This is a genomic window from Rhodococcus sp. NPDC058505 (assembly GCF_042720095.1).
GTDB lineage: Bacteria > Actinomycetota > Actinomycetes > Mycobacteriales > Mycobacteriaceae > Rhodococcus_G.
This window is the reverse complement of record NZ_JBHXNB010000007.1, coordinates 54,804-112,474: the sequence shown is the minus strand read 5'-3', so window position 1 is coordinate 112,474 and position 57,671 is coordinate 54,804. Positions and strand designations below refer to the sequence as shown.

The 57,671-nt window shown below is 71.1% G+C and carries 54 protein-coding genes (2 of these 54 cut by a window edge); 45 read left to right on the top strand and 9 right to left on the bottom strand.

Annotation, left to right across the window (positions count from 1 at the left end; genetic code table 11):
• From recG to ACFWPA_RS08010, 22 genes are all read left to right on the top strand, one after another.
• Nucleotides 1-920: the 3' portion of an ATP-dependent DNA helicase RecG gene (recG, locus tag ACFWPA_RS08115; RefSeq protein ID WP_378569962.1), read on the top strand. Its footprint begins 1,420 nt before the window's first position; 920 of the gene's 2,340 nt are visible here — the last part of the coding sequence; its start codon lies off the left edge, out of view; the stop codon is at nt 918-920.
• Nucleotides 921-974: 54 nt separating this feature from the next.
• Nucleotides 975-1,493: a hypothetical protein gene (locus tag ACFWPA_RS08110; protein WP_378569961.1), complete on the top strand. Its 519-nt coding sequence runs from the start codon at nt 975-977 to the stop codon at nt 1,491-1,493.
• A gap of 151 nt (nt 1,494-1,644) precedes the next feature.
• Complete coding sequence (locus ACFWPA_RS08105) at nt 1,645-5,058, top strand: pyruvate carboxylase (protein ID WP_378506590.1); 3,414 nt, start codon at nt 1,645-1,647, stop codon at nt 5,056-5,058.
• Between the two features lie 25 nt (nt 5,059-5,083).
• Entirely contained in the window at nt 5,084-5,647 is a 564-nt protein-coding gene (gene rsmD / locus ACFWPA_RS08100; RefSeq protein ID WP_378506591.1) for a 16S rRNA (guanine(966)-N(2))-methyltransferase RsmD, read from the top strand.
• Entirely contained in the window at nt 5,644-6,135 is a 492-nt protein-coding gene (gene coaD / locus ACFWPA_RS08095) for a pantetheine-phosphate adenylyltransferase (protein ID WP_378506592.1), read from the top strand. Before rsmD ends, coaD begins: the two co-directional genes overlap by 4 nt.
• Nucleotides 6,136-6,237: 102 nt before the next feature.
• On the top strand, nt 6,238-7,002 hold the full coding sequence (locus ACFWPA_RS08090; protein WP_378569960.1) for a DivIVA domain-containing protein: 765 nt from the start codon (nt 6,238-6,240) through the stop codon (nt 7,000-7,002).
• Nucleotides 7,003-7,133: 131 nt separating this feature from the next.
• The gene (locus tag ACFWPA_RS08085; protein ID WP_378506594.1) at nt 7,134-7,760 is read left to right on the top strand and encodes a YceD family protein; all 627 of its coding nucleotides are present in this window, start codon (nt 7,134-7,136) and stop codon (nt 7,758-7,760) included.
• A 2-nt stretch (nt 7,761-7,762) separates the two neighbouring features.
• Nucleotides 7,763-7,945 (top strand): 50S ribosomal protein L32, encoded by a 183-nt coding sequence (gene rpmF, locus ACFWPA_RS08080; protein ID WP_137799096.1) that lies wholly within the window; start codon nt 7,763-7,765, stop codon nt 7,943-7,945.
• Between the two features lie 5 nt (nt 7,946-7,950).
• A complete protein-coding gene (gene rnc, locus ACFWPA_RS08075) occupies nt 7,951-8,718 on the top strand; it encodes a ribonuclease III (RefSeq protein ID WP_378569959.1) in 768 nt (255 codons plus the stop codon).
• Between the two features lie 4 nt (nt 8,719-8,722).
• Nucleotides 8,723-9,589, top strand: a complete 867-nt coding sequence (mutM, locus tag ACFWPA_RS08070) for a bifunctional DNA-formamidopyrimidine glycosylase/DNA-(apurinic or apyrimidinic site) lyase (RefSeq protein ID WP_378506596.1) — start codon at nt 8,723-8,725, stop codon at nt 9,587-9,589.
• Nucleotides 9,590-9,910: 321 nt separating this feature from the next.
• Complete coding sequence (gene kdpF, locus ACFWPA_RS08065) at nt 9,911-10,009, top strand: K(+)-transporting ATPase subunit F (protein WP_378506597.1); 99 nt, start codon at nt 9,911-9,913, stop codon at nt 10,007-10,009.
• The gene (gene kdpA / locus ACFWPA_RS08060) at nt 10,010-11,701 is read left to right on the top strand and encodes a potassium-transporting ATPase subunit KdpA (protein WP_378506598.1); all 1,692 of its coding nucleotides are present in this window, start codon (nt 10,010-10,012) and stop codon (nt 11,699-11,701) included.
• Entirely contained in the window at nt 11,698-13,800 is a 2,103-nt protein-coding gene (kdpB, locus tag ACFWPA_RS08055; RefSeq protein WP_378569958.1) for a potassium-transporting ATPase subunit KdpB, read from the top strand. Before kdpA ends, kdpB begins: the two co-directional genes overlap by 4 nt.
• 6 nt (nt 13,801-13,806) lie before the next feature.
• Nucleotides 13,807-14,451, top strand: a complete 645-nt coding sequence (locus tag ACFWPA_RS08050) for a potassium-transporting ATPase subunit C (protein ID WP_378569957.1) — start codon at nt 13,807-13,809, stop codon at nt 14,449-14,451.
• A gap of 7 nt (nt 14,452-14,458) precedes the next feature.
• Nucleotides 14,459-16,972 carry a DUF4118 domain-containing protein gene (locus ACFWPA_RS08045; RefSeq protein ID WP_378506601.1) on the top strand — a complete coding sequence of 838 codons (2,514 nt, stop codon included), beginning with the start codon at nt 14,459-14,461 and terminating at the stop codon, nt 16,970-16,972.
• The gene (locus tag ACFWPA_RS08040) at nt 16,973-17,653 is read left to right on the top strand and encodes a response regulator (RefSeq protein ID WP_378506602.1); all 681 of its coding nucleotides are present in this window, start codon (nt 16,973-16,975) and stop codon (nt 17,651-17,653) included. It abuts the gene before it with no gap.
• A gap of 49 nt (nt 17,654-17,702) precedes the next feature.
• On the top strand, nt 17,703-18,146 hold the full coding sequence (locus ACFWPA_RS08035; RefSeq protein ID WP_378506603.1) for an OsmC family protein: 444 nt from the start codon (nt 17,703-17,705) through the stop codon (nt 18,144-18,146).
• 13 nt (nt 18,147-18,159) lie between these two features.
• Nucleotides 18,160-19,368, top strand: coding sequence for an SMP-30/gluconolactonase/LRE family protein (locus tag ACFWPA_RS08030; RefSeq protein ID WP_378569956.1), 1,209 nt, complete (start codon nt 18,160-18,162; stop codon nt 19,366-19,368).
• An 11-nt stretch (nt 19,369-19,379) separates the two neighbouring features.
• A complete protein-coding gene (locus tag ACFWPA_RS08025; protein WP_378506605.1) occupies nt 19,380-19,661 on the top strand; it encodes an acylphosphatase in 282 nt (93 codons plus the stop codon).
• A gap of 174 nt (nt 19,662-19,835) precedes the next feature.
• Nucleotides 19,836-20,345 (top strand): hypothetical protein, encoded by a 510-nt coding sequence (locus ACFWPA_RS08020; RefSeq protein WP_378506748.1) that lies wholly within the window; start codon nt 19,836-19,838, stop codon nt 20,343-20,345.
• Nucleotides 20,345-21,511 (top strand): glutathionylspermidine synthase family protein, encoded by a 1,167-nt coding sequence (locus tag ACFWPA_RS08015; RefSeq protein WP_378506606.1) that lies wholly within the window; start codon nt 20,345-20,347, stop codon nt 21,509-21,511. The genes ACFWPA_RS08020 and ACFWPA_RS08015 overlap by 1 nt, the downstream gene beginning before the upstream one ends.
• Nucleotides 21,512-21,552: 41 nt before the next feature.
• Nucleotides 21,553-22,008, top strand: coding sequence for a DUF350 domain-containing protein (locus tag ACFWPA_RS08010; RefSeq protein WP_378506607.1), 456 nt, complete (start codon nt 21,553-21,555; stop codon nt 22,006-22,008).
• Nucleotides 22,009-22,078: 70 nt separating this feature from the next.
• Here the strand turns inward: ACFWPA_RS08010 and ACFWPA_RS08005 are convergent, their stop codons facing one another.
• Nucleotides 22,079-23,641 (bottom strand): APC family permease, encoded by a 1,563-nt coding sequence (locus tag ACFWPA_RS08005; RefSeq protein WP_378569955.1) that lies wholly within the window; start codon nt 23,639-23,641, stop codon nt 22,079-22,081.
• A 154-nt stretch (nt 23,642-23,795) separates the two neighbouring features.
• Here ACFWPA_RS08005 and ACFWPA_RS08000 point away from each other — a divergent pair, with 154 nt between their 5' ends.
• Together ACFWPA_RS08000 and smc are read left to right on the top strand one after the other, a co-directional pair.
• Nucleotides 23,796-24,560 carry a VOC family protein gene (locus ACFWPA_RS08000; RefSeq protein ID WP_378506609.1) on the top strand — a complete coding sequence of 255 codons (765 nt, stop codon included), beginning with the start codon at nt 23,796-23,798 and terminating at the stop codon, nt 24,558-24,560.
• Nucleotides 24,561-24,620: 60 nt separating this feature from the next.
• Nucleotides 24,621-28,229: a chromosome segregation protein SMC gene (smc, locus tag ACFWPA_RS07995; protein ID WP_378569954.1), complete on the top strand. Its 3,609-nt coding sequence runs from the start codon at nt 24,621-24,623 to the stop codon at nt 28,227-28,229.
• 98 nt (nt 28,230-28,327) lie between these two features.
• Here smc and ACFWPA_RS07990 read toward each other — a convergent pair whose 3' ends face one another.
• Genes ACFWPA_RS07990 through ACFWPA_RS07980 form a run of 3 tightly spaced genes read right to left on the bottom strand, consistent with a single transcriptional unit; the run spans nt 28,328 to nt 32,831 of the window.
• A complete protein-coding gene (locus tag ACFWPA_RS07990; RefSeq protein ID WP_378569953.1) occupies nt 28,328-30,112 on the bottom strand; it encodes an amidohydrolase family protein in 1,785 nt (594 codons plus the stop codon).
• Nucleotides 30,109-31,767 (bottom strand): class I adenylate-forming enzyme family protein, encoded by a 1,659-nt coding sequence (locus tag ACFWPA_RS07985; protein WP_378569952.1) that lies wholly within the window; start codon nt 31,765-31,767, stop codon nt 30,109-30,111. Before ACFWPA_RS07985 ends, ACFWPA_RS07990 begins: the two co-directional genes overlap by 4 nt.
• Before the next feature lie 23 nt (nt 31,768-31,790).
• Nucleotides 31,791-32,831, bottom strand: coding sequence for an NAD(P)-dependent alcohol dehydrogenase (locus tag ACFWPA_RS07980; protein WP_378506749.1), 1,041 nt, complete (start codon nt 32,829-32,831; stop codon nt 31,791-31,793).
• Nucleotides 32,832-33,078: 247 nt separating this feature from the next.
• Here ACFWPA_RS07980 and ACFWPA_RS07975 point away from each other — a divergent pair, with 247 nt between their 5' ends.
• The 7 genes from ACFWPA_RS07975 (at nt 33,079) to ACFWPA_RS07945 (ending at nt 42,395) form a co-directional block, all read left to right on the top strand.
• A complete protein-coding gene (locus tag ACFWPA_RS07975) occupies nt 33,079-33,705 on the top strand; it encodes a TetR/AcrR family transcriptional regulator (protein WP_378506613.1) in 627 nt (208 codons plus the stop codon).
• 56 nt (nt 33,706-33,761) lie between these two features.
• Complete coding sequence (gene ftsY / locus ACFWPA_RS07970; protein ID WP_378569951.1) at nt 33,762-35,189, top strand: signal recognition particle-docking protein FtsY; 1,428 nt, start codon at nt 33,762-33,764, stop codon at nt 35,187-35,189.
• Between the two features lie 261 nt (nt 35,190-35,450).
• Nucleotides 35,451-36,779 carry an ammonium transporter gene (locus ACFWPA_RS07965; protein WP_378506750.1) on the top strand — a complete coding sequence of 443 codons (1,329 nt, stop codon included), beginning with the start codon at nt 35,451-35,453 and terminating at the stop codon, nt 36,777-36,779.
• A 5-nt stretch (nt 36,780-36,784) separates the two neighbouring features.
• Nucleotides 36,785-37,123 carry a P-II family nitrogen regulator gene (locus ACFWPA_RS07960; protein WP_378506615.1) on the top strand — a complete coding sequence of 113 codons (339 nt, stop codon included), beginning with the start codon at nt 36,785-36,787 and terminating at the stop codon, nt 37,121-37,123.
• Complete coding sequence (locus tag ACFWPA_RS07955; protein ID WP_378506616.1) at nt 37,113-39,656, top strand: [protein-PII] uridylyltransferase; 2,544 nt, start codon at nt 37,113-37,115, stop codon at nt 39,654-39,656. The genes ACFWPA_RS07960 and ACFWPA_RS07955 overlap by 11 nt, the downstream gene beginning before the upstream one ends.
• A gap of 75 nt (nt 39,657-39,731) precedes the next feature.
• The gene (gene ffh, locus ACFWPA_RS07950; RefSeq protein WP_378506617.1) at nt 39,732-41,297 is read left to right on the top strand and encodes a signal recognition particle protein; all 1,566 of its coding nucleotides are present in this window, start codon (nt 39,732-39,734) and stop codon (nt 41,295-41,297) included.
• 3 nt (nt 41,298-41,300) lie between these two features.
• Nucleotides 41,301-42,395, top strand: a complete 1,095-nt coding sequence (locus ACFWPA_RS07945) for an amidohydrolase family protein (protein WP_378569950.1) — start codon at nt 41,301-41,303, stop codon at nt 42,393-42,395.
• A 93-nt stretch (nt 42,396-42,488) separates the two neighbouring features.
• Here ACFWPA_RS07945 and ACFWPA_RS07940 read toward each other — a convergent pair whose 3' ends face one another.
• On the bottom strand, nt 42,489-43,289 hold the full coding sequence (locus tag ACFWPA_RS07940) for an NADase-type glycan-binding domain-containing protein (protein ID WP_378506619.1): 801 nt from the start codon (nt 43,287-43,289) through the stop codon (nt 42,489-42,491).
• Complete coding sequence (locus tag ACFWPA_RS07935) at nt 43,286-43,942, bottom strand: DUF5336 domain-containing protein (RefSeq protein ID WP_378569949.1); 657 nt, start codon at nt 43,940-43,942, stop codon at nt 43,286-43,288. The genes ACFWPA_RS07940 and ACFWPA_RS07935 overlap by 4 nt, the downstream gene beginning before the upstream one ends.
• 301 nt (nt 43,943-44,243) lie before the next feature.
• On the opposite strand from ACFWPA_RS07935, the gene rpsP reads away from it, so the two are divergent.
• From rpsP to ACFWPA_RS07910, 5 genes are read left to right on the top strand one after another with little or no spacing between them, the layout of a single operon-like run.
• Nucleotides 44,244-44,690 carry a 30S ribosomal protein S16 gene (gene rpsP, locus ACFWPA_RS07930; RefSeq protein WP_378506621.1) on the top strand — a complete coding sequence of 149 codons (447 nt, stop codon included), beginning with the start codon at nt 44,244-44,246 and terminating at the stop codon, nt 44,688-44,690.
• A complete protein-coding gene (locus tag ACFWPA_RS07925) occupies nt 44,690-44,932 on the top strand; it encodes an RNA-binding protein (protein ID WP_378506622.1) in 243 nt (80 codons plus the stop codon). Before rpsP ends, ACFWPA_RS07925 begins: the two co-directional genes overlap by 1 nt.
• Nucleotides 44,933-44,936: 4 nt before the next feature.
• On the top strand, nt 44,937-45,464 hold the full coding sequence (gene rimM, locus ACFWPA_RS07920; RefSeq protein WP_378506623.1) for a ribosome maturation factor RimM: 528 nt from the start codon (nt 44,937-44,939) through the stop codon (nt 45,462-45,464).
• Nucleotides 45,465-45,466: 2 nt separating this feature from the next.
• Entirely contained in the window at nt 45,467-46,159 is a 693-nt protein-coding gene (gene trmD, locus ACFWPA_RS07915) for a tRNA (guanosine(37)-N1)-methyltransferase TrmD (RefSeq protein ID WP_378569948.1), read from the top strand.
• A 48-nt stretch (nt 46,160-46,207) separates the two neighbouring features.
• Nucleotides 46,208-48,547, top strand: coding sequence for a Tex family protein (locus ACFWPA_RS07910; RefSeq protein ID WP_378506625.1), 2,340 nt, complete (start codon nt 46,208-46,210; stop codon nt 48,545-48,547).
• A 91-nt stretch (nt 48,548-48,638) separates the two neighbouring features.
• Here the strand turns inward: ACFWPA_RS07910 and ACFWPA_RS07905 are convergent, their stop codons facing one another.
• Nucleotides 48,639-49,310 (bottom strand): GAP family protein, encoded by a 672-nt coding sequence (locus ACFWPA_RS07905; RefSeq protein WP_378569947.1) that lies wholly within the window; start codon nt 49,308-49,310, stop codon nt 48,639-48,641.
• A gap of 142 nt (nt 49,311-49,452) precedes the next feature.
• Here ACFWPA_RS07905 and ACFWPA_RS07900 point away from each other — a divergent pair, with 142 nt between their 5' ends.
• The 6 genes from ACFWPA_RS07900 to ACFWPA_RS07875 all read left to right on the top strand — a co-directional run bounded on the left by ACFWPA_RS07900 (nt 49,453) and on the right by ACFWPA_RS07875 (nt 53,673).
• Nucleotides 49,453-50,379 (top strand): formylglycine-generating enzyme family protein, encoded by a 927-nt coding sequence (locus ACFWPA_RS07900; RefSeq protein ID WP_378506751.1) that lies wholly within the window; start codon nt 49,453-49,455, stop codon nt 50,377-50,379.
• The gene (locus tag ACFWPA_RS07895; RefSeq protein WP_378506627.1) at nt 50,376-51,224 is read left to right on the top strand and encodes a hypothetical protein; all 849 of its coding nucleotides are present in this window, start codon (nt 50,376-50,378) and stop codon (nt 51,222-51,224) included. The genes ACFWPA_RS07900 and ACFWPA_RS07895 overlap by 4 nt, the downstream gene beginning before the upstream one ends.
• Before the next feature lie 146 nt (nt 51,225-51,370).
• Nucleotides 51,371-51,712 carry a 50S ribosomal protein L19 gene (gene rplS, locus ACFWPA_RS07890; RefSeq protein ID WP_378506628.1) on the top strand — a complete coding sequence of 114 codons (342 nt, stop codon included), beginning with the start codon at nt 51,371-51,373 and terminating at the stop codon, nt 51,710-51,712.
• A gap of 84 nt (nt 51,713-51,796) precedes the next feature.
• Nucleotides 51,797-52,582, top strand: a complete 786-nt coding sequence (gene lepB, locus ACFWPA_RS07885) for a signal peptidase I (protein WP_378506629.1) — start codon at nt 51,797-51,799, stop codon at nt 52,580-52,582.
• Nucleotides 52,583-52,592: 10 nt separating this feature from the next.
• Nucleotides 52,593-53,285: a ribonuclease HII gene (locus ACFWPA_RS07880; protein WP_378506630.1), complete on the top strand. Its 693-nt coding sequence runs from the start codon at nt 52,593-52,595 to the stop codon at nt 53,283-53,285.
• 64 nt (nt 53,286-53,349) lie between these two features.
• Entirely contained in the window at nt 53,350-53,673 is a 324-nt protein-coding gene (locus ACFWPA_RS07875; RefSeq protein WP_345343313.1) for a DUF2469 domain-containing protein, read from the top strand.
• Nucleotides 53,674-53,677: 4 nt separating this feature from the next.
• On the opposite strand, the gene ACFWPA_RS07870 is transcribed toward ACFWPA_RS07875, so the two are convergent.
• A complete protein-coding gene (locus ACFWPA_RS07870) occupies nt 53,678-54,190 on the bottom strand; it encodes a TIGR04338 family metallohydrolase (protein WP_378506631.1) in 513 nt (170 codons plus the stop codon).
• Nucleotides 54,187-54,936 (bottom strand): DUF2786 domain-containing protein, encoded by a 750-nt coding sequence (locus tag ACFWPA_RS07865; protein WP_378569946.1) that lies wholly within the window; start codon nt 54,934-54,936, stop codon nt 54,187-54,189. Before ACFWPA_RS07865 ends, ACFWPA_RS07870 begins: the two co-directional genes overlap by 4 nt.
• Before the next feature lie 149 nt (nt 54,937-55,085).
• On the opposite strand from ACFWPA_RS07865, the gene ACFWPA_RS07860 reads away from it, so the two are divergent.
• The 3 genes in view from ACFWPA_RS07860 to dprA are tightly spaced (each overlapping or abutting the next) and all read left to right on the top strand, a layout consistent with a single transcriptional unit that may run on beyond the window.
• Nucleotides 55,086-55,442 carry a YraN family protein gene (locus ACFWPA_RS07860; RefSeq protein WP_378569945.1) on the top strand — a complete coding sequence of 119 codons (357 nt, stop codon included), beginning with the start codon at nt 55,086-55,088 and terminating at the stop codon, nt 55,440-55,442.
• Nucleotides 55,442-56,950 carry a YifB family Mg chelatase-like AAA ATPase gene (locus tag ACFWPA_RS07855; RefSeq protein WP_378569944.1) on the top strand — a complete coding sequence of 503 codons (1,509 nt, stop codon included), beginning with the start codon at nt 55,442-55,444 and terminating at the stop codon, nt 56,948-56,950. The genes ACFWPA_RS07860 and ACFWPA_RS07855 overlap by 1 nt, the downstream gene beginning before the upstream one ends.
• A protein-coding gene (gene dprA / locus ACFWPA_RS07850) for a DNA-processing protein DprA (RefSeq protein ID WP_378506635.1) crosses the window boundary here: on the top strand, nt 56,947-57,671 show its 5' portion. The gene runs 406 nt beyond the window's last position; 725 of the gene's 1,131 nt are visible here — the first part of the coding sequence; the start codon lies at nt 56,947-56,949; its stop codon lies off the right edge, out of view. Before ACFWPA_RS07855 ends, dprA begins: the two co-directional genes overlap by 4 nt.

Here is a 57,671-nt window from a genome sequence, read left to right as displayed (position 1 = left end):
ATCTGGAGACCTCGACGCTGCGGGAGCTGCCGCGCGGGCGGTCGCCGATCGTGAGCAACGTGGTGTCGGCGTCGGACAAGCCGGCGTGGGTGGACCGGGCGTGGGCGAGGATCTGCGAGGAGGTCGCGGCGGGGCGGCAGGCCTACGTGGTGTGTTCCCGGATCGGGGAGGGAGACGAGGACGACGAGGCGGGCGGCGAACCGGCACTCGACCTCGACGACCTCTTCGGCGGCGACGCACCCGAAGCCGAACCCGCCCGGCGCGCACCGGTCAGGAAGGCGAAGCCGGCCAGGGGCGGGGACGCTCCGCAGACCGCGGCCGCGGTCGCCGTCTTCGAGGACCTGCGGAGGGGGGCGCTGTCGTCGGTGCGGGTGGGGCTGCTGCACGGCAGGCTGCCCGCCGACGAGAAGGACACGGTGATGCGCGAGTTCACCGCGGGTGAGGTCGACGTCCTGGTCTGCACGACCGTCGTCGAGGTCGGTGTCGACGTCCCCAACGCCACCGTGATGGTGATCGTCGACGCCGACCGGTTCGGTGTCAGTCAGCTGCACCAGCTGCGCGGCCGCGTCGGGCGCGGCGCCCACCAGGGACTGTGCATCCTGATCACCGGCTCGCGACCCGAGTCGCCCGCGTTCCGCAGGCTGAGTGCGGTCGCGGGAACCAACGACGGATTCGAACTGGCGCAGCTGGACCTGGCACAGCGTCGCGAGGGCGACGTGCTCGGTGTCGCCCAGTCCGGGACCACCACGACGCTGCGCCTGCTGTCGCTGCTCGACCACGAGGAGGTCATCGCGACGGCACGCGACTTCGCGCGGCGCGTCGTCGCGGAGGATCCGGATCTGAGCCAGCATCCGGGGCTGGCGTCGATGGTGTCGGCGGGACTCGACGCCGAGCGGCTGGACTTCCTCGACAAGTCGTAGCGTGTCGGTGGCAGCCGACCCTGCCGCGCCGCCCGACCGACCCGAGGAAGTGCCATGACCGACGACCTGTCCGCCCCGTCCGACCTGTCCGCGTACGAGGACGAGCTGGCGGCGATCGAGCGGCGGGTGCGACGGGAATTCTCGTTCGGGCGCAGGCGGCCGGTCGTGATGGCGTTGATGTTCGTCCTCGCCGTCGCGTTGTTCCTGCCGTTCTCCGGTTCGGACTCGGCGGTCACCATCCTGGCCGGCGCGGCCGCCGCCGAGGTGACGGTGCCGCAGCGGCTGTTCCTCGGGTTCGTCCTCGTGATCGGGCTCGGGGTGTCGACGCTCGCGGTGGCCACCCGGCGGTGGGCGCTGTCCTGGCTGGCGATGCTCGGGTCGTCGATGGGGTTCGTGTTCGGGATGCTCGCCTGCTGGTCGCAGCAGTCGCTGCCGGAGGCGACCAGGCCGCAGGGGCTCGGGGCGGGACTGCTGCTCGCGTGGGCGGCGATGGCGCTGCTCGCGATCCAGTGGGCGTCGGTGACGTGGAGCCGCGCGAACGTGATGCCGGCGCGGGGGCGTCGGGAAAATTAGCCGAAATCGCAGCTCACGCGGGGTGGCGGGGTCGCGTGAGGTGGGGCAAGGTAGCGTACTGCATCGTTACAGGCGTCCGATCGTCCGGGGGATTCCCGGATGGTGGAACGCACCGCCATGTTCGCCGTGAACGCAGGGGTAGTTTTCAGCGATGTTCTCAAAAGTCTTGGTTGCCAATCGCGGTGAAATCGCGATTCGGGCATTCCGCGCCTCCTACGAGCTGGGTGCGGGCACCGTCGCCGTCTTTCCGTACGAGGACCGCAACTCGGTTCACCGGCTGAAGGCAGACGAGAGTTACCAGATCGGCGAACAGGGCCACCCGGTGCGGGCGTACCTGTCGATCGGCGAGATCGTCTCTGCCGCCAAGAAGGCGGGCGCGGACGCGATCTACCCGGGCTACGGCTTCCTGTCCGAGAACCCGGACCTGGCCGCCGCCTGCGCCGCGGAGGGCATCACGTTCGTCGGCCCGTCCGCCGAGATCCTCGAGCTGACCGGCAACAAGGCCCGCGCGATCGCCGCGGCGAAGGCGGCGGGTCTGCCGGTGCTGGCGTCCTCGGCGCCGTCCGCCGACGTGGACGAGCTGATGGCGGCGTCCGAGACGATGGAGTTCCCGATCTTCGTCAAGGCCGTCGCCGGTGGTGGTGGTCGCGGCATGCGCCGGGTCGCCGACCGCGCACAGCTGCGCGAGTCGATCGAGGCCGCGGCCCGCGAGGCCGAATCGGCCTTCGGGGATCCGACCGTGTTCCTGGAGCAGGCCGTCGTCGACCCCCGGCACATCGAGGTGCAGATCCTCGCCGACGGGCAGGGCAACGTCATCCACCTGTTCGAGCGGGACTGCTCGGTGCAGCGGCGGCACCAGAAGGTGATCGAGCTGGCGCCGGCACCGAACCTGCCGGACGAACTGCGGCAACGGATCTGCGCGGACGCCGTCGCGTTCGCCAAGCAGATCGGCTACTCCTGCGCTGGCACCGTCGAGTTCCTCCTCGACACCCGCGGCAACCACGTCTTCATCGAGATGAACCCCCGCATCCAGGTCGAGCACACGGTGACCGAGGAGATCACCGACGTCGACCTGGTGCAGGCGCAGCTGCGGATCGCGTCCGGCGAGACCCTCGCCGATCTCGGTCTGAGTCAGGACTCGATCGCCATCCGCGGTGCCGCGCTGCAGCTGCGGATCACCACCGAGGATCCGGCGAACGGGTTCCGGCCCGACACCGGCCGGATCACCGGCTACCGCACCCCCGGCGGTGCTGGCGTGCGGCTGGACGGCGGCACCATGGTCGGCGCCGAGGTCGGCGCCTACTTCGACTCGATGCTCGTCAAGTTGACCTGCCGCGGCCGCACCCTCGAGGCGGCCGTCGCCCGTGCCCGCCGCGCGGTCACCGAGTTCCGGATCCGCGGCGTCGCCACGAACATCCCGTTCCTGCAGGCGGTGCTCGACGACCCGGAGTTCATTGCAGGCAAGGTCACCACGTCGTTCATCGAGCAGCGTCCCGAGCTGCTCACGCAGCGTGCGTCCGCGGACCGCGGCACCAAGATCCTCACCTACCTGGCCGACGTCACGGTCAACAAGCCGCACGGCGAGCGCCCGTCGACGGTGTACCCGCACGACAAGCTGCCCGCCATCGATCTCAAGGCGGCGCCGCCCGCCGGATCCAAGCAGCGGCTGATGGAGCTCGGACCCGAGGGATTCGCCGCCGCCCTGCGCGCGCAGGACGCCCTCGCCGTCACCGACACCACCTTCCGCGACGCGCACCAGTCGCTGCTGGCGACCCGGGTACGCAGCCGCGACCTGCTCACCGTCGCCGGGCACGTGGCCCGGATGACCCCGGAGCTGCTGTCGGTGGAGGCGTGGGGCGGCGCCACCTACGACGTCGCGCTGCGGTTCCTGCACGAGGATCCGTGGGAGCGGCTCGCCGCGCTGCGCGAGGCCATGCCGAACATCTGCCTGCAGATGCTGCTGCGCGGCCGCAACACCGTCGGCTACACCCCCTACCCGGAGACCGTGACCCGCGCGTTCGTGCGGGAGGCCACCGCGACCGGTGTCGACATCTTCCGGATCTTCGACGCGCTCAACAACGTCGACCAGATGCGGCCCGCGATCGACGCGGTCCGGGAGACCGGGACCGCGGTCGCCGAGGTCGCCCTCTCGTACACCGGGGACCTGTCCAACCCGAACGAGACCCTCTACACCCTCGACTACTACCTGAAGCTGGCCGAGCAGATCGTCGACGCCGGTGCGCACGTGCTGGCGATCAAGGACATGGCCGGACTGCTGCGTGCCCCCGCGGCCGCGACCCTGGTGTCGGCGCTGCGCAGCAACTTTGACCTGCCGGTGCACGTGCACACCCACGACACCCCCGGCGGTCAGCTCGCCACCTACCTGGCGGCGTGGCAGGCGGGTGCGGACGCCGTCGACGGCGCCAGCGCCGCGATGGCGGGCACCACCAGCCAGCCTGCCCTGTCGGCGATCGTCGCCGCAGCGGCGCACAGCCCGCGGGACACCGGCATCGACCTCCAGGCCGTGTGCGACCTGGAGCCCTACTGGGAGGCGCTGCGGAAGGTGTACGCGCCGTTCGAATCCGGGCTGCCGTCCCCGACCGGGCGCGTGTACACCCACGAGATCCCGGGCGGGCAGCTGTCGAACCTGCGCCAGCAGGCCGTCGCGCTCGGCCTGGGCGACCAGTTCGAGGAGGTCGAGGCCAAGTACGCGGCAGCGGACCGGATGCTCGGCCGCCTCGTCAAGGTCACCCCGTCGTCCAAGGTGGTCGGCGACCTCGCCCTGCACCTCGTCGGCTCCGGCGTCGACACCGAGGAATTCGCTGCCAACCCCGCAGGCTACGACCTCCCCGACTCCGTCGTCGGGTTCCTGCGCGGCGAGCTCGGCACCCCCGCGGGCGGCTGGCCCGAACCGTTCCGCACCAAGGCCCTTGAGGGCCGCGGCGCCGCAAAGCCCGAGACCCCGCTCACCGCCGCCGACGAGGCCGGTCTCGCGGGCGCCTCCGACGAGCGGCGCGGCACCCTCAACCGGCTGCTGTTCCCCGGCCCGGCAAAGGAATTCGGTGAGCACCGGGCCAAGTACGGCGACACCTCCCGGCTGTCGGCGAACCAGTTCTTCTACGGCCTGCGCCGCGGCGAGGAACACCGCGTGGAACTCGCGCCCGGTGTGGAACTGCTCATCGGACTGGAGGCGATCTCCGACCCCGACGAGCGCGGCATGCGCACGGTGATGTGCATCCTCAACGGGCAGCTGCGGCCGGTGTCGGTGCGTGACCGGTCGATCGCCAGCGAGGTGCCCGTCGCGGAGAAGGCCGACCGCGCCAACCCCGGCCACATCGCGGCCCCGTTCGCGGGCGTGGTCACGCTGATCGTCGCGGAGGGACAGAAGGTCGCGGCCGGTGACACCGTCGCCACCATCGAGGCGATGAAGATGGAGGCCGCGATCACCGCGCCGCGCGGCGGCACCGTCTCCCGCCTCGCGATCGGCCCGGTGCAGCAGGTCGAGGGCGGCGACCTGCTTGCGGTGATCTCCGTCGTCGCCGCAGAGGAGGACGGCCCGCAGTGACACGGATCGTTGCCGGGGCGGTGCGGTGACCCGGATCGTCGCCGGCGCCGCGGGTGGGCGCAGGCTCCGGGTGCCCGAGCAGGGCACCCGGCCCACCTCCGAACGGGTGCGGGAGGCGCTGTTCAGTGCACTGGACGCGCGGATCGACCTCGACGGCGCGCGCGTGCTCGACCTGTACGCGGGTTCGGGGGCCCTTGGCCTCGAAGCGCTTTCGCGGGGAGCGGGCCACGTGCAGTTGGTCGAGTCCAATGCCCGCGCCGCAGCGGTGGTCCGGGCCAACATCGCCGAGGTGGGCCTGCCCGGCGCGGTCGTGACGACCGCGCCGGCGGCCGCCGTCGTGGCGGGCACCCCGGACGGGGAGTACGACATCGTGATGCTGGACCCGCCGTACGCGTTGGGGGAGCAGGAGCTCGGGGTCGTGCTCGCCGACCTGGCCGCGAAGCGCTGGGTCGGCGAGGGGTCGCTGGTGGTGGTCGAACGGGCCACCCGCTCGCCGGAAACGGTGTGGCCGGACGGATTCGAGGTCGAGCGGACCCGCAAGTACGGCGACACCCGGGTCGAGATCGCCTGTTACCGTCTGCAGTCATGAGCAAGGCGGTCTGTCCCGGGTCCTTCGATCCCGTCACCAACGGTCACCTCGACGTGATCGCCCGTGTCGCGGTGCAATTCGACGAGGTCGTCGTCACCGTCGTCGTCAACCCCAACAAGCGGGGCATGTTCTCCGTCGACGAGCGCCTGCAGATGCTGCGCGACGCGACGGCGGACCTGCCGAACGTGACCGTCGACTCCTGGCAGGGGCTGCTCGTCGACTACGCGACCGCGAACGGTGCCACCGCGATCGTCAAGGGCCTGCGTGGCGCCAACGACTTCGACTACGAACTGCAGATGGCGCAGATGAACCACAAGCTGACCGGTGTCGACACCCTGTTCGTCGCGACCAACCCGCGCTACAGCTACCTGTCCAGCTCGCTGGTCAAGGAGGTCGCCACCTACGGCGGCGAGGTCTCGGACATGCTGCCCCCGCACGTGCACGCGCGGCTGCTCGAGCGGATCGCCGAACGCGCGGCCGCCGGCTAGACGCACGACACATCTGGGTGCCGGTGGGCGTGGCGCCGCGCCCCGTCCGCGGGCTGCGGCAAGATTGACGGCGCAAGCCGCTGTCGACGATTGGGGTGTGGCGTGTACCGGGTATTCGAGGCGCTCGACGAGCTCGTCGCGATCGTGGAGGAGGCCCGAGGCGTCCCGATGACCGCGGGCTGCGTGGTGCCGCGGGGTGACGTCCTCGAACTGCTCGACGACGTCCGTGACGCGCTGCCCGGCGAACTCGACGACGCGCAGGACGTGCTCGACCACCGCGACAAGCTCGTCGGGGACGCCCGCGCGCACGCCGAGCAGACGGTCTCCGGCGCCAACGCCGAGGCCGACGAGACCCTCACCGGCGCGCGGGACTCCGCCGACCGGATCCTCGCCGACGCCAAGGAGAAGGCCGACCGGATGGTCGCGGAGGCCCGCGCGCACGCCGACCAGCTCGTCGCCGACGCGCAGGACGAGGCCGAGCGGACCGTCAGCGACGCGCGGCGCGAGTTCGAGGACGTGACCGGCCGGGCGCAGGACGAGGCCGACCGGATGGCCGAGGCGGGGCGGGCCGCGCAGGAACGGTCCATCGCCGAGGGGCGCGCCGAGCAGGAACGCCTGGTGTCGGCGACCGAGGTCGCGATGGCGGCGTATGCCGAGTCGGCGCGGGTGATCGACGCGGCGCACGCCGAATCGGATCGCCTCCGCAGCGACTGCGACCTGTACGTCGACACCAAGCTCGCCGAGTTCGAGGAGTTCCTCACCGGCACCGTCCGATCCGTCGGCAGGGGCAGGCAGCAGCTGCGCACCGGGTCCGGGGTGCCGACCTACGACGACGTCGACGATCGACGGTCCGAGCGTCGCCGCTGACCGGCCCGACGCCGGATTCACCCTCGCGGTCGACCGTCGCGTATCGTGGGGTGGTTGCCCGATCCGGGCCCGTCCCGATCCGCAGAGAACCGGTCCCGTCGAGAACCGGCCCGTATGGAAAGAGTGTTCGCGTGTCGTCCCACCGTTCCACCTCGCCCCGTCCGCACGACGGCGGCTTCGTGCTGGACACCCGCACCCTCGGTCGCAGGCCGGGGTCGATGACGACCCTCACCCGGACCGTGCCGACCCCGATCCGCATCGGCCTCGACCTGGTCGCGGTGCCGGTCGGTGCCGACGTCGAGCTGGACCTGCGTCTGGAATCCGTTTCCGAGGGCGTCCTCGTCACCGGCACGGTGCGCGCCGCGACGGTCGGGGAGTGCTCGCGCTGCCTCGAGCCGTTCGAGGGCGAGCTGAACCTCCACCTGACCGAGCTGTTCGCCTACCCGGACAGCGTCACGGAGGAGACCACCGAAGAGGACGAGGTCTACCGGATCGTCGACGAGATGATCGACCTGGAGCCGGTCATCGTCGACGCCGCCGGGCTTGAACTTCCGCTGCAGCCGTTGTGCAGCGAAGACTGTCAGGGACTGTGCCCCGAATGTGGCATTCGCCTGGCGATTGCAGAATCCGGGCATGGGCATGAGATACTGGATCCTCGCTGGGCTGCCCTCGCGGGGAAGTTGGTCGACGCCGACAGTGTCGAGGCCGATGCAGAGTCCAGCACGAGTCGTGTGAACACCGAAGCCGAGGAGAAGTAGAAGTGGCTGTCCCCAAGCGCAGAATGTCGCGATCCAACACCCGGTCGCGTCGCAGCCAGTGGAAGACCACTGCGCCCACCCTCATCACCTGCCCGAACCGTGGCTGCGGCGAGAAGACGCTGCCCCACATTGCGTGCCCGTCCTGCGGCACCTACAAGGGTCGTCAGGTCACCGCTGCGGTCTAGTCGCAGTGACAAGCAGTACGAGCCCAACAGCTCCCGCCGGCGGCGAGGAGGGACAGCATGCTTCCCTCCTCGCCGCCCTTGGCGTTGAGTTGGACGATGCACTTCTGACCCTCGCCCTGACGCACCGGTCGTACGCGTACGAGAAGGGCGGCCTGCCGACGAACGAACGCCTCGAGTTCCTCGGGGATTCCGTTCTCGGGCTGTCCGTCACCGAACGCCTGTACCTGGCGCACCCGGACAAGTCCGAGGGCGAGCTGGCGAAGATCCGCGCGAGCATCGTGAACATGCACGCCCTTGCGGAGGTCGCGCGCGGCCTCGGCGAGGGTGGCCTCGGCGTTCACCTCCTGCTCGGCAAGGGCGAGGAGATGACCGGCGGCCGCGACAAGGCCAGCATCCTGGCCGACGGCATGGAGTCGCTGCTCGGCGCCGTGCACCTGCAGCACGGCATCGACACCGCGCGGACCGTGGTCCTCACCCTCTTCGCGGACCTGCTCGAACGCGGACCGAAGCTCGGCGCAGGCCTGGACTGGAAGACCAGCCTGCAGGAGCTGACCGCGGAACGCGGCGACGGCGTCCCCGTCTACGAGATCAGCTCCACCGGCCCCGACCACGACAAGGAGTTCACCGCGACCGTGCTCGTCGCGGGAGCACCGCTCGGCATCGGCATCGGCCGGTCCAAGAAGGAAGCCGAGCAGAAGGCGGCCAGCACGGCCTGGAAGTCGCTGACCGACGCGCAGGCCGCGTCGGGCACGGCGTCCTCCGCCGGCGAGTAGCCCCGTGCCGGAACTACCCGAGGTCGAGGTGGTGCGACGCGGCCTCGACGCGCACGTCGTCGGGGCCCGCGTCGCGTCCGTCGAGGTGCTGCACCCGCGGGCGGTGCGCCGGCACCTGCCGGGCGGCGCCGACCTGGCGGCCCGGCTGACCGGCCTGTCGGTCTCCGCCGCGCGCCGTCGCGGCAAGTACCTGTGGCTTGAGGTCGATCCCGGCGAGCTGGCGGTCGTGGTGCATCTCGGGATGAGCGGTCAGATGCTGGTGCAGGAACCCGGCGTGGCAAGGGAGAAGCACCTGCGGATCCTCGCGGAACTCGACAGCGGCCGGCAGCTGCGGTTTGTCGATCAGCGGACCTTCGGCGGCTGGGCGTTGGCGCCGCTCGTCCAGGTGGACGGCACCGCCGTCCCCGCACCGGTGTCGCACATCGCCCGCGACCCCCTCGACCCCCGCTTCGACCCGGACGCCGTCGTCGCGGCGGTTCGCGGCAGGCACTCCGAGATCAAGCGGGTCCTGCTCGACCAGACCGTGCTGTCCGGGGTCGGGAACATCTATGCCGACGAGGCGTTGTGGCGCAGCCGGATTCACGGGAACCGTCCGTCGGACCGGTTGACTCGACCGCAGGTGCGGCTGCTGCTCGCGTCCGTCACCGACGTGATGACCGAGGCGCTCGCGCAGGGCGGCACCTCCTTCGACGCGCTATACGTCAACGTCAACGGCGAGTCCGGCTATTTCGACCGCTCCCTCGACGCCTACGGCCGTGAGGACGAGCCCTGCGCCCGGTGCGGCGCCCCGATCCGCCGCGAGAAGTTCATGAACCGCTCCTCGTACAGCTGCCCGAAATGTCAGCCGCGGCCGCGTCCCCGCCGCCCCTGATCCCTCCGGTCGACTCCGTCGACTGTGCGTGATTTTCACCCCGACCGGGGTAAAAATCACGCACGGGCGCGAAGCGCATCAAGAAGGCGTAAACGCACGCAGGCCACCCCGTCAGCGACCCGTTAGGGACGACGATTCCCCGGCGCGGCGGGGGCACTCTGCACTGTGGCCCGCAAACGGGCCGGGCGCGCCGACGGACGGCGGCCCCTTGCCGTGTGAAGAGGAATGCGTGATGGCTGATCTGGCCTACGTGATGCTGATCATCGGGACCTTCGCGGTCTGCGCGGGCGTGCTGCGCGCGCTGCAGACGAAGAAGGTCCGGTGACGGCGGCCGGCCTGCTGAGTGTCGTGCTGATCGCGCTCGCGGCCGCCCTGGTGATCTATCTGCTCGTCGCGCTCGTCGACCCCGAGAGGTTCTAGGTGAATCCCGCACTCGCAGCGGGACTGCAGATCGCGTTCGTGCTTGGCGTCCTTGCGATCCTGTACGTCCCCGTCGGTGACTACATGGCGAAGGTGTACGACACCGACCGGTCCCGCGACCTACGGATCGAAACGATCCTGTACCGGCTCTGCCGGATCAACTTCCACACCGAGCAGACCTGGTTCGGCTACGCGGCGTCGCTGCTCGGCTTCTCCGCCGCGAGCACCCTGTTCCTGTACTTCCTGCAGCGGGTCCAGGGGGTGCTGCCGCTCGGCGCGGGCCTCGAGGGCGTCAGCCCGGCGATGGCGTTCAACACCGCGGCGTCGTTCGTCGCGAACACCAACTGGCAGTCGTACACCCCCGAGACGACGATGAGCCACCTCACCCAGTCGCTCGGGCTCGCGGTGCAGAACTTCGTGTCGGCAGCCGTTGGCATGGCGGTCGCGATCGCTCTGATCCGCGGCTTCGTCCGCGTCACCCGCGGCGGCGAGATCGGCAACTTCTGGGTCGACCTGACCCGCGGCTGCCTGCGCATCCTGCTGCCGATCTCGTTCCTGATCGCGCTGGTTCTGCTCAGCCAGGGCGTGGTCCAGTCCTACCGAACCGGGTTCACCTCGACCGGCCTCGACGGCGCCGCCGTCACTAATGCGCTCGCGCCCGTCGCATCGCAGGAGGCGATCAAGGAACTCGGCACCAACGGCGGCGGCATCCTCGCCGCGAACTCCGCGCATCCCTTCGAGAACCCCACCCCGCTCTCGAACGTCGTCGAGATCCTCGCGATCCTGCTGATCCCGGTGTCCCTGACCCGGACCTTCGGCACGATGGTCGGCGATCGGAAGCAGGGCCTGACGGTCCTCGCGGTGATGGCGGGCCTGTGGGCGGCGCTGCTCGCGGTGGTGCTCGCCGCCGAGTCCGGCACCCGTGGCGTCGCCGCGACCGCGGCCGGCGGAATGATGGAGGGCAAGGAGGTCCGGTTCGGTATTCCCGGCAGCGCCCTGTTCGCCGTCTCCACCACCGGCACCTCCACCGGCGCGGTCAACTCCGCCCACGACAGCATGTCCCCGCTCGGCGGTGGCGCGGTGCTGCTGAACATGCTGCTCGGCGAGATCGCCCCCGGCGGCGTCGGCACCGGCCTGTACGGCATCCTGGTGCTCGCGATCGTCGCGGTGTTCGTCGGCGGCCTGCTCGTCGGGCGCACCCCGGAATTCCTCGGCAAGAAGCTCGGCAGACGGGAGATCACCCTCGCGGCCCTGTCGGTGCTGGTGATGCCGGCGCTGGTCCTGATCGGCACGTCGATCACGGTGATCCTGGGCTCGACGACCGGGTACCTCGGCAACTCCGGCGACCCGGGCACCCCGCAGGCGATCCACGGGTTCTCCGAGGTGCTGTACGCGTACGCGTCGGCGTCGAACAACAACGGCAGCGCATTCGGCGGCCTCACCGTCACCAGCGACTGGTTCCAGTCCTCGCTCGGCGTGTGCATGCTGCTCGGCCGGTTCCTGCCGATCATCTTCGTTCTCGCCCTCGCCGGATCGCTTGCCGCGCAGCGACGTTCCGAACCGACCACGGGCACCCTGCCCACCGCCGGACCGATGTTCGCCGGACTGCTCACCGGCACCGTCGTTCTCGTCGCGGCACTCACCTTCTTCCCGGCCCTCGCACTGGGCCCGATCGCGGAGGCACTGCAATGAGCGTGCACACCACCGAACGCCCCCGGCCCGCCCCCGACGTCGACGGCGATCCGTCGCCGGTCAAGGCGGGCATCTTCGACCCCCGTCAGCTGATCACCGCGCTGCCCGGCGCGGTCGGCAAGCTTGACCCCCGCCACCTGGCCCGCAACCCGGTCATGTTCGTGGTGCTCGTCGGCTCGGTGGTGACCACCGTGATGGCGATCGCCGACCCGTCGGTGTTCTCGTGGCTGGTTGCCGCGTGGCTGTGGTTCACCATCCTGTTCGCCAACCTCGCCGAATCCGTCGCCGAGGGCCGCGGCAAGGCGCAGGCCGCGAGCCTGCGGAAGGTCAAGCAGGACACCACCGCCCACCGGATCACCGGAAGCGGAACGATCGAATCGGTGCCCGGCACCGAGCTGCGGGTCGGGGACCGCGTCGTGGTGGTCGCGGGGGAGGTGATCCCCGGCGACGGTGACGTGGTCGAGGGCATCGCCACCGTCGACGAGTCCGCGATCACCGGCGAATCCGCCCCCGTCGTCCGCGAATCCGGCGGCGATCGCTGCGCGGTCACCGGCGGCACCGTGGTGCTGTCGGACCGGATCGTCGTCGAGATCACCGCCGCGCCGGGTGAGTCCTTCGTCGACCGGATGATCGCGCTCGTCGAGGGCGCGGCCCGGCAGAAGACGCCGAACGAGATCGCGCTGAACATCCTGCTCGCCTCGCTGACGATCATCTTTCTGCTCGCCGTGGTCGCGATCGGGCCGATGGGCCTGTACGCGGGGCATGCGCTGGACCCGGTCAAGCTGATCGCGCTGCTCGTCTGCCTGATCCCGACCACGATCGGGGCGCTGCTGTCCGCGATCGGCATCGCGGGCATGGACCGGCTCGTGCAGCGCAATGTGCTCGCCATGTCCGGCCGCGCAGTCGAGGCCGCAGGCGACATCGACACCCTGCTGATGGACAAGACCGGCACCATCACGTTCGGTAACCGCCGCGCGACCGCCCTGTACCCGGCGCCCGGCGTCGACGCGGACCAGCTCGCCGCCGCCGCCCGGCTGTCCAGCCTCGCCGACGGCACCCCGGAGGGACGCAGCATCGTCGACCTGTGCGTCGCCGAGTTCGGGCTGTCACCCGAGGCGACCGCGGGCGAGAAGGATTCCGAGTTCGTGCCGTTCACCGCGCAGACCCGGATGAGCGGCCTGGATCTGGCTGGCCCGGACGGGGTGACGCGGATCCGGAAGGGGGCGAGCGACGCGGTCCTGCTCTGGGTGCGGTCGCAGAGCGGCCTCGCCCCGACCGAGGTGACCGACACGGTCAACGACATCGCGTCGGGTGGCGGCACCCCCCTCGTCGTCGCGGTCGCGATCGGGGACACGGTCCGGGTGCTCGGTGTCGTCCGGCTCTCCGACGTCGTCAAGCCCGGCATCGCGGAACGGTTCGCCCAGCTCCGGGCGATGGGCATCCGCACCGTGATGGTGACCGGCGACAATCCGTTGACGGCCAAGGCCATTGCGGACGAGGCTGGCGTCGACGACTTCCTCGCCGAGGCGACACCCGAGGATAAGCTCGAACTGATCCGCCGGGAGCAGAGCGGTGGCCGCCTGGTCGCGATGACCGGTGACGGCACCAACGACGCCCCTGCCCTCGCGCAGGCCGACGTGGGTGTCGCGATGAACACCGGCACCTCGGCCGCGAAGGAGGCCGGGAACATGGTGGACCTGGACTCCGATCCGACGAAGCTGATCGAGGTCGTCGAGATCGGCAAGCAACTGTTGATCACCCGCGGTGCGCTGACCACGTTCTCGCTGGCCAACGATCTCGCGAAGTACTTCGCGATCCTGCCTGCCCTGTTCAGCGTGATCTACCCGCAGCTGGACACGCTCAACATCATGCGACTGGCGACGCCGGAGTCGGCGATCGTGTCCGCGGTCATCTTCAATGCGCTGGTCATTGTCGGACTGATCCCGTTGGCTCTCAAGGGCGTCCGATACCGGCCCGCGACGGCATCGACGCTGCTGTGCCGAAACTTGTTGGTGTACGGGCTCGGAGGTGTGATCACGCCGTTCATCGGCATCTGGCTGATCGACCTTGTGGTCCGACTGATTCCCGGGATGGGGTGAGTGACGATGCGATTCACGATCGGATTGGTGCGCCAGGTGGGCGCCGGGCTTGCGGTGCTGCTCACGTTGACCGCGATCCTCGGGATCCTGTATCCGGCCGCGGTGTGGGGGGTCGGCAGGCTCGCCCCCGGCTCGGCGGAGGGCTCCCCGGTCCGCGATGGCAACGGCTGCGTGGTCGGCAGCCGGTGGGTCGGGCTCGACCCGCAGGTCGGTGCCGGCGAGCCGGACCCGTTCTTCCACGCCAGGGTGACCGGGTCGGTTGCCGACACGGACCCGTTCGCGGTCAGTGATCCGGCCGCCGCGCTGCCCACCAACCAGGGGCCGAGCAGTGAGCTGCTCGCCGAGTTCGCGGCGGCCCGCCGCGCGGCGATCGCCGACCGGGAAGGCATCTCGCCCGACCGGGTGCCCGTCGACGCGGTGACCGGCTCCGGGTCCGGCATCGACCCGCACATCAGCCCGGAGTACGCGGCCCTGCAGGTGCCGCGGGTGGCGACGGCGACCGGGCTCGGCGAGGACAGGGTGCGCGAGCTGGTCCGCGAGCACACCGAGGGCCGCCAACTGGGCTTCCTCGGCGCGGAGCGGGTGAACGTGCTGGAACTGAACCTCGCGCTTGGCTTGACGGCGCCGGATTGCGTGCCCGCGGGTGGATGATGGCGGGGTGAGTGACAGCGACACCGCCCCCCGCCGGGGCGAGCTCCGGATCTACCTCGGCGCCGCGCCGGGCGTCGGGAAGACGTACGCGATGCTCGGCGAGGCGCACCGGCGGCGGGAGCGAGGCACCGATGTGGTCGTGGCCGTGGTGGAGACCCACGGCCGCGCCCGCACCGCGGCGCAGATCGGTGATCTGGAGCTCGTCCCGCCGCGGCTCGTCGAATACCGGGGCACCCGGATGGGGGAGCTGGACGTCGACGCGGTGCTGCGCAGGCGCCCGGCGCTCGTCCTCGTCGACGAGCTCGCGCACACCAACACCCCGGGCAGCCGCAACGAGAAGCGGTGGCAGGACGTCGAGGAACTGCTCGCCGCGGGCATCGACGTGCTCTCCACCGTGAACGTCCAGCACCTCGAATCGTTGAACGACGTGGTGCAGCAGATCACCGGGGTCGTGCAGCGGGAGACGCTTCCCGACGCGGTGGTGCGCGGCGCCACCCAGGTCGAGCTGGTGGACATCACTCCGGAGGCGTTGCGGCGCAGGCTGTCCCACGGGAACGTGTACGCGGCGGAGAAGGTCGACGCGGCGTTGAGTAACTACTTCCGGCGCGGAAACCTCACCGCGCTGCGGGAACTGGCGCTGCTCTGGGTCGCCGACCAGGTGGACGCCGCGCTCGCGAAGTATCGCGCGGAGAACGCGATCACCGATACCTGGGAGGCCAGGGAACGAGTGGTTGTCGCGGTCACCGGCGGTCCGGAGTCCGACACCCTGATCCGCAGGGCCAGCCGGATCGCGTCGAAGGCCAGCGCCGAACTGATGGTCGTGCACGTGGTCCGCGGTGACGGACTGGCCGGGGTGTCGGCGGCGGAGATGGGGAAGGTACGCCGGCTCGCCGCGAGCATCGGTGCCACCCTGCACAGCGTCGTCGGCGACGACGTCCCCGCCACCCTGCTCGACTTCGCCCGCTCCGCGAACGCGACGCAGCTGGTGCTCGGCACCTCGCGTCGGTCCCGGTGGGCGCGGATCGTCGACGAGGGCATCGGCGCCACCGTCGTCCAACGGTCCGGCGGGATCGACGTGCACATGGTCACCCACGGCGAGACAACGCCGTCCCGCCGCTGGCTGGCGGGGGGCTCCCGACCGCGCCGCGCGGTGTCGTGGATCGCGGCGCTGCTCGTCCCGTCGGCCGCGGCCCTGCTGATGTGGGCGGTGAACACCCGATTCGAGGTCGGTGGCGAGAGCGCACTGTTCTTCATCGTGGTGCTCGTCGTCGCGCTGCTCGGCGGTGTCGCGCCGGCGGTGCTGTCGGCGTTGATCTCCGGGTTGCTGCTGAATTACTTCTTCACGCCACCGCTGCGCAGCTTCACGATCGCCGAACCCGACAACTTCATCACCACCGTGGTGCTGCTGGTCGTCGCGGTCGCGGTCGCGGTGCTCGTCGACGAGGCCGCGAAGCGGGCTCGCGAGGCGCGCCGGGCGTCGCAGGAGGCGGAACTGCTTGCGCTGTTCGCCGGCTCCGTCCTCCGCGGCGCCGACCTGCCTGCGCTGCTGGGGAAGGTGCGGGAAACCTACGGGCAGCGGGCGGTCGCCGTCCTGCACCGCACGAGCGGCGTCGTCAGCGCGGTCGGGGACGAGCCGCCCTGCGGGATTGAGGACGCGGACACCGTCTGCGAGGTCGACGAGTACGCGTTGGTGCTCCGCGGCGCCGAGGTCGCCGCCAGGGACCGGCGGGTGCTCACCGCAGTCGCGAATCAGGCGGTCGGGCTGATCCGGCAGGAACAGTTGGCCGCCGAGGCCAGTGCGGCACGGGCGCTGGCCGAGGCCGATCGGTTGCGCAGGGCACTGCTCGCTGCGGTGAGCCACGACCTGCGCACCCCGCTGGCCGCGGTGAAGGCCGCGGTGTCGAGCCTGCGCAGCGACGACGTCGAGTTCTCGCCCGAGGACACCGCGGAACTGCTTGCCACGGTGGAGGAGTCGACCGATCAGCTGACCAACCTCGTCGGCAACCTGCTCGACTCGTCGCGGCTCGCGGCCGGGGTGGTGCGCCCGGCGCTGCGCCCGGTGTACCTCGACGAGGTGGTGCACCGCGCGCTCGTCGGCGTCGGGGTCGGCACCGCCGTCGGATCCGCACGGACGGTGGGGGACCGGGTGCGGGTCGAGGTCGGCGCGCATGCCGTCATGGCGGACGGCGGCCTGCTGGAACGGGTGGTGGCGAACCTGGTGGACAACGCGTTGCGGTACGCGCCGGACACGGTGGTGCGGATCGGCGCCGCCGCGGTCGCGGACCGGGTGCTGATCACGGTGGCGGACAACGGGCCCGGGATCGCCCGCGGGTCGGAGGAGCAGATGTTCGACTCCTTCCAGCGACTCGGCGATCGGGACACCACCACCGGGGTCGGGCTCGGATTGTCGGTGGTGCGCGGCTTCGTCGACGCGATGGGCGGCAGCGTCACCGCCACCGACACCCCGGGCGGCGGACTGACGATGGTGGTGGATCTTGCGGGAATCGGGAAGGCTGACTGAGTGACACGGATATTGGTGATCGACGACGAACCGCAGATCCTGCGTGCGTTGCGGATCAACCTGAGTGTGCGCGGCTACGAGGTGACCACGGCCGCCAACGGGGCGGCGGCGCTGCGGGCGGCCGCCGAACGGCACCCGGAGGTGATCGTCCTCGACCTCGGCCTGCCGGACATGGACGGCATCGAGGTGCTCGCCGGGCTGCGCGGGTGGACCACCGTTCCGGTGATCGTGCTGTCCGCGCGGACCGATTCGTCGGACAAGGTGGCCGCGCTCGACGCGGGCGCCGACGACTACGTCACCAAGCCGTTTGGCATGGACGAGTTCCTGGCCCGGCTGCGTGCGGCGGTCCGGCGCGGCACCGCGGCCGCGGACGTCGGCGTCCCGGTCGTCGTCACCGACTCGTTCACGGTGGACCTGGCCGCGAAGAAGGTGACCAAGGGGGACCGGGAGGTCCACCTGACGCCGACCGAGTGGGGCATGCTTGAGATGCTGGTGCGCAACAAGGGCAAGCTCGTCGGGCAGAAGGAACTGCTGCGCGAGGTGTGGGGCCCGGCGTATGCGACCGAAACGCACTACCTGCGCGTGTATCTCGCGCAACTTCGCCGCAAACTCGAGGACGACCCGTCCACTCCCCGCCATCTGATCACCGAACCGGGGATGGGCTATCGGTTCCAGGAATGAGGGGACGGGTCCGCGTCCGGGCCAGGGACGGCAATGGCAGGATTGGGCCATGACCGACCAGAGCCCCGAGACCGCCCCCGCCGCGACCGACTTGTGGGTCGAGCGCACCGGCACCCGCCGCTACACCGGCCGCAGCTCACGTGGCGCGGAGGTGCTGATCGGCTCCGAGTCGGTCGAGGGCGTGTTCACGCCGGGCGAGCTGCTGAAGATCGCGCTCGCGGCGTGCAGCGGGATGAGCTCCGATCTGCCGCTCTCGCGCAGGCTCGGCGACAACTACGACGCCACGGTGCGGGTTTCCGGCGCCGCCGACCGGGAGAACGAGGTGTACCCGGTGCTCGAGGAGGTGCTCGAGCTCGATCTCAGCGAACTCGACGCGGAGGCCCAGCAGCGGCTGATCACCGTCGTCGAGAAGTCGATCGACAAGGTCTGCACGGTCGGTCGCACGCTGAAAAGCGGCACCGTCGTTCGGCTTTCGATTGAAACCGATTCGTGATCTGATGGGCGCCATGACTCTGTCCCGCGTTGCGATGGTCGGCGCGGTGGTCGCCGGCGTGGTCGCCGGTGCACCACTGGCCGCCGCACAGCCCGCCCCGGTCACGCCGACCCCGGTCACGCCGTCGCCCACTCCGACGCCGTCGTCCGCACCGACGCCGTCGTCCGCACCGACGAGCACGCTGCCGATCCCGCAGGTGCAGCTGCCCGAGCTGGAAGTGGAACTCCCCGCCCTGCCGCCGCTTCCGTCGTTGCCCGCGCTGCCGCAGCTGCCCGGTGCGCCTGCCGCGACCACCACCGCCGCGGCCCCGACGACGACCACGGCGCCGCAGTCGACGGCCGTGCCCGCGCCCGCTGTCGCGTCCACCCCCGCCATCCCCGCCACCCCCGCCGCGGCACCCGCCTGCACGCCGTGGACGGTCGACACCGTCGCGAGCGGATTCGGGGTCCTGGAGAACCTGGCGTTCGACGGGGGACGGATGCTGCTGTCGGAGAGCCCGGCCCTCGGCGAGGGCGCGATCCGCACGCTGACGCCCAAGGGCGACAAGGGCACGCTGGTGTCCGGCGTCGCGTCGCCCGGCGGACTCGTCGTCGACGGCGATCGGGTGGTGTTCACCACCGGCAACAACGTGATGGCCGGCCTCTACAACGGAACCAACGGCACCGTCGAGTCGGTGAGCCTGGACGGCGCGGACCGCACCACCCTCGCCGAGGGGCTGACGATGCCGAACGGCCTCGCCATACTGGCCGACGGCGACCTCCTCGTCACCCAGGCCCTCGGCAACGACCCGGGCCTGATCCGGATCCCGGAGGGGGAGACGGACGCCGAACGGGTCCGCACGGACGTCGGCTCCGCGAACGGCCTCGTCACGGCCGGTTCACGGGTATATGTCGGCAACACCTTCGACAAGCGCACCGAGATCCACGTCCTCGACGCCGCGGACCTGACCGGTGACGCCACCACGTTCACCCTGCCGGGGAACGGCCACACCAACGCGGGTGACGACCTGACCGTCGACTCCGACGGCCGGATCTACATGGCGCTGGGTGGCGCTGGCACGGTGGTGCGTCTCGACCCCGCGACCGGGGACACCTGCGAGCTCGCGTCCGGGTTGCCGCTCACCTCGTCCGTCCGGTTCGGCGAGGGCGAGGGCTGGAACGCGACGTCGCTGTACACCACCGGTTTCGACGGCACCGTGCACCGTCTCACGCCGGCACCCTGAGAGTGGACGGCGTGGACGCGCAGCGGGTCCGGCTGACGGCCTGGGTGCACGGCACCGTGCAGGGTGTCGGCTTCCGGTGGTGGACCCGCTCGCGTGCACTCGAACTGGGCCTGGTCGGGCACGCGACCAACCGCCCCGACGGCCGGGTCCTGGTGATCGCCGAGGGCTCGCGGCGGGACTGCGAGCGGCTGCTGGACCTGCTGACCTCGGGCTCGACGCCCGGCGTCGTCGACCTGGTCGTCGAGAGCTGGTCGGACGCGGCCGGGAACCTGGTCGGATTCGTCGAGCGCTGACCCGGCCGTCCGCTGCGGCGGCGGTCGGGGGTGCCGCGCGGGCCGCGGGGCCCGGTGGCCTAGGGTCGGCTGCGGACACCGACACACGAGGGGGAGGGGTCGATGGGACCCGACGAGCAGGACCCGCGCACCCGCGCCGGTGACGACGGCGAGGCCCGGCCCGCTGCGGGACGCATCCGCCGTCAGGACCCGGGAACGACCACGCCGCGCCCGCCGACCGTCGGCGAGGCCCGCGCCCGCGACAAGGCCCGCCGTGCCCGCGAGGAGCAGGACAGGTTGGCCGCCGAGCAGGCGGAGAAGGACGAAGCGAAGCGTCGGACCCGGCGCAAGGCGATGATCGGCGGCGTCGCCGTCGTCGGCATCGTCGGGTTGGTCGCGCTCGGCTACTCGGTGCTCTCGTCGGACGAGGTCGAGGCCACCTGCATCGACCCCGACACCGAGGTCGTCGTCGACGAGTCCTACTGCACCACGGGCACACCCGGCTCCGGTTCGTCGGCGGGGATGTTCATCTACGCCGGGTCGACCTACCGCTACTACTACGGCGGGAAGAGCGGACCGGTCGGCACCAAGGTGTCCGGCGGCACCGTCGTCACCCCGAAGGGAACCACCATCAAGACCAAGTCCGGCACCACGGTCCAGCGCGGCGGGTTCGGGAGCAAGAGCTCCGGAAGCGTCGGCACCTGATGCGCCGCGTCCGCAGCACCCCGCGGCCGGGCTGGCGGGAAACCGTCGCCGCGCAGGGCATGGTGTTCGGCACGCCCGCCCGGATGGCGGACGGCACCGACCGGCCCTACTGGGACGAATCCGTGCACTACGAGTTCGACATGGACGAGATCCTCGCGCTGGAGGCGGACGTCGAACTGCTGCACTCGATGTGCCTGAAGGCCGTCGACCACGTCATCCTCACCGAGCGGTACCGCGACTTCGGGCTGCCGGAGTGGACGTGGGAACCGATCGCTGAATCCTGGCGCCGCGGCGACCCGCACGTGTACGGCCGTTTCGACCTCCGGTACGACGCGCGGCGCCCGGCGAAGCTGCTCGAGTACAACGCGGACACCCCGACGACGCTGTTGGAGGCGTCGATCCTGCAGTGGCACTGGCTGACCGACACCCACCCCGGCGACGATCAGTGGAACTCCCTGCACGAGAAGCTGGTTGCGCGCTGGGCCGAGATCCGTTCCCAGCTTCCCAGTGCCGAACTGCATCTCGCGTGGTCGAGCGCCGACCTCAGCGGCGAGGACAATGTCACCGTCGCCTACATGCAGGAATGCGCCGCCGAGGCGGGGCTGGACACCGTCGCCCTCGCGATCGAGGAGGTCGGCTTCGACGCCGACCTGCACCGGTTCGTCGACCTCGAGGAGGCGCCGATCTCCAGCCTGTTCAAGCTGTATCCGTGGGAGTGGATCCTCGACGACGAGTTCGGAAGGCGCGCACTCGAACTCCTGCCGGAGACGCTGTGGGTGGAGCCGCTGTGGAAGGCGATCCTGAGCAACAAGGCGATCCTCGCCGTGCTGTGGGAGATGTACCCCGGGCACCCGAACCTGCTGCCCGCCTACCTCGACGACCCGCACGAGCTGACCGAGTACGTGCGCAAGCCGAAGCTCGGCCGCGAGGGTGCCAACGTGTCGATCGTCGGTGCGGGCATGGACACCGCGACCGGCGGCATCTACGGGGAGGAGGGGTTCGTGTATCAGTTGCTCGACCCGCTCCCCGCATTCGACGGGATGCGGCCCGCGCTCGGCGCGTGGATCGTCGGTGACGAGGCGGCCGGGCTCGGCATCCGGGAGACCGCGGGCCTGGTCACCGATGACGGCGCCGCCTTCGTGCCGCACCGCATCCCGCAGCCCTGACCCAGGAAGTACCTCACCCACCCGATGAACGGAGTACCTCGATGACCACTGCGGTGGTAGCCCTCGGCAGCGACTACTGGTCCACCCTCGGCCGCGGGGTGTCCGCGATCGTGCTGTACGCGATCCTCGGCCTCGCCCTGATGGTGCTCGGCTTCTTCGCGATCGACTGGACCACCCCAGGCAAGCTCCGCGACCTGGTGCGGGCGGGCAGGCCGAACGCGGCGGTCGTGACCGCGTCCGGGATGGTGAGCATGGCGCTCATCATCGTGCTCGCGATCTACGCCTCGTCCGGCAAGCTCGTCGAGGGCCTGATCTACAGCGCCGTGTTCGGGCTCGTCGGCATCGCCGCCCAGGTCATCTCGGTTCGCCTTGTTGAACTCGTCACCGCCATCGACATCGGTGAGGTGCTCGACCGGGAGCGGTTCACACCGGAGGTCCTCGTCGTCGCCGCCGCCCACGTGGCGCTCGGCCTGATCGTGGCGTTCGCCATTCTCTGACCCCGCCGCCCTGCAGTGAACGGGGGTTCATGTGTCAAGTCCGGACGCCGGATGACACATGAACCCCCGTTCAACGTTTCGGGGAGTTGGGGAGTCCGCGGTCGATGGTGTCGCCGTCGAAGAACGCGGGCTCGCGGCGCCGGCACCACCACATCAGTGGCAGGCCGATCGCCATCGAACCGACCCCGATCAGGAACACCCCGCCGACCTGCCAGTGCGGCGCGAACGGCAGCGTCCAGTACGTCTCGCCGTAGTCCGCGGCAAACGAGGTCACGGCCGTCCACGCCGCGGCAAACACCAGCATCGCCCCGCCCGCCAGCGGAAGGAGCACCCGCATCCACCGCTCGCGGCCACCGGCCCGCAGGTCGGCGCGGTACAGCCAGGCGCAGGCCAGGCCCGTCATCCCGTAGTAGAAGCCGACCGCGATACCGATCGCGGCGACGGAGTCGTAGATCAGGTCGCCCGCGGCGAGGAAGTTGAATACCACGTAGAGGACGGCGGACACCCCGCCCATCGCGAGGGTCGACACCGTCGGGGTCCGGAACCGCGGGTGCACGGTCGCGAAGTTCGCGGGCAGCGCCCTGAACACGCCCATCGCCAGGGTGGTCCGCGCGGTCGGCAGGATCGTCGTCTGCGTCGAGGCGACCGCCGAGGTGAGGATCATCAGCAGCAGCACGTGCACGGCGAACACCCCGAGCGGTCCGTCCCCGAACACCGCGGTGCCGAGCGCGGCGAAGAAGTCGTCGAAGTGGTCGGGGTTGGCGAGTCCGGTGCCCTCGGCCGACACGCCAGCAAAGGACTGCGCGGCGATCGTCACCAGCACGTACAGCGCGACTAGGACGATCGTGGAGATGACCGCGGACCGGCCGGGGGTGCGCCGGGAGTCCACGGTCTCCTCGTTGACCGAGACCACCGAGTCCCAGCCCCAGTAGATGAACACCATCAGCAGGATTGCGTTGACGAAGGTGGAGAACGAGCCGATCTCGAACGGGTTGAACCAGCTCCACTGCGGTGTCATCGAGGCCTCCCCGGCGCGGCCGATCCAGACCCGGACCAGGGCCACCGCCGCGAACACGACGAGCGCGACGAACTCGACCGTCAGCAGCACCGACTGGATCCGGGCGGACAGTTCGATCCCGCGGAAGCACAGCCACGTCATCGCGAGCATGAACGCGACACCCAGGACCAGCACCGCGACGTGGGTCGGGTCGTGTCCGATGCCGTCCGCGCCGAACAGCAGGAACGTGTACTGGCCCGCCACCTGCGCCATGCTCGCCATCACCAGGACATCAGCGACGACGATGGCCCAGCCTGCCATCCAGCCCCAGGCCGGCCCGAACGCCCGGGTCGCCCACACGAACGTGGTGCCGCAGTCGGGGTCGGCGCGGTTGAGTTGCTGATACCCGAACGCCGCGAACAGGATCGGAACGAACGCCAGCAGCGCGACGATCGGCGCCTGCAACCCGACCGCAGCGACCACCAGCCCCAGGGTCGCGGCGATGCTGTAGGCGGGTCCCGCCGACGCGACCCCGATCGCCACACTCGAGGCGAGGGTCAACGCCCCCGCCCGCAACCCCTTCTCGGGGACGTCCACGTCGCCACGCATTGCGGCCTGCGCCGCACCATCGATCACTGGCGGCAGCCTAGGGCACGGGTGCGGACCGCGGACCCGGTGCCCCCGCCCGGCTCGGCTGGCGCCGGGGCCGTCGACGATGGAGGCTGGGACGGTCCGCCGGTCGCCGGCCCCGGGTCGGCCCGCTGTCGATGCAACCCCCCAAGGAGCAGCGATGAGCACGATCACCACCAACCAGCCGCTCGGCACCCCCACCTGGATCGATCTTGGAATCCCCGACCTGGATCGCGCGATGTCGTTCTACGGCGCGGTCCTCGGCTGGGAGTTCGACGTCGGCCCCGAGGAGTACGGCCGGTACACGATGTGCCTGGTCGGGGGGAAGAAGGTCGCGGCGATGATGCCGAACCCGGATCCAGCCGCGTCGGACTTCTGGTGGAGCGTGTATCTGGCGACGGACGACCTCGACACCACCGTCGCGCGCTGCCGGGACCACGGCGGCGAGCTGCTGGTGGACCCGATGGACGTGATGGACCAGGGGCGGATGGCGATCGTCCGCGACCCGTCCGGCGCGCAGGTCGGGCTGTGGCAGGGGCGGGCGCACGTCGGCTGCGAACTGGTGAACGAGGCGGGCGCACTGCTGCGCAACGACCTGGTGACCCCCGACCCCGGCGCCGCCCGCGACTTCTACGCCGCGGTGTTCGACTTCACCCTGGACGGGAACGAGGACATGCCGGACATGGACTTCACCTTCCTGCGCAGGCCCGACGGACACGAGATCGGCGGCATCGCCGGCGACCCGAGCGCCGCCACCTCGGCGTGGGGCACGCTGTTCCAGGTCGACGACGCGGACGCGGCGGTCGCGGCGGCGCGGGCCTGCGGTGGGACCGCGGAGGACGCCGCGGACATGATCTACGGCCGGATCGCCGAGATCACCGACCCGTTCGGCGCCCGATTCACCGTCGGTTGCCCGCACGGGTAGCCCGCGGTCCTGGCGCGGGGTGGCGGAATCGGTCGGTGTGGTGCCGTAATCTCATCGGCTGTGCATCTCAAGAGTCTGACGCTGAAAGGATTCAAGTCCTTCGCCTCCGCGACGACTCTGCGTTTCGAGCCGGGCATCACCTGCGTCGTCGGACCGAACGGGTCCGGCAAGTCGAACATTCTCGACGCGTTGACCTGGGTGATGGGCGAGCAGGGCGCCAAGGCGTTGCGCGGCGGCAAGATGGAGGACGTCATCTTCGCCGGCACCAGCGGCCGGGCCGCGCTCGGCCGTGCCGAGGTGACCTTGACGATCGACAACAGCGACGGCGCCCTCCCGATCGAGTACTCGGAGGTGTCCGTCACCCGGCGGATGTTCCGCGACGGCGCGGGCGAGTACGAGATCAACGGCACCTCCTGCCGGTTGATGGACGTGCAGGAACTGTTGTCCGATTCCGGAATCGGCAGGGAGATGCACGTCATCGTCGGGCAGGGCCGCCTCGCGGCGATCCTGGAGTCCCGGCCCGAGGACCGCCGCGCGTTCATCGAGGAGGCCGCGGGCGTCCTCAAGCACCGCAAACGCAAGGAAAAGGCGGTCCGCAAGCTCGACTCGATGCAGGCCAACCTGGCCCGGCTGACCGACCTGACCACCGAACTGCGGCGCCAGCTCAAACCGCTCGGCAGGCAGGCCGAGGTGGCACGCCGCGCGCAGACCGTGCAGGCCGACCTGCGCGACGCCCGGCTCCGGCTCGCGGCCGACGATCTGGTGACCCGGCGCACCGAGCTGGCCTCGCAGTCCGAGAACGAGGCCATCGCCAGGGCCCAACAGGAGCACGTGCAGGGCGACCTGGAGGAGGCGAGCACCGAACTCGGCGCCCACGAGCAGGCCCTTGCCCGGCTCACCCCCGGCGCGGAGGCCGCCGCGCAGACCTGGTTCCAGCTGTCCGCGCTCGCCGAGCGGGTCGGCGCCACCGTCCGGATCGCGACCGAACGGGCCCGGCACCTCGACGAGGATCCGGTGGCGCATCGGGGCCAGGACCCCGATCAGCTGGACGAGCAGGCCGAGCGGGTCGCCGCCGAGGAGCTGGAACTGCAGGAGGCCGTGGAGATCGCGCGCGCCACCCTCGACGCCGCGCAGGACACCCTCGCCGAGTACGAGGAGGCGGCGGCCGATGCCGAACGCGCCCACATGGCGGCGGTGCGTGCGGTCGCCGACCGGCGTGAGGGCCTGGCCCGGCTGACCGGCCAGGTGGACACGCTGCGCACCCGCGCCGACTCGGTGGACGCCGAGGTGGCCCGCCTGACACTCGCGATCGACGACGCCCGCGCCCGCGGGGACGCCGCACAGGCGGAGTTCGAGTCCGTGCAGGAGCGGGTCGACGAACTCGACGCGGGCGAACTCGGGCTGGACTCGCACCACGAGCGGTCCGTCGCGGCGCTCGAGTCGGCGACGGCGCGGGTCACCGAACTGCAGGACGCCGAGCGCGCCTCGGGTCAGGAGGTCGCGTCGCTGCGCGCCCGGATCGAGGCGCTCGCGATCGGCCTGCAGCAGAAGGACGGCGCAGCGTGGCTGCTCGAGAACCGGTCCGGCGACGGCCTCATCGGTCCGCTGGCCGGGCAGCTGCGGATCGCCGCGGGCTACGAGGCGGCGATCGCCGCGGCGCTCGGTCCGGCGGCCGACGCGGTGGCCGCCGAATCCCTCGACGCGGCGCACGCGGCCGTCGACGCACTCGAGCGGGCCGACGGCGGTCGGGCAGCCCTCGTCGTCACGCACACCCCGGCGCCCGGCGGCGACCCGACCCCGCCGTCTGCCGCCCGAGCTGCGCTCGACCTGGTCGAGCACCCGGCGTCGCTGCGCGGCGCGCTCACCGCGCTGCTCGGAGCGGTGCTGGTCGTCGACGACATCGCGACGGCTACGGATGTCGTTGCCGCGCACCCGCGGTGGCGGGCGGTCACTCGGACCGGCGACCTCGTCGGTGCGGGCTGGGTGATCGGCGGATCGGACCGCAGGCCGTCGACCCTTGAGGTGCAGTCGGCCATTGACGCCTCGACGGCGTCGCTCGCCGATGCCGAGCGGCGATCCGAGGAACTGACCGCCGCGCTGGCCGGCGCCCGCGCAGAGCACGGGGATCGCGCCGAGACCGCCGAGCATGCCCTCGCCGCGCTGCACGAATCCGATGCGGCGATGTCCGCGATCTACGAGCAGCTCGGCCGCCTCGGGCAGGTGGCCCGCGCCGCGCACGCCGAGTCGGATCGGCTCGCCGCGCAGCGTGCCGCAGCCGAATCCGGTCGGGAGGACGCGATCGCGTCCCTGCGGGACCTCGAGGAGCGGTTGACGCTCGCCCAGCAGGAGCAGTCCGGCGGGCCGGGCGCCAACACCGTGATCGACAGCAGCGAACGGGAGGCGGCGTCCGCGGCGCTTGCGGAGGTGCGGGCGGTGGAGGTCGAGTCCCGCCTGTCCCTGCGGACCGCGGAGGAACGAGCGGAATCCGTTCGCGGCAAGGCGGATTCGCTGCGTCGCGCGGCCAGGGCCGAACGGGAGGCGCGGGCGCGCGCCGAACGGGCGATGTCGGCACGGAAGAACGCCGCCGCCGTCGCCGCTGCCGTCGCCGCATCCGGTGTGAAGGTCGCCGCGCATCTCGACACCGTCGTCGCCGCCGCCCTTGCCCATCGCGACGACCTGACCCGTCAACGGGTCGAGCGCGCCACGCAGGTCGAGGCGGTCAAGGAACGGGTCCGGCAGTTGACCGCGCAGCTGACCGCGCTCACCGATGCCGTGCACCGGGACGAGGTGGCCCGCGCGCAGGCCGCGACCCGCATCGAACAGCTCGAGGCCGCGATCTCCGAACAGCACGCCATCGGCCTCGACGACCTGGTCGCCGAGTACGGTCCCGACGTGCCGCTGCCGCCGTCCGAGCTCGAGATCGCCGAGTACGAGCAGGCGAAGGAGCGGGGCGAGCAGGTGGTCGCGCCGACGCCGATGGCCTACGACCGCGCCACTCAGGAACGGCGGGCCAAGCGCGCCGAGAAGGACCTCGCCACCCTCGGTCGAGTGAACCCGCTCGCGCTCGAGGAGTTCGCCGCGCTCGAGGAGCGGTACAACTTCCTGTCCACACAGCTTGAGGACGTCAAGACGGCCCGCAAGGACCTGCTCGGTGTCGTCGCCGACGTCGACGCCCGCATCCTGCAGGTGTTCACCGACGCCTGGGTGGACGTCGAGCGCGAGTTCGTGCAGGTGTTCGGGACGCTGTTCCCCGGCGGGGAGGGCCGTCTACTGCTCACCGACCCGGGCGACATGCTTACTACCGGCATCGAGGTCGAGGCCCGTCCCCCCGGCAAGAAGGTCAAGCGCCTGTCCCTGCTCTCGGGTGGCGAGAAGTCCCTGACCGCGGTCGCGATGCTGGTCGCGATCTTCCGGGCCCGGCCGTCGCCGTTCTACGTGATGGACGAGGTGGAGGCGGCGCTCGACGACACCAACCTGCGGAGGCTGATCAGCCTGTTCGAGCAGCTGCGGGAGAAGTCGCAGCTGATCGTCATCACGCACCAGAAGCCGACGATGGAGATCGCCGACGCGCTCTACGGTGTCAGCATGCGCGGCGACGGCATCACGCAGGTGATTTCGCAGCGGCTGCGCGGCCAGAATGTCGCCGAACCCGCCCCGGTCGCCGACTAGCCACCGCCCCCCTTCCTGACCGAATGTGGGATTCGGTCACTTCAAGTGACCGAATCCCACATTCGGTCAGGGGGGGAGGCGCGGTTGAGGGGGTGCGGTCAGGGGGAGGCGCGCAGGAAGGTCCCGGTTCGCCGGACGCCGAGGACGGGTGTCGGGACCCCGTCGCGGACGACGCATTCGCCGCCGACGAACACCGCGGACACCGCATCCTCGTTCCGGTTCACCATGCGCGACAGTCCGTCGTACTCCGGCACCGGGCACTCGGCGTATGCGTCGAGCGTGGCATCGAGGTGCGCGGGGTCGATCACCACCACGTCGGCCCGGTCACCGATCCGCAGGTGCCCGGCATCGAGCCGATACCAGTCGGCGAGCTCCCCGGTCAGGCGGTGCACCGCCCGTTCCACCGACATGAACGGTGTTCCCGCCCGCTCGGCGTCCTGAACGCGGCGCAGCAACCGCAGTCCGAAGTTGTAGAAGGCCATGTTCCGCAGGTGCGCGCCCGCGTCGGAGAAGCCCAGCTGGATGCCGGGGTCGGCGGCGAACCGGTCGAGCACCGCCGGGCGGTGGTTCGAGATCGTGGTACGCCACCGCACCTTGGTGCCGTGCTCGACGACCAGATCGAGGAACGCGTCGACGGGGTGCACCCCGCCCCGGTCGACCCCGACCTGCCCGAAGGTCTTGCCGATCACCGAAGTGTCCGGGCATTCGACGATCTCGGCGTCGAAGAAGTCCCGGTGCCAGACCCGCGGCCCGTACTTCTTGTCGTAGTCCGCGCGGAAACGTCGCCGGTAGTCCACGTCGGCGAGCAGCGCCCGCCGCTCCTCGATCTGGTTCGACAGGTGCAATGCCTCGGCGCCGGAGCCGAACTCCTCGAACACCGGCAGATCGATGCCGTCCGCGTACACCTCGAACGGCACAGGAAGATGCTGCCAGCGGAAGTCGCCGCCCAGCGCGTTGATCGCCTTCGCCATCGCCGGGAAGAGGTGCGCCGCAGCCGGTGTCGCCTTGACGTCGGCGGCGGAGAGCAGGCTCACCTTCAGCGGACGCCGGAACAGGCCAACGCTGCTCAGCGCCAACGCGACCATCGACTGCGGACGGGCCACGTCGGGGCCCGCCTGCAACGCCCGACCCCGGCGTCGCAGGATTGCGCCGAGCCTGCGGCGCTCCTTCCGCGTCGCATAGGTCGAGGGCAGTGTCCGGGACCGGCAGAGGTCACCGTCGAGCTTGTCGAACAGCAGTTCCTGTGTGGACAGGCCGACGAAGCCCGCGTCGAGCGCCTCCTCCAGCATGGCCGCCATCGCGTCGAGCTCGGCCTGCGTTGGCGCGACCTCCTTGCGGGTCGCCCGGTCCAGTCCCATTTGCGCGGAACGAATGTCCGAATGCCCAAGGAAGGAAGACACGTTCGGGCCCAACGGCAGCGCCTCGATCGCCTCGATGTACTCGTGCGCCGAGGTCCACGTCTTGGATTGGGTGAGCGTGTCGACGACGTGCCTGCGCGGGATGGCCTCGACCCGGCCAAACAGGTCGCCCGCATCGGAGGGGTCCGCGTGGACGGCGGACAGCGAACAGGAACCGAGGAAGACCGAGGTGACGCCGTGCCGCACCGATTCGGGCAGTCCCGGGCTCAGGAGGACCTCGACGTCGTAGTGCGTGTGAATGTCGAGCATGCCCGGCATGACCCACTTGCCGGAGGCGTCGAGCACCTGCGGGCACCCGGTTTCGTCGAGCGGGTCGATCGAGACGACCGCGACCCGCCCGCCGCGGATGCCGAGGTTCCGGATCGCGGACGTGGCGCCGGTGCCGTCGAACCAGCGGCCGTTCCTGATGATGACGTCGAAGCTCGTCCCGTCGCGGGGATCGCCGGGCACCGGTCGGTTCGTCACAGCTGCACCCTCGTTCGCATTGTCTTGCCGGTCGCGTTGCGCGGCAGCGGCGTCGTGGTGATCCGCCACCGGGTCGGCACCTTGAAGTACGCGAGCCGGTCGGCGGCATAGGCGCGCAACGACTCCGCCGACACGTCATCGCCCGGTCGCGTCACCACCACCGCGGCAACCTCCTCCCCGAGGTCCGGGTGGTCGACGCCGATCACCACGCACTCCGCGACGGCCGGATGCTCGTCGAGGCACTGCTCGACCTCGACGGGATAGACGTTCTCCCCGCCCCGCAGGATCAGGTCGGATCGGCGTCCGGTGAGCCGGATCATCCCGCCGTCCAGGACGCCGACGTCGCCGGTGTGCAGCCACCGGTCGTCGGTGATGGCCGCCGCGGTCGCCGCGTCGTCCTCCCAGTAGCCCAGCATCACGTACGGGCTCCGCACGCAGATCTCGCCCTCGGTGCCGTCCGGCACCGGGTCGCCGAACGGGTCGCGGACCTCGACCGCGACACCGATGATCGGGCGGCCCAGGGTGCCGGGGAAGGTGTCCAGGTCCATCGGCGTCGCGACGGACACCGCGGTGCAGCATTCGGTGAGCCCGTAGCTGTCGACCAGCGCATTCCGCGCGAACGGCAGCGTTTCCCGCAGCCGCTCCTGGAAGGTCGGGGACGACGGCGCCGACGCCAGCGCGAACGCGGTCAGCGACGACAGGTCGTACCGGTCCAGGTCGGGGTGGTCGAGGAGACGATTCGCCATCGTCGGCACCGCACCCCAGTTGGTGACCCGTTCCCGTTCGATCAGCCGAAGCACCCGGTCCACGTCGAAGGAACCCTCGTGGATCACCACGGCGCTGCCCGTCGCGAGCCGCGGCACGATCAGATTGTGCAGGCTGGCGATGTGGAACAGGGGAGAGGTGAGCAGGTAGCGCAGATCGCTCGGGCCGTCGGAGGCCGGGGTGCCCGCGAACGCCGCGGTGAGGGCGTCGCTGTAGCGGTGGTAGTCGATGACGGCCACCAGGTTTCGCTGCGAATGCACCGCACCCTTCGGCCGTCCGCTGGTGCCGCTGGTGTACAGAATCGCCGCCGGGTCGTCCTCGTCGACCTCGGTGCGCGGCAGCTCGGCGCCGGCGAACTCCTCCACCAGCCGGGGCAGGTCCGCTTCCATCGTGAGCACCGGCGTGTCCACGGCGAGGCCCTCGAGCCGCGTGGCGCGCGGTCCGTCGACGATCAGCACTGACGGGCGCGTGTGCCCGATCCCGTAGTCGATCTCGCGCGGCGCCCACCAGGCGTTGAATCCGACGGCGATCGCGCCGAGCGACTGGGTGGCCCAGAACGTCAGCACCCACTCGGGCGTGTTGGCGGCGAGGATCGCGACGCGATCGCCCGGTCCGACGCCGTACCGGTCGCGCAGTGCCGTCGCGAGCGCGGCAACGGCGGCGCCGTGCTCCGCGTAGGACATCCGGCGGTCCTCGGTGACCAGGTAGTCGCGGTCGCCGTACTCGAGGGACGCGGCGAGGACGTCGCCGAGGGACCGGTTCCGGCCAACCATCACCGGCATCGCGGCGCCGAGGACGTCCTCGACGCCGAGCTCGAACCGGCCACCGGGCCCGGTGAGCGCGGCGATCACGGAGGCGATCTGCGCCAGGGGATCATCGGCCTTCGTCACGTGTCTTCCTTGTCGTTCGGGGGTCAGGGGACGAGGACCGCGCGGCCCCGGATGTGGCCCGCTTCGAGGCGGTCGAAGGCGTTGCGGGCGTCGCGCAGGTCGAACCGCTCCACCGCGACGACGAGCCGCCCGGTCTGCGCAAGGGTGATCGCGTCAACGAGGTCACCTCGGGTGCCGCCGTACGACTTGCGCACCGACGCACCCCACGGCCAGCCGGGGCCGCCAGCGGCGTCGGCCGTCACCCCGGGGACGCCGCCGCCGAGCCCGATCATCCGGTACGCCCCGTTCGGTGCCACCGACTCGACCGCCATGCGTGCGGTGGCGTCGATGCCGACGAAGTCGAACACCGCGTCCGCGCCGCGACCACCGGTGAGGTCGAGGATCCGGCGGGCGGTGTCCGGGCCGGATTCGAAGGTGACCTCGGCGCCGCAGTGGGCCGCGAGCGCGAGCCGGTCGTCGCCGACGTCGACCGCAACGACCCGGGTCGCGCTGGCCGCGCGGAGGATCTGGACGGCGACGTGCCCGAGGCCGCCGACGCCGATCACCACGGCGGTGGAGCCGGGGCCGAGGTGGTCGCGGGCGCCGCGGATCGCGTGACAGCTGGTCAGTGCGGCGTCGGCGATCGGGGCGGCCTGCAGGAAGTCGAGGTCGCCGATCGGGACGAACGACCGCGCGGGCACCCGGACGTAGTCGGCCATCCCCCCGTCCGGGCCGAGACCGGGACACGGCGGCATCGCGGTGCGGCCCGCCGCCAGGCAGACGTTCTCGTTGCCGGTCAGGCATTCCCGGCACACCCCACACGACCAGCACAGGTAGATCACGCCGCGCTCACCGATGCTGCGGCCGTCGACCGCGTCGCCGACCGCCTCGATCGTGCCCGCGATCTCGTGCCCGAGGGTCAGCGGCTCCTCCCGCATCTTCACCGGGAAGTGCAGCAGGTGCAGGTCGGAGTGGCAGAGGCCCGCCGCGCCGACCCGGATCAGCAGATCGGACGGACCGAGCTCGGGGACCGGGACGTCCCGGACCTCGATCACACCGGGGCCGGTCAGTTGCAGCGCGCGCATCGAGCCGTCGCCGTCCTGTGCGGCCACCGGGGCGGGTGTGCGGGACTCATGGGCGTACTCCTGTGGGTGCGGGGTGCCCGGATTCCGGTGTTTGACCGGAATCGGGCTCGACTCGACCCCAGCAAGCGGCAACGCCCGTGTGATCTGGGCGATAGACTAGTATTCGCTGACGTTGTGTCAAGTGACAAACTTTATGTCTTGTTTATGGCATAGAGTCCAGTCAGTGGGCACCCGCTAGCCTGGGGGCATGGCGGACACGGCCGACAAGCCACGCAAGCGGAAGAGCACCCTGCGGGAGGAGCAGAAGAAGGCGACCCGGGCCAAGATCGAGGAATCCGCCCGGACCCTGTTCAGCGCGCGGGGATACGCCGCAGTCACCGTCGACGACATCGCAGCTCAGGTCGGGTGCAGCCGGGCCACCTTCTACCTGCACTTCACGGCCAAGGTCGACGTGTTGCTGGTCCTGGCCGAGCGGGACATGGCGCCCAGCACCCTCGCGGTGTACCGGGACCTCGACCGGGTCCTCGACACCGGTTCGCGGGAGGAGCTCACCGGCTGGATCACGCGTGCCATCGGGTGGCTCCAGCAGAACAAGGACATGCTCCAGGCCTGGGACGAGGCGACCGTGCTCGAGCCGGACATGCAGGCCGTCGCCCGCCACGGGATGCTCGCCCTGCCGAACGCGATGACGACGTACCTCGACCGCTGGCCCGAGGACCGGCGCGACGAGGCCCGGCTGCGGGTCGATCTCCTGCTCACGCAGCTCGAACGCTTCTTCACCCGGTGGGCGGTGCAGGGCACGATCGACGTGACCGCGGAGACGGCGGCGGAGGTGCTCACCGACATCTGGTTCCCGGCCCTGTCGGCTCCATGACCGTCGGCAGGCGCACCATGTGCGCCGCAGGCCGCGCGGCCTGAGAGTATGGGTCGGTGACTACCGGAGCTTGGATCGCCATCGCGGCCGTACTGGCCGTCCTCATCGTTGCCCTCGTCGTCGGTGGGGTGCTGTACCGGCGACGGCAGGTCAGCCTGACCCCGAAGACCGAGCGGCCCGAGGCGCTCGGCGAGGCCACCGACCGGTCGGGCGGGTACACGTCGGCGGGCGGCTTCAACTTCAGTGAGGGGAGCACGGCCACCGCCCCGCCCGCGCCGAAGCCGGTGCCAGCGGAACCGAAGGTCGTCGAGAAGCCGGTCGTCGAGGAGCCGGTCGTCGAGGAGCCGGTCGTCGAGGAGCCGGTGGTGGAGGAGCCCACGGCCGCCGAGCCGGTCGTCGAGACGCCTGCGGTTGAAGAGCAGTCCGCGGCCCCCGCCGACGAAGCGCCGGTCGCCGAGCCGGTCGTCGCCGAGCCGGTCGTTGAGGAGCCCGTCGTCGAGGAGCCGGCCGCGGCGCCCGCCCCGGAACCGGAGGCGCCCGCTGCGCCCGTCATCGAGGAGATCGCGCCGACCGAGGGCAGGCTCGACCGGCTCCGCGGCCGTCTCTCCCGATCCCAGAACGCGGTCGGCAAGTCGCTGCTCGGCCTGCTCGGCGGCGGCGACCTGGACGAGGACTCCTGGGAGGAGATCGAGGACACCCTGATCATCGCCGACCTCGGCAGCGCCGTGACCGAGGAGGTCGTCGGGAAGTTGCGGGCGGAGATCGCGTCCGGCAACGTCAAGACCGAGGCGCAGGCCCGCGCGCTGCTCCGCAAGGTGCTGATCGAGGCGCTGCACCCGGAGATGGACCGCTCGATCCGGGCGTTGCCGCACGATGCGACCCCCGGCGTCCTGCTCGTGGTCGGCGTCAACGGCACCGGCAAGACCACCAGCACCGGCAAGCTCGCGCGGGTGCTCGTCGCGGACGGCCGCCGGGTGCTGCTCGGCGCCGCCGACACCTTCCGCGCCGCGGCAGCGGACCAGCTGCAGACGTGGGCCGAGCGGGTCGGTGCCGAGGTTGTCCGCGGACCCGAGGGCGGGGACCCCGCCGCGATCGCGTTCGACTCCGTCACCAAGGGCATCGAGACCGGTGTGGACGTCGTCATCGTCGACACCGCGGGCCGCCTGCACACCAAGACCGGCCTGATGGACGAGCTCGGCAAGGTCAAGCGGGTCGTCGAGAAGCGGGCCGTGGTCGACGAGGTGCTGCTGGTGCTCGACTCGACCGTCGGGCAGAACGGGCTCGTCCAGGCCCGGGTGTTCGCGGAGGTCGTCGACATCACCGGCGTCGTGCTCACCAAGCTCGACGGCACCGCGAAGGGCGGCATCGTGTTCCAGGTGCAGCACGAGCTGGGTGTGCCGGTGAAGCTGGTCGGGCTCGGTGAGGGCGCCGACGATTTGGCGCCGTTCGAGCCGGAGGCGTTCGTGGACGCGCTCCTCGGCTGAACCGCGGCAGCAGGCCGAGGGGAAGCCCCGGCGGGTCGCACGGGGCAACAACTCGGCCTGTCAGGGCCGCGAAACCTAGTAGCAACACACATCCGCGATGCGTTCACGTGCGCGAAACGCGAGGGCGTCACAGCCGAAACACCCGATGAGCACTCTTCTCCTCAAGTCGAAAGCCGCGAGCAGCGGGCGACCTGACGAAGGAGGAGGCACAAGGTGGAATTCCCGACTATCGGAGCACCGGACGCCGGTGATACCGCGTGGATGCTGATGAGCGCCGCGCTGGTGTTGCTGATGACGCCCGGTCTGGCGTTCTTCTACGGCGGCATGGTCCGCGCGAAGAGCGTTCTGAACATGATCATGATGAGTGTCGGCGCGATGGGCGTCGTCGGTGTCCTGTGGGCGCTGTACGGCTATTCGATGGCTTTCGGCGAGGACAAGGGCGGGCTGATCGGCGACCCGTTCCAGTTCTTCGGGCTCAAGGGTCTGTTCGGTGGCTCCTACCTGGCGGACGCGGAGACCGGGGCCGCCGCCGCGATCCCGCTCGTCGGCACCATCCCGGCGACGGTGTTCGTCGCCTTCCAGGCGATGTTCGCGATTCTCACCGTCGCGCTGATCTCCGGTGCTGTCGCCGACCGCATGCGGTTCGGGCCGTGGCTGCTGTTCGCCGGGCTGTGGGCCACCGTCGTCTACTTCCCGGTCGCGCACTGGGTCTTCTCCTTCGACGGCGTCACCGCCGAGACCGGCGGCTGGATCGCGAACTCGGTCAAGGCGATCGACTTCGCCGGTGGTACCGCGGTGCACATCAACGCCGGTGTCGCTGGCCTGGTCCTCGCCCTGATGCTCGGCAAGCGTCGCGGCTGGCCCGCCACCCCGTTCCGCCCGCATAACCTGCCGTTCGTGATGCTCGGCGCCGCGCTGCTGTGGTTCGGCTGGTTCGGCTTCAACGCCGGGTCCGCGGTCGGCTCCAACGGGATCGCAGGCGCCGCGTTCGTCACCACCCTCGTCGCCACCGCCGCCGCGATGCTCGCCTGGCTGCTCGTCGAGCGGCTGCGGGACGGGCACGCCACCACCCTCGGCGGCGCCTCCGGCATCGTCGCTGGCCTGGTCGCGATCACTCCGGCCTGCTCGTCGGTGGACGTGGTCGGTGCCCTCGTCATCGGTGTCGTCGCAGGCGCCCTGTGCGCCCTCGCGGTCGGCCTCAAGTACCGCTTCGGCTTCGACGACTCCCTCGACGTCGTCGGTGTCCACCTGGTCGGCGGCATCGTCGGCACCCTGCTGGTCGGCTTCGTCGCGACGGCGGACGCACCCGCCGCGGTGGACGGCCTGTTCTATGGTGGGGGCCTCGACCAGCTGTGGCGCCAGGCGGTCGGTGCGGGCGCGGTGCTGCTGTACTCGCTCGTCGCCACCACCGTCGTCGCGCTCATCGTGAAGTTCACGATCGGTCTGCGGGCGAGTGACGAGGCCGAGGCCCGCGGTCTGGACGATACTGAGCACGCCGAGAACGCCTACGACTTCGCCGCACTCGGCGGTGGGGGTTCGGTTGGCTCGGCAATCTCGGCACCGGTGCGCACGTCCGTCAGGGAGGCATGAATTCAATGAAGCTCATCACCGCAATCGTCAAGCCGTTCACGCTCGAGGACGTCAAGACCGGGCTGGAGCAGGCAGGCGTGCTGGGCATGACCGTCAGCGAGGTCCAGGGGTACGGCAGGCAGAAGGGGCACACCGAGGTGTACCGGGGTGCCGAGTACTCGGTCGACTTCGTCCCGAAGGTCCGTGTCGAGGTCGTCGTCGACGACAGCGTGGTCGACAAGGTCGTCGAGGTGATCGTCGAGGCCGCCCGCACCGGCAAGATCGGTGACGGCAAGGTGTGGGTGAGCCCGGTCGAGTCCGTCATCCGGGTCCGGACCGGCGAGCGGGGCGCGGATGCCATCTGACCCGACAGGGTCCGCATCCGGTGGCCCCGATCCCGTCGCAGCAGCGGCGGGGTCGGGGCCACCCGCGTTCGCGGGCACCCCGACACCCGGCCACGACCACATCGTCGCCGCCGACGACCTGGTCCGGGCACGGAAGCAGTTGCTGGACCGTGGTTCCCGCGCCCGCAGGCTCGACGCCCCCGCGTTGCGGTCGGCGATGGTGGAGCTGCACGAGTTCTGGTTGACCACCAAGGGCGCCGAACTCGGGATCACCGCGGACAGCGGCTTCGCGATCGTCGCCGTCGGCGGCCTCGGCCGCCGGGAGCTCCTTCCGCACTCGGACCTCGACCTGGTGCTGCTGCACGACGACATGGACCCCGGCGTGGTCGCCGATGTCGCGGACCGGCTCTGGTACCCGTTGTGGGACGCGCACATCAAGCTCGACCACAGTGTGCGGACGGTGCCGCAGGCGTTGCAGGTTGCGGCCACCGACCTGACCGCGGCAATGGGCCTGCTCGAGGCGCGGCACATCGCCGGGGATGCGGAGCTGACTAACCTGCTGATCGGGGGGGTGCGGCGGCAGTGGCGGGCCGGGATCCGGTCCCGCTTCGATGAACTCGTGGAGATGACCCGCGCGCGGTGGTCCCGCAGCGGGGAGATCGCGCATCGCGCCGAACCCGACGTCAAGAACGGCCGCGGCGGACTGCGCGACGTCCAGCTGCTTGACGCGCTGGCGATCGCCCAGTTGACCGACGCGGCAACGGGACTCGGGCCGGATGCGCCGGGCGGGGGGCTGGCCTCCGCGCATCTGCGGCTGCTCGATGTCCGCACCGAACTGCACCGGGTAGCCGGCCGCGCCAGGGACCAGGTCCGCGCACAGGACGCCGACGAGATCGGGGCCGCGCTGCGGATCGGTGACCGCTTTGACCTGGCCAGGACGTTGAGCGACTCGGCCCGCACCATCGGCTACTCGGTGGACGTGGGGCTGCGGACGGCGGGCAACGGGTTGCCGCGGCGCGGCCTGGCCCGACTCCGTCGGGTGCCGGTGCGGCGGCCACTCGACGAGGGGGTCGTCGAGCATGCCGGGGAGGTGGTGCTGGCGCGGGACGCGACACCGTCGCGGGACCCCGGGCTGATCATGCGGGTCGCCGCGGCCGCAGCCCGGACCGGCATGCCGATCTCGGCGTCCACCCTCGGCAGGCTCTCCGACAGCGCGCCGGAGCTGCGGGAGCCGTGGCCGACGGAGGCGCTCGCGGATCTGCTGGTGTTGGTGGGGTCGGGGCCGCGGACGGCAGCGGTGATCGAGGCGCTCGACCGCACCGGGCTGTGGGGGCGGCTGCTGCCCGAATGGGGCTCGGTTCGCGACCTGCCGCCCCGCGACGCCGTGCACACCTGGACGGTGGACCGGCACCTCGTGGAGACGGCGGTCCAGGCGAGTGCGTTCACCACTCGGGTCACCCGCCCGGATCTGCTGCTCCTCGGTGCGTTGCTGCACGACATCGGGAAGGGGCGCGGCGGCGACCACAGCGTCGTCGGGGCCGACCTGGCCACCCAGATCGGCAGGCGGCTCGGCCTGTGGCCGTCGGATGTCACCGTGCTCAGTGCGATGGTCCGGCACCACCTGCTGCTCCCGGACACCGCAACCCGCCGAGACCTGGACGATCCCGCGACCGTGCGGATGGTGGCCGACGCGCTCGGACACGACCCGGTGCTGCTCGAGTTGCTCTACGCGCTCGCCGAAGCCGATTCGCTCGCGACCGGGCCCGGGGTGTGGGGCGAGTGGAAGGCGACGCTCATCGGGGAGTTGGTGCGTCGCTGCAGGCTGGTGATGGCGGGCGAGCCGCTGCCGGAACCCGACCCGATCGACCCGGAACACGCCGCCCTCGCCGAGGGCGGGGGTGTGCACGTGATGCTGACGCCGGCCGAGGGGCCCCACACCTACACGGTGACGGTGATCGCGCCGGACGTGCCCGGCCTGCTGTCCGACGCGGCCGGGGTGCTGGCCCTGCACTCGCTGCGGGTGCTGTCGGCGGCGGTCGGCAGTCACGGCGATGCGGTGGTGAACTCGTTCACCGTCGCGCCCCGCTTCGGTGCACCCCCGCAGGCCGGGCTGCTGCGGCAGGAGCTGATCCGGGCGACGGCAGGCGAACTGGACCTGGTCACCACCCTCGCCGAGAAGGAGCGGGCCGCACAGCAGGAGCAGGTGCTCGACCTGGGCGCGGCGGGAGTGCCGGTGCAGTACGCGCAGGCGCCGCCGCGGATCATCTGGTTCGACTCCGACGTCCCGGGGCAGGTGATCCTCGAACTGCGCACCGAGGACCGGCTCGGCATGCTGTGCCGGCTCGCCGCGGTGCTCGAGCAGCACGGTGCGGACGTCCGGTGGGCGAAGGTCACCACCCTCGGCACCTCCGTGGTCGACGCGTTCTGCCTTCACCTCGGCGACGGCGATCCGCGGGTCACCCGCGCGGACCTGGCGGCGGCGATCCTGTCGGTGGTGCCCGCCCCGGCGCCGCCGAGGGGCGGGGAGGAGGGGGGTGCCGCCCCGAGCGGCTAGGCTGGTGTGCACGTGTCCGCGGACGGGCCCCGTGCCGGTCCAGACCACCCCGTCTCACAGCCAGGAGCTCGCTCGGTGTTCGAATCCCTTTCCGACAGGTTGACCGGTGCCCTCAAGGACCTGCGCGGCAAGGGCCGGTTGTCCGGCGCCGACATCGACGCCACGTGCAGGGAGATCAGGCTCGCCCTGCTCGAGGCCGACGTCGCGTTGCCGGTCGTCCGGTCCTTCATCGCGAAGATCAAGGAACGCGCGAAGGGTGCCGAGGTCTCCGGCGCGCTGAACCCGGCGCAGCAGGTCGTCAAGATCGTCAACGAGGAGCTCGTCGGGATCCTCGGCGGCGAGACCCGGCGGCTGCAGTTCGCGAAGACCCCGCCGACGGTCATCATGCTCGCCGGCCTGCAGGGTTCCGGTAAGACCACCCTCGCGGGCAAGCTCGCCACGTGGCTGACCGGGCAGGGCCACACCCCGCTGCTGGTGGCCTGCGACCTGCAGCGCCCCGGCGCGGTGGGTCAGCTGCAGATCGTCGGCGAGCGGGCCGGTGCCGCGGTGTTCGCGCCGCACCCCGGCACGTCGATCGGCGGCGGCGAGAACCAGCTCGGCCAGTCCGCCGCCGACCCCGTCGATGTTGCCCGCCGCGGCATCGAGGAGGCCCGCGCGAAGCATCACGACGTGGTGATCGTCGACACCGCTGGCCGCCTCGGCATCGACGAGGAACTGATGGCGCAGGCCGCGGGGATCCGCGACGCCGTCCAGCCCGACGAGGTGCTGTTCGTCCTCGACGCGATGACCGGCCAGGACGCGGTGCACACCGCCGAGGCGTTCCAGTCGGGTGTCGGCTTCACCGGTGTCGTGCTGACCAAGCTCGACGGCGATGCCCGCGGCGGCGCCGCGCTGAGCGTCCGGGAGATCACCGGCAAACCGATCATGTTCGCGTCCACCGGCGAGAAGCTCGAGGACTTCGACGTCTTCCACCCGGACCGGATGTCGAGCCGGATCCTCGGCATGGGTGACGTGCTCACCCTGATCGAGCAGGCCGAGCAGGTCTTCGACGCCAAGCAGGCCGAGGTCGCCGCGCAGAAGATCGGGTCGGGCGAGCTGACCCTCGAGGACTTCCTCGAGCAGATGATGGCGGTCCGGAAGATGGGCCCGATCGGCAACCTGCTCGGGATGCTGCCCGGCGCTGGCCAGATGAAGGACGCCCTCGCCCAGGTCGACGACAAGCAGCTCGACCGGATCCAGGCGATCATCCGCGGCATGACCCCGGCCGAGCGGGCCAACCCGAAGATCATCAACGCCTCCCGCCGGCTGCGGATCGCGAACGGGTCCGGTGTGAAGGTCTCCGACGTCAACCAATTGGTCGACCGGTTCTTCGAGGCCCGCAAGATGATGACGGCGATGGCGGGCCGGATGGGCATGCCCGGTGCCCGCGGCTCGCAGCGCTCGAAGAAGGGCAAGAAGGGCAAGAAGGGCGGCAAGGGTCCGACCCCGCCGAAGATGAAGGGCGGCTTCCCCGGGATGCCCGGCGGCTTCCCCGGACTGCCCGCCGGGATGGACCTGTCGAAGATGCCGAAGGGGCTCGACGAGCTGCCGCCGGGTCTCGAGGGCCTGGACCTGTCCCAGCTCAAGCTGCCGAAGAACTAGGCCGTGTCGCTGCGCATCGCGGGCCGCGGCCTGCCCGACGAACAGCCCATCGAACTGTGGATCGGTGACGACGGGCTGATCTCCGCCGACCCGGTCCCGGCCGCGCGGACCCTGACCGAGACCGGATGGGTGCTGCCCGGCCTCGTCGACGCGCACTGCCATGTCGGCATCCGCTACGGCGGCGGCCACGAGGACGAGGCCGGGCTGCTCGCGCAGGCGGAGACCGAACGCGACCGCGGGGTGCTGCTGCTCCGTGACGCCGGGTCCCCGGTGGACACCCGCCTCGTCGACGCGCGCCCGGACCTGCCGCGGATCATCCGCGCGGGCAGGCACATCGCGCGCCCCAAGCGGTACATCCGCGGCCTACCGATCGACCTGGACGACGAGTCGCAGCTGCCTGCGGCGGTGACCGAGCAGGCGCTGCGCGGCGACGGCTGGGTCAAGCTGGTCGGCGACTGGATCGACCGCGAGGTCGGGGACCTGCGCCCGCTGTGGAGCGACGCGGTCCTGAAGGAGGCCATCGCTGCCGCGCACCGGGCGGGCGCCCGGGTCACCGCCCACGTGTTCGGCGAGGACGCGCTGCCGGGGCTGATCGGCGCGGGCATCGACTGCATCGAGCACGGCACCGGCCTGACCGACGAGACCATCGAGATGATGGTCGAGCACGGCACCGCGCTGGTGCCGACGCTGGTGAACATCGCGACCTTCCCGGAGATCGCGGACTCGGCATCCCGGTTCCCGGTGTATGCCGCGCACATGCGTGACCTGCACGCCCGGCGCTACGAGACGGTGGCCGCCGCGCACGCCGCAGGTGTCGCGATCTACGCGGGCACCGACGCGGGCGGATCGATCAGGCACGGCCGGATCGCCGACGAGGTCGCCGAGTTGGCTGCGGCAGGCCTCGGGCCGACCGGGGCGCTCGGCGCCGCCTGCTGGGATGCCCGCACCTGGCTCGGGCATCCGGGCCTCGATGACGGCGCCCCAGCGGACCTCGTCGTCTACGACCGGGACCCGCGGATCGGGCCGGATGTGCTGGCGCGGCCGGACCTGGTGGTGCTGCGCGGGCAGGTCGTCACGCGGCGCGGCCGGTTCGCGTAGCGGGGCCGGTTCATCGGCGCGGCCGGTTCGCGTAGCGGGGCCGGTTCATTGGCGCGGTCGGTTCGCGTAGCGGGGCCGGTTCATCGGCGCGTACTACCGGGTGCAGCCGTCGCCGGCGTCGCCAGCGCGGGCGGTGAACCGGATCTCGCTGATCGAGGTGACATCGTTGAACGGGGCGGACTGCACCCCGTCCCGGCTGGAGACCGGCTGACCGTCGACGGTCGCGACGACCGTCAACGTCGCGGTGCGCGCGGTGGTGTCGACCGGCATCGTCTGGACGCCGCGCCGCGGCTCGAGCCGCTGCACGGTGGTGCTGCCGTCGTCGAATGTCCACTTCACCTCGGTGACCTTCCGGTTCTGCGCGAACCGGTCGGATCCGTCGGGGTCGGTCTTGTCGTGGCCGGGGTCGACGCCGATGGACGCCAACTGGACCGAGCACGGGAAGCTGACGGCGAGGGTCTGGCCCGCGGTGCCCATGCAGCGCCACGCGGTCGTGACATCACCGTCGATCGCGTTCGGTGCCTCGTAGGCGTGCGTGCGGCCCGTCGAGTCCACCGCCGGGGGCAGCGGCGTGCAGGTCGGGAGCACGGCGGTCGGGGTGACGGCGACGGTGTCGGCACTGACGTCCCCGGCAGGGACTTCGAAGGCCCCGCCCCCGAAGTCCCCGCCCGCAAGGTCCCCGCCGTCCGCGGTGTCGGTGTCGTCCGCGGGTGCCGCGCTGCCCGCGACGGCACCGGTGTCGTCGGTGAGGGCCCGGTTGATCAGGTAGCCGCCGCCGGCGAGCACCGCGAGGACCGCCGCGATCGACGTGAGCACGACCGCCCAGCCCCGCCCGGACAGCGGCGGGCGGGGCGGTTCGGGGGGCGCCGCGGGCGTGGGGGTGCTGTCGGTCATGCGGGGGTGTCCTTCGTCGGTGCGGCGGCGGCCGTCGGCGTGGTGGCTGGTTCGGGTGGAAGGAATGGTTCGTGCGGCGTGGTCGGGGCGCGCCGCGCCTGCGCGAGCCCGACGTCGTATGCGAGCGCGGCGAACGCGACCACGGCCTGCAGCGCGGCGAGCACGAGGATCGTGATCCCACCCCAGCCGAGCCCGATGACCACCGGCTCGGTGCCGTCGGCGGCGGCGCCGAGCAGGTCCGCCGGCGTCGCGACGTTGCCGATGACGATCAGCACGAAGAGCGCGAGCAGGGTGCCCGCCGCCGCGGACGCGGTCGCGATCGCGTGCAGCACCGGGGTGGCGCCGCGGACGGTGGCGAGCCGGGGGAGCGTCGACAGGCCCGCCACCAGGCCAGCGAACAGCACTGCCGCCACCACCAGCAGGCCCTGCGGGAGCGCGATCGCGCTGACGGTCACGACGCCACCCGAGGTGTGCGCGTCGAGGTAGGGGCCGAGGCCGACGAAGAGGGCGGCGACCCCGAGCAGCAGGACCACCGCGGCGAGGGCGATGCCGCGGCGTCGCTCGGGTACCGGGGGCCCGTCCGTGAAACTCGGGAACGGTGCCTGCGCGGGAGCTGCGCTCGGCGCGGGTGGACGCGGCGGCGAGGGCGACAACGTCGTGCCCCTTTCGAGTCGTCGAACCGGGCCGCGTGGCCCGCGGTCGACCGGAGTGTAGGCAGACGGTGGGCGGGTCGGGCGGCTATCCGGGTGCGGGCGCGTCGCCGCGGGCCGTCCCGGGGGCGGTCGCGGGGCGGGCGATTCGTCGGGTGGTGTGCGCGTCTGGCAGAATGGACCGCTGTTCGCCCGTCTCCGGTTACGCACCGCGCGGCGGTCACAACACCCCATCAACGCAAAACCGGGTGCGCATGCCTTGCGCATCGCTGAATTGCGCCGTGACCATTCGAAAGGTTCCATCGTGGCTGTCAAGATCAAGCTCACGCGGCTCGGCAAGATCCGCAACCCGCAGTACCGCATCATCGTCGCGGACTCTCGCACCCGCCGCAACGGCCGTGCGATCGAGACCATCGGCAAGTACCACCCCAAGGAAGAGCCGTCGCTGATCGAGATCGACTCGGAGCGCGCGCAGTACTGGCTCGGCGTCGGCGCCCAGCCCACCGAGCCGGTCGAGAACCTGCTCAAGATCACCGGCGACTGGCAGAAGTTCAAGGGCCTGCCGGGCACCGAGGGCACCCTCAAGACCAAGGAGGCCAAGCCCTCCAAGCTGGAGCTGTTCCAGGCCGCGCTCGCCGCCGCCGAGAACGAGCCGGTCGCCGAGGCCATCACCCCGAAGAAGAAGGCCGCCAAGAAGGACGAGGCCGCCGAGGCCGAGGCCCCCGCCGAGTCCGCTGAGGCCGGCGAGTAATGAGTGCCGTTGTCGCCGACGCCGTCGAACATCTCGTTCGCGGCATCGTCGCCAATCCCGACGATGTCCGGGTCGAGATGATCACCGGGCGTCGCGGGCGCACTGTCGAGGTACACGTCAACCCCGACGACCTCGGCAAGGTCATTGGCCGTGGCGGCCGCACCGCCACCGCACTGCGGACCCTCGTCACCGGCATCGGTGGCAAGGGACTTCGCGTCGACGTGATCGACACCGATCAGTAATTCGGTGGAACTCGTCATCGGCCGTGTCGCCAAGTCGCACGGCATCAGGGGCGAACTCGCCGTCGAGATCCGCACCGACGAGCCGGAGCTGCGCTTCGCCGTCGGTGCGGTCCTGCGCGGCCGCAAGCCCCGCGATCGGAAGCTCACCGATTACACGGTGGAAGCCGCCCGGGAACACTCCGGGCGGCTTCTGCTGCGTGTGCGCGGCGTCGACGACCGCACCGCGGCCGACGCGATGCGCGGCACGCTGTTCGTGGTCGACACCGCGGACCTGCCGCCGTCCGACGACCCGGACTCGTTCTACGACCACGAACTCGAGGGCCTCGAGGTGCGGCTCGGTGACGGCTCCGTCGTCGGAACGGTCGTCGAGGTGCTGCACTCCGCGGCCGGGGAACTGCTGTCGGTGCGTCCGGTCGGCAGTGACACAGGTGAGATCCTGATCCCGTTCGTCACCGCGATCGTCCCGACCGTCTCCGTCGCGGGCGGCTACGTGGAGATCGACCCACCCGAAGGACTACTGGACCCGGAGTAGCCGTGCGCCTCGACGTCATCACGATCTTCCCCGAGTACCTCGAGCCGCTGCGAACCGCGTTGCTGGGCAAGGCCATCGAGAAGGGCCTCGTCTCGGTCGGCGTGCACAACCTGCGGGACTGGACGCACGACGTGCACAAGGCCGTCGACGACTCCCCGTACGGCGGCGGGCCCGGCATGGTCATGAAGCCCACTATCTGGGGCGATGCCCTGGACGCTGTCTGCCCCGACGACGCGCTGCTCGTGGTCCCCACCCCCGCCGGGGTGCCGTTCACCCAGGCCACCGCGCAGCGCTGGTCCACCGAGAAGCACCTCGTCTTCGCCTGCGGCCGCTACGAGGGGATCGACCAACGCGTCTTCGACGACGCCGCCCGCCGGGCGCGGGTCGAAGAGGTCAGCATCGGGGACTACGTGCTCATCGGCGGGGAGGCCGCCGTGCTGGTGATGGCCGAGGCCGTCGTCCGGCTGATGCCGGGGGTGCTCGGCAATCAGCAGTCGCACGAAGAGGATTCGTTCTCCGACGGGCTCCTCGAAGGTCCCAGCTACACCCGGCCGGTGAGCTGGCGGGGCCTCGACGTGCCCGAGGTGCTGCTGTCCGGCAACCACGCGAAGGTCGCCCAGTGGCGGCGCGAACAGTCGCTGACGCGGACCGCGGAGCGGCGGCCCGACCTCCTCCCCGGCACCGACGACGCGTAGCCCCGCGCCCGGCCGAACTGTCGGTGGGTCACGGTAGGGTCGATCGCCGTGACCTCAGCCCTGAAATCTGTGAACCAACGCATCGCCGAGGAACTCGACGTTCGGGAGGAGCAGGTCCGTGCGGCCGTCGACCTCCTCGACGGCGGCGCGACGGTCCCGTTCATCGCCCGATACCGCAAGGAGGTCACCGGCGGCCTCGACGACGTGCAGTTGCGGCAGCTCGAGGAGCGGCTGCGCTACCTGCGCGAGCTCGACGAGCGCCGGGTCGCGATCATCGAGTCGATCCGCGCCCAGGACAAGCTGACCGACGAACTCGAGGACCAGCTGATCCTCGCCGACACCAAGGCCCGGCTCGAGGACATCTACCTGCCGTACAAGCCGAAGCGGCGCACCAAGGCGCAGATCGCTAGGGAGGCCGGGCATCAGCCGGTCGCCGACACCCTCCTCGCCGACCCCTCCGTCGACCCCGCCCAGTACACCGCCGAGCAGCTCGAGGGCGCCCGCGCGATCCTCGTCGAGCAGTTCGCCGAGGACGCGGACCTGGTCGGTGAGCTGCGTGAGACGATGTGGCGCCGCGGCCAGGTGACCTCCACGGTCCGGAAGGGCAAGGAGTCCGATGGCGCGAAGTTCGCCGACTACTTCGAGTTCTCCGAGCCGTTCGAGAAGCTGCCGTCCCACCGGATCCTCGCGTTGCTGCGCGGCGAGAAGGAAGAGGTGCTCTCGCTCGGCCTCGACGCGGACACCGAGCCGCAGGCGCCGGGGGAGCCGACCGTCTACGAGGGCCGCATCGCCGCCCGATTCGGGGTCGCGGACCGGGGGCGTCCCGCCGACCGGTGGCTGCTCGACACCGTCCGCTGGGCCTGGAAGACGAAGCTGGCCGTCAGCCTCGGCATCGACACCCGGATGCGGCTGCGGCAGTCGGCCGAGCAGGACGCGGTCGACGTGTTCGCCACCAACCTCAAGGACCTGCTGCTCGCCGCGCCCGCGGGCACCCGCACCACGATGGGTCTCGACCCGGGATTCCGCACCGGCACCAAGGTCGCGGTCGTCGACGCCACCGGCAAGGTGCTCGACCACGCCACCATCTACCCGCACCAGCCGGCGAACAAGTGGGACCAGTCGCTGGCCACCCTCGCCGGGCTGGCCGCCAAGCATCGCGTCGACCTGATCGCGATCGGCAACGGCACCGCCTCCCGGGAAACCGATGCGCTCGCCACCGATCTGATCGCGAAGTTCCCGGCGGCGAAGCTGACCAAGGTGATGGTCTCGGAGGCGGGCGCGTCGGTGTACTCGGCGTCCGCGTACGGTTCCCAGGAACTGCCCGACCTCGATGTGTCGATCCGCGGTGCGGTGTCCATCGCCCGCCGGCTGCAGGACCCGCTCGCCGAGCTGGTGAAGATCGACCCGAAGTCCATCGGCGTCGGTCAGTACCAGCACGACGTGTCGGAGACGCTGCTCGCGCGGTCCCTCGACGCGGTCGTCGAGGACGCGGTGAATGCGGTCGGTGTCGACGTCAACACCGCGTCGGTGCCGCTGCTGTCGCGGGTGTCGGGCATCGCCGCGTCGCTCGCCGAGTCGATCGTCGCGCACCGGGATGCCAACGGCCCGTTCCGGACCCGTGCCGCGCTCAAGGACGTGGCCCGCCTCGGGCCGAAGGCGTTCGAGCAGTGCGCGGGCTTCCTCAAGATCGCCGACGGCGACGACCCGCTCGACTCGTCGGCCGTGCACCCCGAGGCGTACCCGGTGGTGCGGCGGATCGTCGACGCGCAGGGGGCGACGGTCAAGGAGATCATCGGCAACGCGTCGATGCTGCGGTCGCTGCGCCCGCAGCAGTTCGCCGACGAGCGGTTCGGTGTCCCCACCGTCACCGACATCATCGCCGAGCTGGAGAAGCCGGGCCGCGACCCGCGCCCGGAGTTCAAGACCGCCACGTTCGCGGCCGGGGTCGAGAAGGTCGCCGACCTCACGCCCGGCATGGTCCTCGAGGGGGTCGTCACCAACGTCGCCGCGTTCGGCGCGTTCGTCGACGTCGGGGTACACCAGGACGGCCTCGTGCACGTGTCGGCGATGTCGCACACCTTCGTCAAGGATCCGCGCGAGGTGGTCCGGTCCGGGGACGTCGTCAAGGTGAAGGTGATGGAGGTCGACGTGCCGCGGCAGCGGATCGGCCTGAGCCTGCGGCTCGACGATGAGCCCGGCGCACCGAAGCAGTCCGGCCCCCGGCAGGGCGGTCAGCGGCAGGGTGGTCAGGGCTCCGGTGGCGGCGGCCAGCGGCAGAACGGCCGCGGCAACGGCGGCGGCCAGCAGCGTCAGTCCGGGGGTCGTGCCGAGCGTCCCGCCACCGGCTCGATGGCCGACGCCCTCCGCAAGGCCGGCTTCGGGAAGTAGTTCATTTCGCCCACCCCCCCGCCCGAGTGAACGGAAGCGTTCAGTCGATTAGATCGACTGAACGGTACGTTCACTCGGGCGGAGTGGCGGGTCAGAACCCGCCGATGCCCTTGCCGATCATCACGACCCCGATAACCAGCAGCAGGGTCGCCATCACCGCGGCGTTGTTGGCGGTCAGCCACGCCGTCAGCTCGTTCAACCAGCCGGTGACCCGGTCCCGCGCCGCGAAGTAGGCGATCACCGGGAGCGCGACGGTGCTGGCCGCAATCACGGTGAACACGATGCCGGCGACCGTGAGCGCCGCACCGCTGACGCCCAGCTGCGCGACCGCCACCGCGGCGCCGACGATCATCAGCAGGTTCTTCGGGTTCACCACCGATAGCACCAGACCAAGGCCGAACGCCTTGCCGGGGGTGACCTTGTCGATGGCGGCGAGCCACCCGGGCATCGCGGGCGCCTCGCCCGGCTTCGGGCGGCCGCGCCACTGCTTGCCTGCGAGCAGAAGCAGCAGCACACCCAGCACGATCTTGATCGTCGCCGTGACCGCGTTGCCGTTCGAATCCGTGCTGAGCCCGACGACGCTTGCGATCACCACGAGGACCGCGTAGCCGCCCGCGATGCCGAGCACCCAGCCCGCCGTGAAGCTGGTGGCGGTGCTGCCCGCCTTCGGGGTCAGCAGCATGAGGATCGCGGCAATGATCGGGATCGGGCTGATCGCGATGCCAAGCGCGAGTGGAAGTATGCCTCCGATTGCGTGTCCCATGCCGGGGATGCTCGCAGAGTCCGGGCCCGCGCGAACCACCCGCGACGGATGAGTGCGTCGGGTCCGGTCGGGGTGAGATGCTCGGGGCATGCAGCCCGAGCCGTTGACGTTGGTCGCCCGCCCCACCGCCCCGACGAAGAACATGTCCTGGGTGCCTGGCGGCACATTCTGGATGGGGTCGGAGGACTTCTACCCGGAGGAACGGCCGGTGCATCAGGTGCAGGTCGACGGGTTCTGGATGGACACGCACCCGGTGACGGTCGCCGAGTTCCGCCGATTCGTGAAGGACACCGGGCACGTCACCGTCGCCGAGTCGGCGCCCGATCCGGCCGACTACCCGGGCGCGGACCCGGCGGATCTGGTGCCCGGCTCACTGGTGTTCACGCCGCCGCCGGGGCCGGTGTCGCTGGACGACTATCGCCAGTGGTGGTCGTGGGTTCCCGGTGCGGACTGGCGGCACCCCGAGGGCCCGGACAGCAATGTCGGTGGGCGCGAACGTCATCCGGTCACCCACATCGCCTACGCCGACGCCCTGGCCTACGCGGACTGGGCGGGCAAGGAACTGCCCAGCGAGGCGGAATGGGAGTTCGCCGCCCGCGGCGGACTCGACCGGGCGACGTACGTGTGGGGCGACGAGTTCGCGCCGGGGGGCAGGCATCAGGCCAACACCTGGCAGGGGCAGTTCCCGTGGCAGAACCTCGCCGAGGACGGGTTCGTCGGCACCTCCCCGATCGGTGCGTTCCGCCCCAACGGGTTCGGGCTCGTCGACATGGCGGGCAACGTCTGGGAGTGGACCACCGACTTCCACACCGCCGACCACGGCGCGTCCGGGCGCAACACCGCCCCGGCCGACGCCTGCTGCATCCCCCGGAACCCGCGGGTGGAGGCGGCGGTGCTGCGGGACGGCGAGGTGTACCCGCGTCGGGTCATCAAGGGCGGCTCGCACCTGTGCGCACCGAACTACTGCCTGCGCTACCGGCCCGCGGCCCGGCAGGGGGAGACCGAGGAGACCTCGACCTGCCACGTCGGGTTCCGCTGCATTGTCAGGAGTTCGGGACCAACCCCATGAGGCACTGGCTCGACCACCAGATCGTCGCCACCGGCAGGCTGCCGCTGCTGTGCTTCCTGCTCGGCTTCATCCTCGGCTTCGTCTTCATCCGGATCAGTGTGCGAATGATCCGGGCGCAGGTCCGGTGGTGGCCGGGCAATGTGACCCCGGGCGGGCAGCACGTGCACCACGTGGTGTTCGGGGTGGTGACGATGGTGGTCTGCGGTGTCGCCCTGATCGCCACCTACGAGGACGGGACGCGGACGTCGGGTGCGCTGCTCGCTGCCGGGTTCGGGATCGGGATGGCGCTGGTGCTCGACGAGTTCGCGTTGATCTTCTACCTCAAGGACGTGTACTGGTCGGAGCAGGGCCGGGCGTCGGTCGACGCGGTGTTCGCCGCGGTGGCCGTCACCGGGTTGTTGCTGCTCGGGGCGCGACCGGACTCGATCGTGAACCCCGCCGACTTCCGCGACAACCCGGACCTGGTGGTGCGGCTGGCGCTGGTGGTGTCGTCGCTGCTCAGCCTCGCGATCGCGGGTGTGGTGATCGCGAAGGGGAAGATCTGGACGGCGCTGTTCGGCATGTTCATCTCGCCGATGCTGCTGGTGGGGGCGATCCGGTTGAGCAGGCCGGGGGCACCGTGGGCGCGGTGGCGGTACCAGGACAGGCCGAAGAGGATGGCGCGGGCGGTGCAGCGGGAGAAGCGGTACCGGCGGCCGTTGATCCGCGCGAAGATCTATGTGCAGGACCTGATCGCGGGCAAACCGAGCCTCGAACACGCGGTGAGCGCCACCGAGGCGGAGCTTGAGCGGACCGTCCGGCCCGCTCCGGCCCCGGCCCGCGTCGGGGCGGCGGACGGTGCCTGATTTCGCCTCCGACCAGCCCGTCTGGCACAATTGACGGGTTGCCTGCACAGGCGCACCCACTGAATCGGAGTATGAACCAGCCGAGCGCCGGGAAACCGGCGCCGCTCGGGTCCTCTGCTCATGCGAAGAAACGCAAGGATGGATCAATGAACACACTGGACTTCCTGGACGCCCAGTCGCTCCGCACCGACATCCCGGAGTTCCGTCCCGGCGACACCTTGAACGTGCACGTCAAGGTCATCGAGGGCTCGAAGGAGCGCGTGCAGGTCTTCAAGGGCGTCGTGATCCGGCGTCAGGGCGGCGGCATCCGCGAGACCTTCACCGTCCGCAAGGTGTCCTTCGGCGTCGGCGTCGAGCGCACCTTCCCGGTGCACAGCCCCAACATCGCCTCGATCGACGTCCTCACCCGCGGTGACGTGCGTCGCGCCAAGCTGTACTACCTCCGCGACCTGCGTGGCAAGGCCGCGAAGATCAAGGAAAAGCGCTGAGCTTCTGCTCACTTGTGCACTGAGCTGTAGCTCACAATCGTGTTGGCCCGGCCCAGAATTTCTGGGCCGGGCTAACCTGTTCCAGTGGTAGATACCCCCCAGGAATCGTCGGCATCGGGCACCGGTGCCGAGGGCCCCGACACAGCGTCGGCGCGGCCCGAGAAGAAGTCCCGCTCGTTCTGGCGGGAACTCCCCATCCTCATCGTCGTTGCGTTGCTGCTCAGCTTCGTGCTGCAGACCTTCATCGCCCGCGTGTACCTGATCCCGTCCGAGTCGATGGAACCGACGCTGCACGGCTGCCCGGGCTGCACCGGCGACCGGATCCTGGTGGAGAAGATCAGCTACCGGTTCGGCGACCCGGACCCGGGGGACGTGGTGGTGTTCAAGGGCCCCGACTCCTGGAACGGGCAATGGGAGTCCACCCGCTCCTCGAACGTCGTCGTCCGCGGCCTCCAGGAGTTCGGCTCGATCGTCGGCCTGGTGCCGCCGGACGAGAACGATCTCGTCAAACGGGTCATCGCGACCGGCGGGCAGACCGTCGAATGCTGCGACGAGCAGGGCCGCGTCCTTGTCGACGGCAAGCCGCTCGACGAACCGTACGTCGTCACCGACTTCCCGTTCGTCCCCGGCACCCAGACCTGCGACACCCCGATCAAGTCGGGACGCTGCTTCGGCCCGTTCACGGTGCCGGAGGGCAACCTGTGGGTGATGGGCGACAACCGCAGCAACTCGGCGGATTCGCGTTACCACGTCGGGGACGAGTACAACGGAACCGTGCCGATCGACAACGTGATCGGCAAGGCCGTCGCGATCGTACTTCCGCCGTCGCGGTGGGGCACGATCTCCTCCCCGAACCCCCAGACGAACTGACACCGAACACGTGACCAGCTGGCCACCGCGCACCATCATCCGCAGGGCATCCGGACTGCGGACGATGGAGTCCGCGTTGATCCGGACGGGACTCGGCCCGGTCGCGGGCGTCGACGAGGCGGGACGCGGCGCCTGCGCCGGACCGCTGGTGGTTGCGGCCTGCGTGCTCGGCCCGAAGCCGCACGGCGCGCTGGAGCGGCTCGACGACTCGAAGCGGCTCACCGAGAAGGTGCGTGAGGAACTGTTCCCGGTGATCCAGCGGCTCGCGCGGGCGTGGTGCATCGTCGAGATCCCGGCCGCCGAGGTCGACGCGTTGGGTGTGCACGTCGCGAACATCGAGGGGATGCGTCGGGCCGTGGCCGGGCTGGCGTCCCCACCGGGTTACGTTCTGACGGACGGCTTCCGGGTGCCCGGGCTGTCCGCGCCGTCGCTGCCCGTCATTGGCGGCGACGCGTCCGCGGCGTGCATCGCGGCGGCCAGTGTCCTTGCGAAGGTGTCCCGCGACGCGACGATGGTCGCGCTGGACGCGGAACTGCCCGGATACGGCTTCGCCGGGCACAAGGGCTACAGCACGGCGGTGCACATGGCCGCGCTGTCGGAGCTGGGGCCGAGCCGGGAGCACCGGATGTCGTACGCGAACGTGCGGGCCGCGGTCCGCATCGAGGCGGGTGCGATGTACAGCGCCGCGGTCGGTGCGGGATGATGGGACGTCAGGACCGGACGCCGGTATGCCCGGACCAGCGAACAGCAGGAGGACGACGAACCCGATGAGTGCCGAAGATCTCGAGAAGTACGAAACGGAGATGGAGCTCTCCCTCTACCGTGAGTACAAGGACATCGTCGGCCAGTTCGCCTACGTCGTCGAGACCGAGCGCCGCTTCTACCTCGCGAATTCCGTCGAACTGGTGCCGCACAACGCGGACGGGGAGATCTACTTCGAGGTGCGGATGGCCGACGCCTGGGTGTGGGACATGTACCGGCCTGCCCGGTTCGTCAAGCACGTGCGCGTCATCACCTACAAGGACGTCAACATCGAGGAGCTCGAGAAGTCGGATCTGCGGCTGCCCGACAACGGCCCGTTCGGGTCCTGACCGGTCAGCGCAGCGCCACCCCGTTCTCCAGGAGGGTGGTGCGCAGCACGAACGCGGCCTCGCCGCCGAGGATCTCCTCGACGAGCACCAGGTAGCGGTCCACGAACTCCGGGCCGTGCGGGGCCGCGTCCGCGTCCGCAGGCTCGAGGTGGTGTGCCAGCTCGTGCAGCACGACCAGTTCGCGCAGTGCCCAGCGGGATTCGCGGCCAACGACGGGGACGGCGAGGGTTGCGGTGTCGGCCTCGTAGTGCGCTGCGGTCGCGCCGGACCGGGCCCGGACCGTCACCGGCTCCGCGGACCGAGGCCATCGCGCGCGCACCCAGTTCAGGGCGAGGACCCGGTCGGCGTAGTCCTGCACCGACTCGACGGACGCGAACTTCCGCTCGACCGGCAACGTGAGGTGCGAGCCGTACAGTTCGAGTCCGCGACCGGTCCCGGCGTCCGCGCGGTCGAAGATCCTGCGCACCACCGACTCCGCGTCGTACACGCGGGAGCGCTGGGCGTCGCGGACGCTCACGCGAGCCGTTTCCGCGGCGCGGGCAGCTCGGTCTCGCTGCCGAGTCGTGCGTCCCGCCCGGCGCGGTCCCCGGCCCGGCGGGCCCGGTCGGAGCGGGCCATGCCCGCCTGGGCGCCCCGCCACGCGCCGCGCGCCTTCGACGTCCGCGAATAGAAGTCTCGGAGCTCGATCTGCTTGTCCCGCAACACGAGTGCCGTCCCGGCCCGCTCGTCGTCTGCGGTGCCGGTCACGTCGGCCTCGACCGCGCGCTTCGTCTCGGCGAGGCGGTGCCCGATCCGCGCCGCGAAGGCCAGCTGGAAGTTCAATCGTGCGGTCACCCCGGCGACGGGTCGGTGGGCGCCGGACCGGATGTAGGCGTCCGAGGCCCGCACCATCTGCAGCAGCAGCGACGAGTACAGCGCCTGGCAGGTGTCGATGTCGGAGTCGAACCCGTACGCGAACACCTGCGTCGAGTTGTGCGCGACGTCGCACTGCACGTCGTTCGCGGCCGCGACCGCAACGAACAACTGGACATAGGTGCGCAGGCCCTTGCGGCCCGGTTCGCCGATCGAGATCGCCCGCTGCGTCGGCGTCGCCCGCCGCTCCCGCGACGCGGTGTGCGCGCGGGCCACCGCGAGGTCGACGGCGGTCGCGGTGGCGAGGCGCTGCGCGGCCTCCATGAACGCCTGCGCCTCGTGCGGGTTGTCGGTGGACTCCGCCTGCCGCAACAGCCCGCCGATCCGGACCAGCATCTTCTCCGAACTCACCCGATCGAGGGTAGCGGCAGGGTCCGACGCGGCCCGGGTCGTCGGCGGGGGAGCGGTCGTTGTCCACAGCCACCGAACTCATCCACAGGCCGCCCGAATCCCCAGGTGACGCCGGTGGCCGCGCTCGGTACCCGGTGCAGGGTGGTGGCATGGCACACAATGTGGAGTTGGGAGCGTTCGGGGAGGAGCTCGCGGTCGGGCATCTGCTCGGGCGGGGGATGGTGGTGCTGGACCGCAACTGGCGGTGCCGGTACGGCGAGCTCGACGTGATCGCCGAGGACGACGGCGCGGTCGTGTTCGTGGAGGTCAAGACCCGCACCGGCCGCGGATTCGGGACGCCGGCCGAGGCGGTGACCCACGCGAAGCGGGCCCGGATCAGGCGACTTGCCGGGCTGTGGCTGCGGGAGCAGCCGCGGGGGTGGCGCCGGGTCCGGTTCGACGTGGTGTCGGTGTTGGTGCCGCCCGGTTCCGCGCCGGAGCTGACGCACCTCGAGGCGGTGTTCTGATGGCGCTCGGGAGGGCCCACTCGGTCGCGGTCCGCGGGGTGGAGGGGGAACTGGTCGAGATCGAAGCCGACCTCGGCCGCGGCCTGCCTGGCACGCACCTGGTCGGGTTGCCGGACACCGCCCTGCAGGAGTCGAGGGACCGGGTGCGGGCCGCGGTGACGAACTCCGGCGAGAAGTGGCCGGATTCGCGGATCATCCTGGCGTTGTCGCCCGCGACGCTGCCGAAGGGCGGGTCCGCGTACGACCTGGCGCTCGCGTGCGCCGTCCTCGCCGCCGCTGGCGTCGTTCCGGTCGGGGACCTGGAGAAGAGTGTGCTGCTTGGCGAGCTGGCACTCGACGGTCGGCTGCGGACGGTCCGCGGCGTGCTGCCCGCGGTGCTCGCCGCCAAGCACGCGGGGTGGACGACGGTCGTGGTACCGCACGTCGCGCTCGCGGAGGCAGGGCTGGTCGACGGCATTGACGTGCTCGGTGCCCGCGACCTGCGGGAGGTCGTCGAATGGCTGCGCGGTGAGCTGGTCCTGGCCGGTCCGGGGGAGCGGGACCGCAGTGCCGAGCGCACGGTGCCCGACCTAGGCGACGTCGCCGGGCAGGATGAGGCCCGGCTCGCGCTGGAGGTCGCGGCGGCGGGCGCCCACCACCTGATGTTGACGGGTCCACCGGGGATCGGGAAGACGATGCTCGCGCAACGACTTCCGGGGATCCTGCCGTCCCTCAGTGAGGACGAGTCCCTCGAGGTGACCGCGATCCATTCGGTTGCGGGGCTGCTGACCACGGATCGGCCGCTGATCACCGAGCCGCCGTTCGTCGCCCCGCATCACACCTGCTCGATCAGTGCACTCGTCGGCGGGGGAACCGGGATGGCACGACCCGGGGCGGTCAGCCGCGCGCACCGCGGCGTGCTCTTCCTCGACGAATGCGCCGAGCTCGGCGTCAAGACCCTGGAGGCGCTGCGCACCCCGCTCGAGGACGGTGAGGTGCGGATCGCCCGACGGGACGGGGTCGCGGTCTACCCGGCACGTTTCCAGCTGATCCTCGCGGCGAACCCCTGTCCGTGCGCGCCGCCGCGGATGGAGGACTGCATCTGCGCGCCGACCGCGCGCCGGCGCTACCTCGGCAAGCTGTCCGGGCCGTTGATGGACCGGGTTGACCTGCGGGTGCAGATGTTCGCCGTCTCCGTCGGCGCGCTCAACGGGGACGGCGGCGAGGGCACCGCGGCGGTGCGGGAACGCGTCGAGCAGGCCAGGGCAGCGGCGGTGGAGCGGTGGCGCGACTTCGGGTGGCGCACCAACGCCGAGGTTCCGGGGCCCGTGCTGCGGCAGCGGTTCCGGCTCGGCCGGGACACGCTCGCCGGGATGGAGCGGGCGTTGCGGGCGGGGGAGATCACCGCGCGGGGGGCGGACCGCGCGCTGCGGGTCGCCTGGACCCTCGCCGACCTGGCCGGCCTGACGGTTCCGGGGACGGATCAGGTCGGCTTCGCACTCGGGTTCCGGGACCGGTGGGGCGCGTGAGCGCCCGGGCCGGTGACCGGGCCGCAGCGTGGGCGTATCTGTCCGCGGTCGCGCAGGGGCCGTGCGCGCCGCTGGTCGAGTTGGTCGACGCGGTCGGGCCGCTGGAGGCCGCCCGCGCGGTCCGGGAGGCGGACCTACCGGAGGTGTTGCGCACCCGGACCGAGGCGCGCAGACATCTCGACACCGTCGAACGCGACCTCGACCACCTCGACCGCCTCGGCGGCCGACTGCTCACCCCGGACGACGAGGACTGGCCTTCCTGGAAGTTGTTGGCGTTCGGCGGGATCGATGCCCGACGTGATCGGGAGGCGACGATTCCGCTGGCGGTGTGGGTGCTGGGGTCGCGGTCGGTGGCCGAGCTGACCGACCGGGCGATCGCCGTGGTCGGGACCCGGGCGGCGAGCGGGTACGGGGAACACGTGACCGCGCAGTTCGTCGACGACCTCGCCGGTGCCGGGTGGACGGTGGTGTCCGGGGCCGCATACGGGATCGACGGGGTCGCGCATCGCGCGGCCCTCGCGGCGGGCGCGCCGACCGTCGCGGTGCTCGCGTGTGGGCTGGACCGCGCCTACCCGGCCGGTCATGCGCGGCTGCTGCGGCAGATCGGCGAGACCGGGTTGGTGCTGAGCGAGTACCCGCCGGGGACGCCGCCAGCGCGCCACCGGTTCCTGGCCCGTAATCGGCTGGTGGCGGGGCTGTCCGACGCGGTGCTGGTGGTGGA

Excerpts from the sequence above, each read along its gene's own strand:
- ACFWPA_RS07940 (WP_378506619.1), bottom strand. The coding sequence starts at position 43,289 with ATGACCGACAGCACCCCCACGCCCGCGGCGCCCCCCGAACCGCCCCGC.
- kdpB (WP_378569958.1), top strand. The coding sequence starts at position 11,698 with ATGAGCGTGCACACCACCGAACGCCCCCGGCCCGCCCCCGACGTCGAC.
- ACFWPA_RS07980 (WP_378506749.1), bottom strand. The coding sequence starts at position 32,831 with ATGCGCGCGCTGCAACTGACCGGCCCCGGTGTGATCGAGGTCCGGGAC.
- ACFWPA_RS07860 (WP_378569945.1), top strand. The coding sequence starts at position 55,086 with ATGGCACACAATGTGGAGTTGGGAGCGTTCGGGGAGGAGCTCGCGGTC.
- ACFWPA_RS08000 (WP_378506609.1), top strand. The coding sequence starts at position 23,796 with ATGAGCACGATCACCACCAACCAGCCGCTCGGCACCCCCACCTGGATC.
- ACFWPA_RS07855 (WP_378569944.1), top strand. The coding sequence starts at position 55,442 with ATGGCGCTCGGGAGGGCCCACTCGGTCGCGGTCCGCGGGGTGGAGGGG.
- ACFWPA_RS07975 (WP_378506613.1), top strand. The coding sequence starts at position 33,079 with ATGGCGGACACGGCCGACAAGCCACGCAAGCGGAAGAGCACCCTGCGG.
- ACFWPA_RS07955 (WP_378506616.1), top strand. The coding sequence starts at position 37,113 with ATGCCATCTGACCCGACAGGGTCCGCATCCGGTGGCCCCGATCCCGTC.
- ACFWPA_RS07905 (WP_378569947.1), bottom strand. The coding sequence starts at position 49,310 with ATGGGACACGCAATCGGAGGCATACTTCCACTCGCGCTTGGCATCGCG.
- ACFWPA_RS08015 (WP_378506606.1), top strand. The coding sequence starts at position 20,345 with ATGCGCCGCGTCCGCAGCACCCCGCGGCCGGGCTGGCGGGAAACCGTC.
- ACFWPA_RS07900 (WP_378506751.1), top strand. The coding sequence starts at position 49,453 with ATGTCCTGGGTGCCTGGCGGCACATTCTGGATGGGGTCGGAGGACTTC.
- ACFWPA_RS07875 (WP_345343313.1), top strand. The coding sequence starts at position 53,350 with ATGAGTGCCGAAGATCTCGAGAAGTACGAAACGGAGATGGAGCTCTCC.
- ACFWPA_RS08035 (WP_378506603.1), top strand. The coding sequence starts at position 17,703 with ATGACCGACCAGAGCCCCGAGACCGCCCCCGCCGCGACCGACTTGTGG.
- ACFWPA_RS08030 (WP_378569956.1), top strand. The coding sequence starts at position 18,160 with ATGACTCTGTCCCGCGTTGCGATGGTCGGCGCGGTGGTCGCCGGCGTG.
- ACFWPA_RS07895 (WP_378506627.1), top strand. The coding sequence starts at position 50,376 with ATGAGGCACTGGCTCGACCACCAGATCGTCGCCACCGGCAGGCTGCCG.
- coaD (WP_378506592.1), top strand. The coding sequence starts at position 5,644 with ATGAGCAAGGCGGTCTGTCCCGGGTCCTTCGATCCCGTCACCAACGGT.
- rplS (WP_378506628.1), top strand. The coding sequence starts at position 51,371 with ATGAACACACTGGACTTCCTGGACGCCCAGTCGCTCCGCACCGACATC.
- ACFWPA_RS08105 (WP_378506590.1), top strand. The coding sequence starts at position 1,645 with ATGTTCTCAAAAGTCTTGGTTGCCAATCGCGGTGAAATCGCGATTCGG.
- ACFWPA_RS08050 (WP_378569957.1), top strand. The coding sequence starts at position 13,807 with ATGCGATTCACGATCGGATTGGTGCGCCAGGTGGGCGCCGGGCTTGCG.
- ACFWPA_RS07925 (WP_378506622.1), top strand. The coding sequence starts at position 44,690 with ATGAGTGCCGTTGTCGCCGACGCCGTCGAACATCTCGTTCGCGGCATC.
- ACFWPA_RS07965 (WP_378506750.1), top strand. The coding sequence starts at position 35,451 with ATGCTGATGAGCGCCGCGCTGGTGTTGCTGATGACGCCCGGTCTGGCG.
- ACFWPA_RS08010 (WP_378506607.1), top strand. The coding sequence starts at position 21,553 with ATGACCACTGCGGTGGTAGCCCTCGGCAGCGACTACTGGTCCACCCTC.
- ACFWPA_RS07960 (WP_378506615.1), top strand. The coding sequence starts at position 36,785 with ATGAAGCTCATCACCGCAATCGTCAAGCCGTTCACGCTCGAGGACGTC.
- ACFWPA_RS08110 (WP_378569961.1), top strand. The coding sequence starts at position 975 with ATGACCGACGACCTGTCCGCCCCGTCCGACCTGTCCGCGTACGAGGAC.